Origin of the sequence: Streptomyces sp. NPDC098789, assembly GCF_044759975.1 — a bacterium.
Lineage (GTDB): Bacteria > Actinomycetota > Actinomycetes > Streptomycetales > Streptomycetaceae > Streptomyces.
Genome location: NZ_JBIWAJ010000006.1, coordinates 1 through 55,260 on the forward strand (window position 1 = coordinate 1; position 55,260 = coordinate 55,260).

The 55,260-nt window shown below is 72.8% G+C and carries 54 protein-coding genes, 1 tRNA gene, 1 pseudogene and 1 riboswitch (1 of these 57 only partly in view); of the genes and pseudogenes, 23 read left to right on the forward strand and 33 right to left on the reverse strand.

Features of this window, described 5'->3' with window-relative positions; genetic code table 11:
• Window positions 1-107 precede the first annotated feature (107 nt).
• The 4 genes from ACIQWR_RS14575 to ACIQWR_RS14590 are packed head-to-tail and all read right to left on the reverse strand — an operon-like array spanning window position 108 to window position 3,449.
• Window positions 108-500, reverse strand: a complete 393-nt coding sequence (locus ACIQWR_RS14575) for a VOC family protein (protein WP_404008522.1) — start codon at window positions 498-500, stop codon at window positions 108-110.
• A 5-nt stretch (window positions 501-505) separates the two neighbouring features.
• Window positions 506-1,138: a lactate utilization protein C gene (locus ACIQWR_RS14580; RefSeq protein ID WP_404008525.1), complete on the reverse strand. Its 633-nt coding sequence runs from the start codon at window positions 1,136-1,138 to the stop codon at window positions 506-508.
• Complete coding sequence (locus tag ACIQWR_RS14585; RefSeq protein WP_404008527.1) at window positions 1,135-2,697, reverse strand: lactate utilization protein B; 1,563 nt, start codon at window positions 2,695-2,697, stop codon at window positions 1,135-1,137. Before ACIQWR_RS14585 ends, ACIQWR_RS14580 begins: the two co-directional genes overlap by 4 nt.
• Window positions 2,694-3,449, reverse strand: coding sequence for a (Fe-S)-binding protein (locus ACIQWR_RS14590; protein ID WP_404008530.1), 756 nt, complete (start codon window positions 3,447-3,449; stop codon window positions 2,694-2,696). Before ACIQWR_RS14590 ends, ACIQWR_RS14585 begins: the two co-directional genes overlap by 4 nt.
• 32 nt (window positions 3,450-3,481) lie before the next feature.
• Here ACIQWR_RS14590 and cobF point away from each other — a divergent pair, with 32 nt between their 5' ends.
• Window positions 3,482-4,234 (forward strand): precorrin-6A synthase (deacetylating), encoded by a 753-nt coding sequence (cobF, locus tag ACIQWR_RS14595; RefSeq protein ID WP_404008532.1) that lies wholly within the window; start codon window positions 3,482-3,484, stop codon window positions 4,232-4,234.
• A gap of 55 nt (window positions 4,235-4,289) precedes the next feature.
• Here the strand turns inward: cobF and ACIQWR_RS14600 are convergent, their stop codons facing one another.
• The 4 genes from ACIQWR_RS14600 to ACIQWR_RS14615 all read right to left on the reverse strand — a co-directional run bounded on the left by ACIQWR_RS14600 (window position 4,290) and on the right by ACIQWR_RS14615 (window position 9,974).
• Window positions 4,290-5,441: an aminotransferase class V-fold PLP-dependent enzyme gene (locus ACIQWR_RS14600; protein ID WP_404008535.1), complete on the reverse strand. Its 1,152-nt coding sequence runs from the start codon at window positions 5,439-5,441 to the stop codon at window positions 4,290-4,292.
• 93 nt (window positions 5,442-5,534) lie between these two features.
• Complete coding sequence (locus ACIQWR_RS14605) at window positions 5,535-6,134, reverse strand: anaerobic ribonucleoside-triphosphate reductase activating protein (RefSeq protein ID WP_404008536.1); 600 nt, start codon at window positions 6,132-6,134, stop codon at window positions 5,535-5,537.
• Window positions 6,131-7,960 carry a ribonucleoside triphosphate reductase gene (locus tag ACIQWR_RS14610; protein ID WP_404008539.1) on the reverse strand — a complete coding sequence of 610 codons (1,830 nt, stop codon included), beginning with the start codon at window positions 7,958-7,960 and terminating at the stop codon, window positions 6,131-6,133. Before ACIQWR_RS14610 ends, ACIQWR_RS14605 begins: the two co-directional genes overlap by 4 nt.
• Before the next feature lie 28 nt (window positions 7,961-7,988).
• Window positions 7,989-8,172, reverse strand: a riboswitch (cobalamin riboswitch).
• Between the two features lie 113 nt (window positions 8,173-8,285).
• Entirely contained in the window at window positions 8,286-9,974 is a 1,689-nt protein-coding gene (locus tag ACIQWR_RS14615) for a glycoside hydrolase family 71 protein (RefSeq protein ID WP_404008542.1), read from the reverse strand.
• Between the two features lie 285 nt (window positions 9,975-10,259).
• Here ACIQWR_RS14615 and ACIQWR_RS14620 point away from each other — a divergent pair, with 285 nt between their 5' ends.
• Both ACIQWR_RS14620 and ACIQWR_RS14625 read left to right on the forward strand, forming a co-directional pair.
• Window positions 10,260-10,736, forward strand: a complete 477-nt coding sequence (locus tag ACIQWR_RS14620) for a hypothetical protein (protein WP_404008545.1) — start codon at window positions 10,260-10,262, stop codon at window positions 10,734-10,736.
• Window positions 10,737-10,937: 201 nt separating this feature from the next.
• A complete protein-coding gene (locus ACIQWR_RS14625; protein ID WP_404008547.1) occupies window positions 10,938-11,618 on the forward strand; it encodes a DUF6585 family protein in 681 nt (226 codons plus the stop codon).
• On the opposite strand, the gene ACIQWR_RS14630 is transcribed toward ACIQWR_RS14625, so the two are convergent.
• The 3 genes from ACIQWR_RS14630 to ACIQWR_RS14640 all read right to left on the reverse strand — a co-directional run bounded on the left by ACIQWR_RS14630 (window position 11,581) and on the right by ACIQWR_RS14640 (window position 15,079).
• Window positions 11,581-12,147: a GNAT family N-acetyltransferase gene (locus ACIQWR_RS14630; protein WP_404008550.1), complete on the reverse strand. Its 567-nt coding sequence runs from the start codon at window positions 12,145-12,147 to the stop codon at window positions 11,581-11,583. The two genes, ACIQWR_RS14625 and ACIQWR_RS14630, sit on opposite strands and share 38 nt — an antisense overlap.
• A gap of 134 nt (window positions 12,148-12,281) precedes the next feature.
• Window positions 12,282-14,501, reverse strand: a complete 2,220-nt coding sequence (locus tag ACIQWR_RS14635) for an NADP-dependent isocitrate dehydrogenase (protein WP_404008553.1) — start codon at window positions 14,499-14,501, stop codon at window positions 12,282-12,284.
• A gap of 227 nt (window positions 14,502-14,728) precedes the next feature.
• Window positions 14,729-15,079 carry a DUF805 domain-containing protein gene (locus ACIQWR_RS14640; RefSeq protein WP_404008556.1) on the reverse strand — a complete coding sequence of 117 codons (351 nt, stop codon included), beginning with the start codon at window positions 15,077-15,079 and terminating at the stop codon, window positions 14,729-14,731.
• Between the two features lie 169 nt (window positions 15,080-15,248).
• Here ACIQWR_RS14640 and ACIQWR_RS14645 point away from each other — a divergent pair, with 169 nt between their 5' ends.
• Window positions 15,249-16,313 (forward strand): NAD-dependent epimerase/dehydratase family protein, encoded by a 1,065-nt coding sequence (locus ACIQWR_RS14645; RefSeq protein WP_404008558.1) that lies wholly within the window; start codon window positions 15,249-15,251, stop codon window positions 16,311-16,313.
• A gap of 154 nt (window positions 16,314-16,467) precedes the next feature.
• Here ACIQWR_RS14645 and ACIQWR_RS14650 read toward each other — a convergent pair whose 3' ends face one another.
• A complete protein-coding gene (locus tag ACIQWR_RS14650; protein WP_404008560.1) occupies window positions 16,468-17,598 on the reverse strand; it encodes a sensor histidine kinase in 1,131 nt (376 codons plus the stop codon).
• The gene (locus ACIQWR_RS14655) at window positions 17,595-18,323 is read right to left on the reverse strand and encodes a response regulator transcription factor (RefSeq protein WP_404008562.1); all 729 of its coding nucleotides are present in this window, start codon (window positions 18,321-18,323) and stop codon (window positions 17,595-17,597) included. The genes ACIQWR_RS14650 and ACIQWR_RS14655 overlap by 4 nt, the downstream gene beginning before the upstream one ends.
• 123 nt (window positions 18,324-18,446) lie before the next feature.
• Between ACIQWR_RS14655 and ACIQWR_RS14660 the strand changes: the two genes are divergently transcribed.
• From ACIQWR_RS14660 to ACIQWR_RS14675, 4 genes are all read left to right on the forward strand, one after another.
• Window positions 18,447-19,232, forward strand: coding sequence for a glycosyltransferase family 2 protein (locus ACIQWR_RS14660; RefSeq protein ID WP_404008564.1), 786 nt, complete (start codon window positions 18,447-18,449; stop codon window positions 19,230-19,232).
• Complete coding sequence (locus ACIQWR_RS14665) at window positions 19,229-19,891, forward strand: DUF2064 domain-containing protein (RefSeq protein WP_404008567.1); 663 nt, start codon at window positions 19,229-19,231, stop codon at window positions 19,889-19,891. The genes ACIQWR_RS14660 and ACIQWR_RS14665 overlap by 4 nt, the downstream gene beginning before the upstream one ends.
• Complete coding sequence (locus tag ACIQWR_RS14670) at window positions 19,888-20,610, forward strand: class I SAM-dependent DNA methyltransferase (protein WP_404008570.1); 723 nt, start codon at window positions 19,888-19,890, stop codon at window positions 20,608-20,610. Before ACIQWR_RS14665 ends, ACIQWR_RS14670 begins: the two co-directional genes overlap by 4 nt.
• 87 nt (window positions 20,611-20,697) lie before the next feature.
• Entirely contained in the window at window positions 20,698-22,350 is a 1,653-nt protein-coding gene (locus ACIQWR_RS14675) for a GMC oxidoreductase (protein WP_404009332.1), read from the forward strand.
• 126 nt (window positions 22,351-22,476) lie between these two features.
• Here ACIQWR_RS14675 and ACIQWR_RS14680 read toward each other — a convergent pair whose 3' ends face one another.
• The 6 genes from ACIQWR_RS14680 to ACIQWR_RS14705 all read right to left on the reverse strand — a co-directional run bounded on the left by ACIQWR_RS14680 (window position 22,477) and on the right by ACIQWR_RS14705 (window position 27,773).
• Window positions 22,477-22,956: a carboxymuconolactone decarboxylase family protein gene (locus ACIQWR_RS14680; RefSeq protein ID WP_354380993.1), complete on the reverse strand. Its 480-nt coding sequence runs from the start codon at window positions 22,954-22,956 to the stop codon at window positions 22,477-22,479.
• A gap of 65 nt (window positions 22,957-23,021) precedes the next feature.
• Window positions 23,022-24,101 (reverse strand): dihydrodipicolinate reductase, encoded by a 1,080-nt coding sequence (locus ACIQWR_RS14685; protein ID WP_404008572.1) that lies wholly within the window; start codon window positions 24,099-24,101, stop codon window positions 23,022-23,024.
• Window positions 24,102-24,166: 65 nt separating this feature from the next.
• Window positions 24,167-24,676, reverse strand: coding sequence for a hypothetical protein (locus ACIQWR_RS14690; RefSeq protein ID WP_404008574.1), 510 nt, complete (start codon window positions 24,674-24,676; stop codon window positions 24,167-24,169).
• Entirely contained in the window at window positions 24,676-25,836 is a 1,161-nt protein-coding gene (locus ACIQWR_RS14695; protein WP_404008576.1) for a molybdopterin-dependent oxidoreductase, read from the reverse strand. The genes ACIQWR_RS14690 and ACIQWR_RS14695 overlap by 1 nt, the downstream gene beginning before the upstream one ends.
• 136 nt (window positions 25,837-25,972) lie before the next feature.
• Entirely contained in the window at window positions 25,973-26,446 is a 474-nt protein-coding gene (locus ACIQWR_RS14700; protein ID WP_404008579.1) for a hypothetical protein, read from the reverse strand.
• A gap of 13 nt (window positions 26,447-26,459) precedes the next feature.
• Window positions 26,460-27,773, reverse strand: coding sequence for a helix-turn-helix domain-containing protein (locus ACIQWR_RS14705; RefSeq protein WP_404008582.1), 1,314 nt, complete (start codon window positions 27,771-27,773; stop codon window positions 26,460-26,462).
• 74 nt (window positions 27,774-27,847) lie between these two features.
• Here ACIQWR_RS14705 and ACIQWR_RS14710 point away from each other — a divergent pair, with 74 nt between their 5' ends.
• The 6 genes from ACIQWR_RS14710 to ACIQWR_RS14735 all read left to right on the forward strand — a co-directional run bounded on the left by ACIQWR_RS14710 (window position 27,848) and on the right by ACIQWR_RS14735 (window position 30,947).
• On the forward strand, window positions 27,848-28,078 hold the full coding sequence (locus tag ACIQWR_RS14710) for a hypothetical protein (RefSeq protein ID WP_404008584.1): 231 nt from the start codon (window positions 27,848-27,850) through the stop codon (window positions 28,076-28,078).
• A complete protein-coding gene (locus tag ACIQWR_RS14715) occupies window positions 28,075-28,245 on the forward strand; it encodes a hypothetical protein (protein ID WP_404008587.1) in 171 nt (56 codons plus the stop codon). Before ACIQWR_RS14710 ends, ACIQWR_RS14715 begins: the two co-directional genes overlap by 4 nt.
• Entirely contained in the window at window positions 28,242-28,571 is a 330-nt protein-coding gene (locus tag ACIQWR_RS14720) for a hypothetical protein (protein ID WP_404008590.1), read from the forward strand. The genes ACIQWR_RS14715 and ACIQWR_RS14720 overlap by 4 nt, the downstream gene beginning before the upstream one ends.
• Window positions 28,572-28,681: 110 nt before the next feature.
• Entirely contained in the window at window positions 28,682-29,170 is a 489-nt protein-coding gene (locus tag ACIQWR_RS14725; protein ID WP_404008593.1) for a hypothetical protein, read from the forward strand.
• Complete coding sequence (locus tag ACIQWR_RS14730) at window positions 29,167-29,295, forward strand: hypothetical protein (RefSeq protein WP_404008596.1); 129 nt, start codon at window positions 29,167-29,169, stop codon at window positions 29,293-29,295. Before ACIQWR_RS14725 ends, ACIQWR_RS14730 begins: the two co-directional genes overlap by 4 nt.
• A 140-nt stretch (window positions 29,296-29,435) precedes the next feature.
• Window positions 29,436-30,947 (forward strand): glycosyltransferase 87 family protein, encoded by a 1,512-nt coding sequence (locus ACIQWR_RS14735; protein WP_404008598.1) that lies wholly within the window; start codon window positions 29,436-29,438, stop codon window positions 30,945-30,947.
• Here ACIQWR_RS14735 and ACIQWR_RS14740 read toward each other — a convergent pair.
• Window positions 30,869-31,951: a magnesium and cobalt transport protein CorA gene (locus ACIQWR_RS14740; protein ID WP_404009336.1), complete on the reverse strand. Its 1,083-nt coding sequence runs from the start codon at window positions 31,949-31,951 to the stop codon at window positions 30,869-30,871. The two genes, ACIQWR_RS14735 and ACIQWR_RS14740, sit on opposite strands and share 79 nt — an antisense overlap.
• Before the next feature lie 216 nt (window positions 31,952-32,167).
• Here ACIQWR_RS14740 and ACIQWR_RS14745 point away from each other — a divergent pair, with 216 nt between their 5' ends.
• Together ACIQWR_RS14745 and ACIQWR_RS14750 are read left to right on the forward strand one after the other, a co-directional pair.
• Window positions 32,168-32,647: a peroxiredoxin gene (locus tag ACIQWR_RS14745; RefSeq protein ID WP_404008601.1), complete on the forward strand. Its 480-nt coding sequence runs from the start codon at window positions 32,168-32,170 to the stop codon at window positions 32,645-32,647.
• Window positions 32,648-32,823: 176 nt separating this feature from the next.
• The gene (locus tag ACIQWR_RS14750; RefSeq protein WP_404008604.1) at window positions 32,824-34,674 is read left to right on the forward strand and encodes a serine/threonine-protein kinase; all 1,851 of its coding nucleotides are present in this window, start codon (window positions 32,824-32,826) and stop codon (window positions 34,672-34,674) included.
• A gap of 23 nt (window positions 34,675-34,697) precedes the next feature.
• Here the strand turns inward: ACIQWR_RS14750 and ACIQWR_RS14755 are convergent, their stop codons facing one another.
• Entirely contained in the window at window positions 34,698-36,221 is a 1,524-nt protein-coding gene (locus tag ACIQWR_RS14755; protein ID WP_404008607.1) for an MFS transporter, read from the reverse strand.
• Window positions 36,222-36,489: 268 nt separating this feature from the next.
• Here ACIQWR_RS14755 and ACIQWR_RS14760 point away from each other — a divergent pair, with 268 nt between their 5' ends.
• On the forward strand, window positions 36,490-37,689 hold the full coding sequence (locus tag ACIQWR_RS14760; RefSeq protein ID WP_404008609.1) for a copper resistance D family protein: 1,200 nt from the start codon (window positions 36,490-36,492) through the stop codon (window positions 37,687-37,689).
• A gap of 185 nt (window positions 37,690-37,874) precedes the next feature.
• Here ACIQWR_RS14760 and ACIQWR_RS14765 read toward each other — a convergent pair whose 3' ends face one another.
• On the reverse strand, window positions 37,875-40,511 hold the full coding sequence (locus tag ACIQWR_RS14765; RefSeq protein WP_404008612.1) for a discoidin domain-containing protein: 2,637 nt from the start codon (window positions 40,509-40,511) through the stop codon (window positions 37,875-37,877).
• 369 nt (window positions 40,512-40,880) lie between these two features.
• On the opposite strand from ACIQWR_RS14765, the gene ACIQWR_RS14770 reads away from it, so the two are divergent.
• Window positions 40,881-41,171 carry a hypothetical protein gene (locus tag ACIQWR_RS14770; RefSeq protein WP_404008613.1) on the forward strand — a complete coding sequence of 97 codons (291 nt, stop codon included), beginning with the start codon at window positions 40,881-40,883 and terminating at the stop codon, window positions 41,169-41,171.
• Window positions 41,172-41,398: 227 nt separating this feature from the next.
• On the forward strand, window positions 41,399-42,616 hold the full coding sequence (locus ACIQWR_RS14775) for an IS701 family transposase (protein WP_404009339.1): 1,218 nt from the start codon (window positions 41,399-41,401) through the stop codon (window positions 42,614-42,616).
• Window positions 42,617-42,792: 176 nt separating this feature from the next.
• On the opposite strand, the gene ACIQWR_RS14780 is transcribed toward ACIQWR_RS14775, so the two are convergent.
• Window positions 42,793-43,440: a TetR/AcrR family transcriptional regulator gene (locus ACIQWR_RS14780; protein WP_404008615.1), complete on the reverse strand. Its 648-nt coding sequence runs from the start codon at window positions 43,438-43,440 to the stop codon at window positions 42,793-42,795.
• A gap of 101 nt (window positions 43,441-43,541) precedes the next feature.
• On the opposite strand from ACIQWR_RS14780, the gene ACIQWR_RS14785 reads away from it, so the two are divergent.
• Window positions 43,542-45,278 carry an amidase gene (locus ACIQWR_RS14785; protein WP_404008618.1) on the forward strand — a complete coding sequence of 579 codons (1,737 nt, stop codon included), beginning with the start codon at window positions 43,542-43,544 and terminating at the stop codon, window positions 45,276-45,278.
• Between the two features lie 227 nt (window positions 45,279-45,505).
• A pseudogene (locus ACIQWR_RS14790) lies at window positions 45,506-45,592 on the forward strand (IS5/IS1182 family transposase); the annotation flags it as partial.
• 195 nt (window positions 45,593-45,787) lie between these two features.
• Here ACIQWR_RS14790 and ACIQWR_RS14795 read toward each other — a convergent pair.
• Window positions 45,788-45,861: transfer RNA gene (locus ACIQWR_RS14795), tRNA-Pro, on the reverse strand.
• Window positions 45,862-46,018: 157 nt separating this feature from the next.
• Here ACIQWR_RS14795 and ACIQWR_RS14800 point away from each other — a divergent pair.
• The gene (locus tag ACIQWR_RS14800; RefSeq protein WP_404008621.1) at window positions 46,019-46,720 is read left to right on the forward strand and encodes a transketolase; all 702 of its coding nucleotides are present in this window, start codon (window positions 46,019-46,021) and stop codon (window positions 46,718-46,720) included.
• A gap of 7 nt (window positions 46,721-46,727) precedes the next feature.
• On the forward strand, window positions 46,728-47,642 hold the full coding sequence (locus ACIQWR_RS14805) for a transketolase family protein (protein ID WP_404008624.1): 915 nt from the start codon (window positions 46,728-46,730) through the stop codon (window positions 47,640-47,642).
• Between the two features lie 20 nt (window positions 47,643-47,662).
• Here ACIQWR_RS14805 and ACIQWR_RS14810 read toward each other — a convergent pair whose 3' ends face one another.
• The 9 genes from ACIQWR_RS14810 to ACIQWR_RS14850 form a co-directional block, all read right to left on the reverse strand.
• Window positions 47,663-48,037 carry an MmcQ/YjbR family DNA-binding protein gene (locus ACIQWR_RS14810; protein ID WP_404008627.1) on the reverse strand — a complete coding sequence of 125 codons (375 nt, stop codon included), beginning with the start codon at window positions 48,035-48,037 and terminating at the stop codon, window positions 47,663-47,665.
• 184 nt (window positions 48,038-48,221) lie between these two features.
• Window positions 48,222-48,773, reverse strand: a complete 552-nt coding sequence (locus ACIQWR_RS14815) for a GAF domain-containing protein (RefSeq protein ID WP_404008630.1) — start codon at window positions 48,771-48,773, stop codon at window positions 48,222-48,224.
• Window positions 48,770-49,429: a GTP-binding protein gene (locus ACIQWR_RS14820; RefSeq protein ID WP_404008633.1), complete on the reverse strand. Its 660-nt coding sequence runs from the start codon at window positions 49,427-49,429 to the stop codon at window positions 48,770-48,772. The genes ACIQWR_RS14815 and ACIQWR_RS14820 overlap by 4 nt, the downstream gene beginning before the upstream one ends.
• Window positions 49,407-49,850 (reverse strand): DUF742 domain-containing protein, encoded by a 444-nt coding sequence (locus ACIQWR_RS14825; RefSeq protein WP_404008636.1) that lies wholly within the window; start codon window positions 49,848-49,850, stop codon window positions 49,407-49,409. The genes ACIQWR_RS14820 and ACIQWR_RS14825 overlap by 23 nt, the downstream gene beginning before the upstream one ends.
• A complete protein-coding gene (locus ACIQWR_RS14830; protein WP_404008639.1) occupies window positions 49,847-50,278 on the reverse strand; it encodes a roadblock/LC7 domain-containing protein in 432 nt (143 codons plus the stop codon). The genes ACIQWR_RS14825 and ACIQWR_RS14830 overlap by 4 nt, the downstream gene beginning before the upstream one ends.
• A gap of 79 nt (window positions 50,279-50,357) precedes the next feature.
• Window positions 50,358-52,106: a sensor histidine kinase gene (locus ACIQWR_RS14835; protein ID WP_404008642.1), complete on the reverse strand. Its 1,749-nt coding sequence runs from the start codon at window positions 52,104-52,106 to the stop codon at window positions 50,358-50,360.
• Window positions 52,107-52,368: 262 nt separating this feature from the next.
• On the reverse strand, window positions 52,369-53,685 hold the full coding sequence (locus tag ACIQWR_RS14840) for an MBL fold metallo-hydrolase (RefSeq protein WP_404009343.1): 1,317 nt from the start codon (window positions 53,683-53,685) through the stop codon (window positions 52,369-52,371).
• Window positions 53,686-53,856: 171 nt separating this feature from the next.
• Complete coding sequence (locus ACIQWR_RS14845) at window positions 53,857-54,720, reverse strand: SGNH/GDSL hydrolase family protein (protein WP_404008645.1); 864 nt, start codon at window positions 54,718-54,720, stop codon at window positions 53,857-53,859.
• A 178-nt stretch (window positions 54,721-54,898) separates the two neighbouring features.
• Window positions 54,899-55,260, reverse strand: partial view of a LysM peptidoglycan-binding domain-containing M23 family metallopeptidase gene (locus ACIQWR_RS14850; protein WP_404008648.1) — the end only. 670 nt of this gene lie beyond the right edge of the window; only the last 362 of its 1,032 coding nucleotides appear in the window; the start codon falls outside the window, past its right edge; the stop codon is at window positions 54,899-54,901.

A 55,260-nucleotide genomic window follows, 5' to 3' on the forward strand; every position in this document is an offset into this window, starting at 1 on the left:
ACAAACGCGACTACATCTTCAACGGCACCCTGGCCACCGCCGCCATCGTCATCTGGCTCCGCGACCTCACCAAAGAGCCATCAGACACTGCCTAGGGGGCTAGAGGGCTAGGCGGCGGGCTGGAGCAGGTCCCAGCGGTTTCCGTAGAGGTCCTCGAAGACGGCGACGGAGCCGTACGGCTCGTGGCGCGGCTCCTCCAGGAAGCGGACGCCCTCGGCGGTCATCCGGGCATGGTCGCCCGCGAAGTCGTCGGTGTACAGGAAGAACCCGACGCGGCCGCCGGTCTGGTCGCCGACGCGCGAGCGCTGGGCCTCGTCCTTGGCGCGGGCCAGCAGCAGCGCGCCCTCGGTGGCGCCCGGCGGGCGGACCACGACCCAGCGCGAGCCGTCGGGGCGGGCGGTGTCCTCGACCAGGTCGAAGCCGAGGGCGCGGGTGTAGAAGTCGAGGGCCTCGTCGTAGTCGTGGACCACGAGGGCGGTGAGGGCGATGTAGGCGGGCATGGGCCCTATTGTGCGGTGAGCAGGACGACCTCCAGGGTGCGGGGGCCGTGCACGCCCTCCACCCGGTCCAACTCGATGTCGCTGGTGGCCGAGGGGCCGGAGATCCAGGTCAGCGGGCGGGTGGGGTCGAGCAGGGCGATCGCCTGCGGGACCGAGTCCACCACCTGGTCCGGGACCCGCACCACGCAGACGTGGTGGTCCGGGACCAGGGTGATCCGCCGCCGTCCCTGGCCGGGGCCGCCGTCGAGGACGATCGTGCCCGTCTCCGCGACGGCCAGGGCGCAGCCGGTCACCACGCTGTCCACGGCGTCCAGTTCGTACGGGGTGGACTCCGCCCGGTCCTGGACGTGGACCGGATCCGCCGCCGCGAGCCAGTGCGGGGGCAGCCCGGCCGGCACGAGGACCGACCGCGCGCCGCGCGCCGCGAGGAGGCGCCCCAGCAGCGGGGCGATGCCGTCCTCGTCGGTCCGGTGCACGCGCGCCCGGTACTCGGTGAGGTGGGCGGCGAGGAGGTCCGCCGTCGCGGCCGGGGTGCGGTCGCCGTGGACCCGGAGGTAGTCGCGGGGGACGACCGGGTCGGGGGCGCCCTGGGCCAGTGCCCGGCCGATGCGTCCCAGGACGCGGTCCCTGCTGCTCATGCCCGGCCTCCCCGGTCCGCCCGCCGGCCCCGCTCCCGTTCCCGCTCCCACCAGTCCCGGAACGGCTCCGCCGGGAGCCGCGGCAGCGCGCGGCTGTCCGTCCAGGCCCGCCCGGGCCCCGGCAGCCGGCGCGGCCGCAGCCGGCGGGCCCGGGCCAGGAGCCGCTCCCCCGCCCGCAGCGCGTGCGGGTGGTCGAGCAGCAGCCGGGCGGCCCGCATCGCGGCCCGCTCGGCGGCGTGCCCCCGCGCGGGGCGGATCCGCACCCGGATGCCCTCGCGGGTCACCGGGCCGCCCTGGGCCACCCGTTCGCGCAGGTGGACCAGGACCTCGGGGATGTCGATGGCCACCGGGCACACCTCGTAGCAGGCCCCGCAGAGCGTGGAGGCGTAGGGCAGCGAGGCGTCGATCGCGCTCCCGGTGCCGCGGAGTTGGGGGCTGAGGATGGCGCCGATCGGGCCCGGGTAGACGCTGCCGTAGGCGTGGCCGCCCGCGCGCTCGTAGACCGGGCAGACGTTGAGGCAGGCGGAACAGCGGATGCAGCGCAGGGCCTGGCGGCCGACCTCGTCGGCGAGGGTGTCGGTGCGCCCGTTGTCGAGCAGGACGAGGTGGAAGGCGCGGGGGCCGTCGCCTTCAGTGGTGCCCGTCCACATCGTCGTGTACGGGTTCATCCGCTCGGCGGTCGAGGAGCGCGGCAGCGTCTGGAGGAAGACCTCCAGGTCGCGGAAGGTCGGCACGACCTTCTCGATGCCCACGACCGAGATCAGGGTCTCGGGCAGGGTCAGGCACATGCGGCCGTTGCCCTCGGACTCGAAGACGACCATCGTGCCCGTCTCGGCGACCATGAAGTTGGCGCCGGACACCGCGACCTTCGCGCGCAGGAACTTCTCCCGCAGGTGCAGTCGCGCCGCCTCCGCGAGGGCGCGCGGGTCGTCGTCGAGACCCTCGGGCGCCGGACGGCCCCACCGGCCCATCTCCGCGGCGAAGACGTCCCGGATCTCGCCGCGGTTGCGGTGGATGGCCGGGACCAGGATGTGGGAGGGCCGGTCGTGGCCCAGCTGCACGATGAGTTCGGCGAGGTCGGTCTCGTACGCGGCGATCCCGGCCGCCTCCAGGGCTTCGTTCAGGCCGATCTCCTGGGTGGCCATGGACTTCACCTTGACCACCTCGCGCTCGCCGGTGGCGCGGACCAGGTCGGTGACGATCCGGTTGGCCTCCGCCGCGTCCGCCGCCCAGTGGACCGTGCCGCCCGCCGCCGTGACGGCGGCCTCCAGCTGGAGCAGGTAGCGGTCGAGGTGGCGCAGGGTGTGGTCCTTGATGGCCTTCCCGGCCGCGCGCAGCCGCTCCCAGTCGGCGAGTTCCGCGACGGCCCGGGCGCGGCGGTCGCGGATGGTGTGGGTGGCGCGGCGGAGGTTGGCGCGCAGCGTCCCGTCCCGCACGGCCTCGCGGGCGGCGTCGGGGAAGGAGGGGAAGGCAGAGGCAGGGGCGGGGGCGGCGGCGGGGGCCGGCGGGAAGGCGGGCATGCCCAGGTCCGTGGGGGTGGTGCGGCTCGTACCGGTCATCGCGCGGGTTCCTCCTCGGTCGCGGCCAGGATCTCGGCGAGGTGCAGGGCGCGCAGCGGAGCGCCGGCGCGGCGCAGGGTCCCGTCGAGGTGGGCGAGGCAGGAGTTGTCGGCCCCGCACAGCACCTCGGCGCCGGTGGCCCGGGCGCTGCGGATCTTGTCGGCGCCCATCGCCGCGGACACGTCGGAGTTCTTCAGGGCGAAGGTGCCGCCGAAGCCGCAGCACTCCTCGGCCCCGGGGAGTTCGAGGAGCTCCAGTCCCCGGACCGCGGCGAGCAGCCGGCGCGGCCGGTCACCGAGCCCGAGGGAGCGCAGGCCGTGGCAGGACGGGTGGTAGGTGACCTTGTGCGGGAAGTACGCCCCGACGTCGCTCACCCCGAGCACGTCCACGAGGAACTCGGTCAGCTCGTACACCCGCGGGGCCAGCTCCGCCGCCAGCTCCGCGAGCTCGGCGCCGCGGCCCTCGTCCGCCGCCCTGCGCCCGATCCGGGGGTAGTGCTCGCGGAGCATCGCGGCGCAGGACCCGGAGGGGGTGACGACGTGGTCGTACCCGGCGAAGGCCGCGGCGGTGCGCCGCAGCAGGGGCTCGGTCTCCCACCGGTAGCCGGTGTTGTAGGAGGGCTGGCCGCAGCAGCTCTGGCCTGCGGGGAAGTCCACCTCGACCCCGAGGCGCTCCAGCAGTCGCACGACGGCGATCCCCGTCGAGGGGTACAGCGCGTCGTTGACGCAGGTGACGAACAGGGCGACCCGCATGAGCGCACCATAGCGGGGTGCACAATGGCGCGGTGAAGAAGTTCTCAGTGATCGGCATAGGCGCGGGCGACCCGGACCACCTCACCCTCCAGGCGGTGAAGGCGATCGGCGCCGCGCACGCGTTCCTCATCCTGGAGAAGGGCGAGGAGAAGGCGGACCTGACCGGGCTGCGGCGGGCGATGCTCGACGCCCACGCCCGCCCCGACCACCGGCTCGTGGAGGGCCGCGACCCGGACCGGGACCGCACTCCGGCGGACTACGCCCCGACGGTGGACGGCTGGCGCAGCGCGCGGGCCGAGCTGTTCGAGCGGTTCATCGAGCGGGACCTCGCCGAGGGCGAGACGGGCGCGTTCCTGGTGTGGGGCGACCCCTCCTTGTACGACTCCACGCTGGCGATCCTCGACGAGGTGCTGGAGCGGGGTCGGGTGGAGTTCGAGCACGAGGTGGTCCCCGGCATCAGCAGCGTCTCCGCGCTGCTGGCCCGGCACCGCACCAACCTCAACCGGGTCGGCCGTCCCGTCCAGATCACCACCGGGCGCCGGCTGGCCGAGGGCTGGCCCGCGGACGTGGACGACGTGGTGGTGATGCTGGACGCCCGGCACGCCTTCACCCACCACCTCGACCAGGACCTCTTCATCTACTGGGGCGCCTACGTCGGCACCGAGGACGAGATCCTGGTCTCGGGGAAGCTGGCCGAGGTGGCCGGGCGGATCGAGGAGCTGCGCACCGAGGCCCGGGCCCGCAAGGGCTGGATCATGGACACGTACCTGCTCCGCCGGAACTGACCGTCGGGCGCGGGTGCGGGCAGGTGCCCGGCCCGCGCCCGCACCCGCGCCCGGCTCAGCCCAGGAGCGCGGGGAGCTCGGCCGCGAGGCGCTCGTACTCCTCGGGCCGGTTGTAGATCTGGCCGGAGATGCGGATGCCGCCCCCGCCCTGCCAGGGCCAGATGAGGACCCGGATGCGCAGCCGCGCGGCGATCTCCTCGCGCAGGACCCGGGCTTCCTCCGGGGTCCGCGCGATGTCCGGCGGCAGCCGCAGGGCGCGGATGGCGAGCCCCTCGGTGTGCGGCAGCGGGACCACCCCGGGCAGCTCGGCGAGCAGGGCGGTCCCGTGGTCGACCAGGGCGCTGTTGTGCGCCCGCACCTTGGTGGCGTCGAGCCCGGCCAGCAGGTCCAGGCCGTCCGGGGCGGCGAGCCAGCCGGTGTAGTCGAGGGTGGCCCGGCCCTCCAGGGCGCGCGGGTAGCCCAGGTGGTTCTCCCAGGACGGGACCAGGGGCCGGATCCGCTCCCGGTGCGCCGGGTCCGTGATCGAGAGGATCGCGCTGCCCGAGGGCGCGTAGCCCCACTTGTGCAGGTTGCCGAACCAGAAGTCGGCCCGGCCGGCGAGCGGCTCGGCGAGCATCCCGAGGGCGTGCGCGCCGTCGACGATGGTGGTGATCCCGCGCTCGGCGAGGTCGGCGAGCAGCTGCGGGGAGGCGATGAGCCGGGCGGTGGGCGAGCTGATGTGGTCGAGGACGGCGACCTTGGTGCGCGGGGTGAGGCCGGCCAGGACGGCTTCGCGCACGGCGTCCTCGTCGGGCAGCCGCGGGTCGAGGGCGACGCGGTTCAGCGGGGCGCGGCGGGCGGCGGCCTCGACCACGGTGCCGTAGCCGTGGTCGGTGACCAGGATCTCCTCGCCCTCGGCGAGCCGCAGGGCGTCCAGGGCCAGGTTGGCGCCCTCGGTGGCGTTGGAGATGAAGGACATGCCCTCCGGGTCGGCGGCCGGATCGAGGTGGGCGGCGATCCTGGCCCGGGCGGCGGCGATCCGGTCGCCCACGCCGACGAAGAAGGCGTCGGGGTCGGCGTGCATCTCCTCGCGCAGGGCCTGGTGGGCGTCCTGGACGGGTATCGGCACGGCCCCGAAGGAACCGTGGTTGAGGTGGGCGACGTCCGGGTCCAGGCGGAAGAGTCCGGCCCCACCGGGGAAGGCCGACGGGGTGATGGGCTCGGTCACGGGTGCCTCCGGGATGTGCGGCGCGGCGGGCGGCAGCGGTGGTGCTGCCCCACCGGATCATGCGGGGGTGACCGCATGATCCGGTAGGGCCAATTACGCCACGGCGGACGGCCGCAGCACCTGACGGACCGAGCTCCCGGCGCCGAGCCCCGCCAACCAGCCGTCGAGATCCGCCAGGGCCCGCGCGTCCAGGTGCGCCGGATCGACGGTGGTGCGCAGTTGGTGCGGGACGCCGGAGGCGAGCAGGAGGCGCAGGCTCGCCTCGGCCGAGGCCGCCGCGTGACCGATGCCGGTCACCCGCTCGTAACGGCCGGGCGGGGCCTTCACGTCGAAGCCGACCCAGTCCAGCAGGCCCTCGTCGAGCAGCCGGGCGAAGCGGCGCGGGAAGGCCCCGCCGGTGTGCAGGCCCACCTGGTGGCCCAGCGCGCGGGCCTCGCGGATCGCCTCGGCCAGGCCGCGCTGGAGCAGGGGTTCGCCACCGGAGAAGACCACGCCGTCGAGCAGGCCGGTGCGCCGCGCGAGGTGGCGCAGCACCTCCTCCCAACTCACCGCGGCGGGTGCGAGTGGGGGGAGCAGGTCGGGGTTGTGGCAGTACCCGCACCGCCAGGGGCAGCCCTGGCAGAAGACGGTGCTGGTCAGCCGGCCCGGCCAGTCGCAGGTGGACAGCCGCGACCAGCCGCCGATCCGGATCACGCCCCGGCTCCCGCTCCCGCGCCCGAACCCGTGTCCGCTCCAGGCGCTCCCTCGGCGTGCCGGAAGTGGACGCGCTCGGCGTGCTCGCCCTTCTTGCCGATGTTGAAGGAGGTCACCGGCCGGTGGTAGCCCATGACCCGTGTCCACACCTCGCAATCGGCGCCGCACCGCGGGCAGTTCGGCTGCTCACCCGCGAGGTAGCCGTGCTCCGCGCAGATCGAGAAGGTCGGGGTGACCGTGAGGTAGGGCAGCCGGAACCGCTCCAGCGAGCGGCGCACCAGGGACCGGCAGGCCTCGGCGGTGGGGATCCGCTCCGACATGTAGAGGTGCAGGACCGTGCCGCCCGTGTACTTGGCCTGGAGTTCGTCCTGCCGCTCCAGCGCCTCGAAGGGATCGTCGGTCCACCCGACGGGCAGCTGCGAGGAGTTGGTGTAGTAGGGGTTGGCGTCCGTGCCCGCCTGGAGGATGTCGGGGAAGCGCCGCCGGTCCTCCTTGGCGAAGCGGTACGTCGTCCCCTCGGCCGGGGTGGCCTCCAGGTTGTAGAGGTTCCCGGTCCGCTCCTGGAACTCCACCATGCGTGCGCGGACGCGGTCCAACAGGCGCACGGCCAGCGCGTGCCCGGCCTCGGTGGTGATGTCGTCCGCGTCCCCGGAGAAGTTGCGGATCATCTCGTTGATCCCGTTGACCCCGATGGTCGAGAAGTGGTTGCGCAGGGTGCCCAAGTAGCGCTTGGTGTACGGGAACAGCCCGCCGTCGATCAGGTCCTGGACGGTGATCCGCTTCAGCTCCAGGCTGTCCTTGGCCAGCTCGCACAGCCGGTCCACGGCCGCCATCAGGGCGTCCTCGTCGCCCGCGTGGACGTGTCCGAGGCGGGCGCAGTTGAGCGTGACCACGCCCAGGGAGCCGGTCTGTTCGGCGCTGCCGAAGAGGCCGTTGCCGCGCCTGAGCAGTTCGGTGAGGTCGAGCTGGAGCCGGCAGCACATGGAGCGGATCATGTTCGGGGACAGCTCGGAGTTGATGAAGTTCTGGAAGTACGGGAGCCCGTACTTCGCGGTCATCGCGAAGAGCCGCTCGGCGTTCTCGCTCTCCCAGGGGAAGTCCCGGGTGATGTTGTAGGTCGGGATCGGGAAGGTGAAGACCCGGCCGGTGGCGTCCCCCTCCGTCATGACCTCGATGTAGGCCCGGTTGATCAGGTCCATCTCGCTCTGGAGCTCGCCGTAGGTGAAGTCCACCTCGGCGCCGCCGATCACGGGGACCTGCTCCCGCAGGTCCTCGGGGCAGGTCCAGTCGAAGGTGAGGTTGGTGAAGGGGGTCTGGGTGCCCCAGCGCGAGGGCACGTTCAGGTTGTGCACCAGCTCCTGGACGCACTGCCTGACCTGGGCGTACGTCATCGCGTCGAGGCGGACGTAGGGGGCGAGGTAGGTGTCGAAGGAGGAGAAGGCCTGGGCGCCCGCCCACTCGTTCTGGAGGGTGCCGAGGAAGTTGACGATCTGACCGACGGCCGAGGACAGGTGCCGGGGCGGGCCGGAGTCGATCTGGCCGGGGACCCCGTTGAACCCCTCGGTCAGCAGGGTGCGCAGGGACCAGCCCGCGCAGTAGCCGGAGAGCATGTCCAGGTCGTGGATGTGGAAGTCGCCCTCGCGGTGGGCGCCGGCGATCTCGGCCGGGTAGACGCGCTCCAGCCAGTAGTTCGCCGTCACCTTGCCCGCCGCGTTCAGGATCAGGCCGCCGAGCGAGTAGCCCTGGTTGGCGTTGGCGTTGACCCGCCAGTCCCGGCGTTCCAGGTATTCGGTCACGGTCTCTACGGCGTCGACGGCAGCAGTCACGGCAGCCCTCCCACGAGGCTCGGCACGGAAGTGTGGTTCGTTCGCCGGCAGGTGTCGGACTCGCGCGGCGCCCCGTCCCCGTCGGGGGAAGGGCGTGCGCTCACCGTTGCGGGGCAGTCCCGGATTCGCATCGGGTTCCCTGTTGCCTCGGTCGGGGCGGACATGAGCGAGCATGAGCGTGACCCCGCCGAACCGGCAGGGCCAACACTACATATGGATATGACCGCCCAGTGCGACCACTAGATATTGGGTGACCTTCGTCCCCGGAGAGGGTCCCAAAGTCCCTCCCACCCGTCCGGCCGGCCGCCCTCGCGCGCCGGCGCCGCTACGAAGCGCGACCGCTGGTGGCCCCGTAGTACTGGAGGTCCTGGACCGCGACCTTGCGGTCCACCGGGTACGGCAGCTCGACCGCGGTCGAGGTGGCCCCGTCGCGGACCGCCCGGGCGGAGCTGGTGCCGGAGCGCAGCTCCAGCAGGTGCGACCCGACTCCGGCCGGGGCCTCGTAGGCGTCCGCGTCCCCGCCGGTCGCGGTACGGACGGTGGCCGGCGCGGTCAGGAAGCTGAGCACCTCCACCGCGTCCCGGGGCGCGGCGCTGCCCTTGCGCAGGGACATCACCAGGGACTGGGTCCCGGTCGGGTCGGTCGCGGCGAACTGGGTGCGCGAGGTCAGGTAGAGCGTGTCCCGGACGATCCGCGGCCAGGCGCCCGTCTTGAACCGGGTCAGGTAGTAGGAGGAGATGTCCAGGTAGGTGTGGCCGTTGTGCAGGGAGGGTGCGAACTGGCTGCCCTCCGAGTAGTCGTTCCAGGTGGTCAGCTGCACCCAGTCGGCGCCGTCGTCGATGGCGTGCGTCCAGGTGGAGCGCAGGGTGGCGGTGTTCCCCGCCTCGTCGTAGATCCCCTGGTTGGGGCGGGCGTCCTGGACGGAGACCGGTTGCATCCAGATCTTGCCCGCCTCGTGCGCGCGCCGGACGTCGCCGGCCGCGCCGTCCTGGCCGACGTAGCTGCGGCTGCCCCATTCGGAGAACCCGTAGCTGATGGGCGCGAACCGCGCGCCGTGCGCGCCGAAGTCGAGGAAGAGCGGGACGAACGCGGTGCGGATGCCGTGCTTCGACTTCAGCAGGTCCAGCACCCGGGTCCACCAGGCGACGTCCTTCTCCTCCGCCTTGAACGGGGAGACGACCAGCCGTCCGTCGCCGAGCCGGTGCGCGGCGGGTGCCACGGCGAGCGCGGCGAGCGCGGCCGCGAGCACGGCCGGGTCGTCCGTCTTGAGGGAGGTCATGTCCGGCATCAGCATGACCTTGAAGTCGGGATCGACCGAACGGGCTGCCTCCATCAGGAGGTTGGCGCGGTCCCAGTTGGGGCCGGAGAGGGAGAGCAGGTCGAGGGTGAATCCGTCGATCCCGGCGGCGCGGGCCGTGCGCACCTCCTGACGGAGGTTGGCCAGCTCCCAGTTGCCCTGTTGGGGCGCTACGGGCAGCGGTCGGTCGCGCAGCAGCCCGCCGTAGCGCTCGTGCTTGCCGTTCTCCCCCGCCGGGGCGAGGTAGTTGCGGGTGTAGTAGTCGCCGTCCGCGCTCGCGTTGTCGAGGGAGAGCGGGTAGGGGGTGAAGTAGTGGGCGAAGACCAGCTTCTTGCCGGCGCGCAGCGCGGTGGCGTCCGGCAGGTCGAAGGGCAGGGCGCCGGCGGGCCGCACGCCGCCGCCCGCCGCGCCCCCGTCGTCGCCGGCGCCCGCGCTCCCCGACGCGGCGGGGTCCGGGCTCGCGTCGGGGGCGCCGCTCCCCGGGGTGCCGGCGGAGCGGCCGTGGTCGCCGGGTCCGGTGGACCAGGGCGCGCCGATGTCCGGCGCCGAGCGGTCCGGGCGGGGTCCGGCGGAGAAGGGGTCCCAGGCGATGCCCGTCGCGGCGAACACCCCGACGAGGAGGAAGCCCGAGACGAGCGCGGCCAGCAGCATCCGGCCGCCGCGCAGGCCCGGGCGGCGCCGGTGCGATAAGGGCCGACCCTGTCGCTGCGCACTCATCCTGGTCCCCTTCCGGAACGTGCCCGTGTCCGGGGCTGCACAGCAGTAGAGCCGATTCCCGACATCCGGACAACCGTTCCCCCTCCGGTCGGGCCGGGCGCGTACGTCAGGGGAACCACGCCGACTACGCAGAGCGTCTCGACGGCCGGGGGACGGTCAACACCCTGTACGGAATGCGAAATTCCCCTGGCCTTACGGCACAACTGGCGCATAATCGACCGCACGCGGCTCGAATCAACCCTGGCGCCGCGTTGGGCCACGCATGCAATGGGGGGCATCGTGCCGATGGGGGATCCGAACGGGAGACAGGAACGGCAACCGGGGTGCACGGGGACGCTGCCGGCGACCTCCGCCGAGTTGTCCCGGCTGCTCACCGCCGTCCGGCGGGGGCGGGTGCTGACGGTGACGGGAGGGTTCGGCGCCCCGCGGAGCCTGCTGGTGCGGGAGATGGCACGGCGCCTGACCTCGAACTTCTGCGACGGGGTGGCCGTCGTCACCCTCGAATACGCCTGCGGGGTCCGCGAATTGGTGGGTGTGCTGGGCACCGTACCGGGGATCCCCTACCTGCCGCGCGGGTCGGCCAACGCCGCCTCGTGGCTCGCGGAGCGGGACATGCTGCTCGTCCTGGACGGCTCCGACCGACTCACTCCCGAGGCCCTGAACTGGCTCCGGGCCCTGCTCGCCCGCGCGCCGGGGCTGCGGATCCTGGCCGCCGGGCGCTACCCGCTCGCACTGGAACAGGAGCGGGTCCACCGCCTCTGATCCGATTCCGTCTCCGGGCGGAGCCGGATGGCTCCACAATGGTCGCCCGATCGCCAACCGGCGGACGACGAGGGGGACATGATGAGCAATCAGGACGTACCGGCGGGCTTAGGCCGACACGAGAGGACCTTCGCGGCGGGTTCCGGCAGCGGACCTTCCAGGGCGCGCCGACGCAGATCCGCGAGCCTCAGCGTGGGCGCGGTGGTGGTCTTCTTCGTGGTGGTCGGGCTGGGGATGTTCGCCGCGGGCAAACCGCTCTTCATCGCGCTCATGCCCCCGGTCCTCGGCGGGGCGGCGTTCCTGTGGATCTGGCGCCACAGCATCTCGACGATCAACTTGGAACCGTACGACGAGGTCGAGTTGTACGAGCACGGACTGCTCGGGCGGGCAGGCCGCAAGCAGCGGGCCCTGCTCTGGAGCGAGGTCTCCTCCTACGAGGTCGGTCTCTATCAGCCGCCGATGAAACTCACCGAGGACGGCATGAAGCCCACTCGGTCGCACGGCACCAAGATGCACTTCTCCCGGGACGGCGACGGCGACTTCGAGGTGATGCTCAGCGGCATCGCGGAGGGCGACGCGCTCATGGCCGAGGTGTCCGCCCGGATCATGGCGCACCTGCTGCCCGCCGCCCTGGAGACGGTCCGCTCCGGCCGGGCGATGGAGTTCGGACCGCTCTCGGTCGATGCCACCGGCATCCACCGGGACGTCCGCACGGTCACCTGGGACGACTTCGACGCCTTCGTGGAGAACCCGGGGTCGAGGGTGGCCGTGCGGGACGTCAACGGGAAGGAGTCGCTCCACAGCAAGGCGAGCGAACTGCCGAACCGGGCGGTCCTGCACGCACTCATCCAGCGCTTGCAGGCGGAGCGCTCGGCAGGTTGAACCCGGGCCATTCCTCGGCGAGCAGGCCGAGGATCACCTCGTCGATGAAGGCGCCGTTCGCCCAGCCGGACTGGCGCAGGGTGCCTTCGAGGGTGAAGCCCGCCGCTTCGGCGGCGCCGATCATCGCGGCGTTGTCGGCGAGGGTCTCCAGCTGGAGGCGGTTGAAGCCGCGCACGGTGAATCCGTAGTGGCACAGCAGCAGGACCGTCTCCAGCCCCAACCCGCGCCCGCGGCTGCCGGGCAGCAGCGACAGCCCGACGTGCGCGAAGCGGTTGTGCGTGTCGATGCCCCAGAGCACGGCCTCGCCCGCGAGCTCCCCCGTGGCCCGCTCCACCACCGAGAAGCAGGCGGACTTCTCCGAGGCCCCGGCGGGTTCGAAGGGAGAGTGCCCGCCCGTGGCGGGCAGCGGGCGCCAGGGCTGGGCGTTGGCCCGGGAGTGGGTGGGCACGTCGTCGTACAGCTCGGCGTGCAGCACGGCCACGTCGTCGGCGTGTCGGGCGCGCAGCCCGACCAGGTGTCCATTGATCACCCGGTATTACTAGCCGCCGCCGGTCGGGGCCCACAACCGGATTACGTCCGCACGCACGACCGCCCCGGCCGGAGGGTTCCCGGCCGGGGCGGAGCGTTGCGTTGCGCGCCCGGGTGGGCGGGCGCGCGGGCGGATCAGCCCAGGAGCGCGAGCGCCTGGTTCAGCGTCGTGGACGGACGCATGACGGCCGTGGCCTTGGCGACGTCGGGCTGGAAGTAGCCGCCGATGTCGGCCGGGGAGCCCTGGACCGCGATCAGCTCGGCGACGATGGTCGCCTCCTGCTCGCCGAGGGTCTTCGCGAGGGTCTCGAAGGAGGCCGCCAGCTCGGTGTCCTCGGTCTGGCGGGCCAGCTCCTGCGCCCAGTACAGGGCGAGGTAGAAGTGGCTGCCGCGGTTGTCGATGCCGCCGAGGCGACGGCTCGGCGACTTGTCCTCGTCCAGGAACGTGCCGGTGGCGCGGTCCAGGGTATCGGCCAGCACCTGGGCGCGGGCGTTGCCGGTGGTCTGCGCGAGGTGCTCGAAGGAGACGGCCAGCGCGAGGAACTCGCCGAGGCTGTCCCAGCGGAGGTAGTTCTCCTTGACGAGCTGCTGCACGTGCTTGGGGGCGGAACCGCCGGCACCGGTCTCGAAGAGGCCGCCGCCGTTCATCAGCGGGACGACCGACAGCATCTTGGCGCTGGTGCCCAGCTCCAGGATGGGGAAGAGGTCCGTCAGGTAGTCGCGCAGCACGTTGCCGGTCACCGAGATGGTGTCCTCGCCGCGGCGGATGCGCTCCAGCGAGTAGGCGGTGGCCTTCTCCGGCGACAGGATCTCGATGGTCAGGCCATCGGTGTCGTGGTCGGCGAGGTAGGTCTTCACCTTCGTGATCAGCTGGGCATCGTGCGCGCGGGTCTCGTCCAGCCAGAAGACGGCCGGGGAGCCGGTGGCGCGGGCGCGGGTGACGGCGAGCTTGACCCAGTCCTGGATCGGCAGGTCCTTGGTCTGGCAGGCGCGGAAGATGTCACCGGCGGCGACCTCCTGCTCCAGGACCGTGGTGCCCGCGGCGTCGACGAGGCGGACGGTGCCCGCGGCGGCGATCTCGAAGGTCTTGTCGTGGCTGCCGTACTCCTCGGCCTTCTGGGCCATGAGGCCGACGTTCGGCACCGAGCCCATCGTGGACGGGTCGTACGCGCCGTGCGCGCGGCAGTCGTCGATGACGACCTGGTAGACACCGGCGTAGCTGCTGTCCGGGAGGACCGCGAGGGTGTCGGCCTCGGCGCCGTCCGGGCCCCACATGTGGCCGGAGGTGCGGATCATCGCCGGCATGGAGGCGTCGACGATGACGTCGCTCGGGACGTGCAGGTTGGTGATGCCCTTGTCCGAGTCGACCATCGCGAGGGCGGGGCCCTCGGCGATCTCGGCGTCGAAGGAGGCCTTGATCGCGTCGGCGTCGGGCAGCGCGCCCAGACCGTTCAGGATGGTGCCGAGGCCGTCGTTCGGGGACAGGCCGGCGGCGGCGAGGGTCTCGCCGTAGCGCGCGAAGGTCTTCGGGAAGAAGGCGCGGACCACGTGGCCGAAGACGATCGGGTCGGAGACCTTCATCATCGTGGCCTTGAGGTGCACGGAGAACAGCACGCCCTCGGCCTTGGCACGCTCGATCTGGTCGTTGAGGAAGGTGCGCAGCGCGTCGACGTGCAGCACGGAGGCGTCGACGACCTCGCCGGCGAGCACCGGTACGGACTCGCGCAGGACGGTGGTCGCACCGTCCTGGGCGACGAACTCGATGCGCAGCGTGCCGGGCTCGGCGATCACGGCGGACTTCTCGGTGGAGCGGAAGTCGTTGGCACCCATGGTGGCGACGTTGGTCTTGGACTCGGGGGTCCAGGCGCCCATGCGGTGCGGGTGGGCCTTGGCGTACTTCTTGACCGAGGCGGGGGCGCGGCGGTCGGAGTTGCCCTCGCGCAGGACCGGGTTGACGGCGCTGCCCTTGATCTTGTCGTAGCGGGCGCGGGTCTCGCGCTCCTCGTCGGTCTTCGGGTCGTCCGGGTAGTCCGGCAGCGCGTAGCCCTGGCCCTGCAGCTCGGCGACCGCGGCCTTGAGCTGCGGGATCGAAGCCGAGATGTTGGGCAGCTTGATGATGTTCGCGCCGGGCGTCTTGGCCAGCTCGCCCAGCTCGGCGAGGGCGTCCTCGATGCGCTGGTCGGCGTCGAGACGCTCGGGGAAGCTCGCGATGATCCGGCCGGCCAGCGAGATGTCCCGCGTCTCCACGCGCACGCCGGCGGTCGAGGCGTACGCCTGGATCACGGGCAGGAACGAATGGGTGGCCAGGGCCGGGGCCTCGTCAGTGTGCGTGTAGATGATGGTCGAGTCAGTCACCGGATGCTCCGCTCCACAGTCTGCGTCTCTCGTCTGCAACATTGCTCGACATCAAGATATCTCGTGATCGGCCCGGCTCCGACAGCCCCCTGCCCCGGCTTCCGCGAGACGCGCGTCACCCCGGCCGCCGCGGGCCCGCCCGCAACGGCGGGAGCGCCGCGCCCGACGGCTACGTCGGACGCGGCGCTCCCGGTGTGCGGGCGCTGCGGGTGGGGCCGGGGCGGACTTCAGCCCGCGAGCTTCGGGTTCGGCCCGTACTGGTTGGGCTGCGCGTGGCCCTCGGTGGCCATGAGCACGATCAGCCAGATGCCGCCGACGAAGGGGATCAGGCCGATGAGCATCCACCAGCCGGACTTGCCGGTGTCGTGCAGGCGCCGGACGGCGAGGCCCAGGCCCGGGAGCAGGACGGCCAGCGCGTACAGGGCGTAGAGCAGCGGGAAGGTACCGATCACCTTGTCGACGATCGCCACGACGATCACCGCGGCGAGGTTGCACAGGACGAACATCCAGTACTCCTGGCGGCGCGAGCGGCCGTCGAAGTCGATGTAGCGCTTGAGCACATCCGTGTACCAGTGCATGTATCCCCCCAGAGGACGGATCGCTACGGCCCGCCCTGGTGGAGCGGGCCGGAAGGGACTTATGCCCCCCTTATGTCGCGTTCAAGCCATCTCCGCCCACGGGTGACGGAAGTCTTACGTCGGGCGCGCGCGGCCCCGATCGCACCGGCGACTGCGTAGCGTCCGAGCCATGCGAGTACTCGTCACAGGCGGAGCCGGATTCATCGGCTCGCACATCGTCGGGGCGCTGCGGCGCCGTGGACACGATCCGGTCGTGCTGGACGCCCTGTTGCCCGCCGCGCACCCCGGTCCGCCGGAGCTGCCCGACGCGGAGTTCGTACGGGCCGACGTACGGGACGCCCCGGCCGTCCGGGAGGCCCTGCGCGGGGTGGACGCGGTCTGTCACCAGGCGGCGATGGTGGGGCTCGGCAAGGACTTCGCGGACGCGCCCGCGTACGTCGGCTGCAACGACCTGGGGACGGCGGTGCTGCTGGCGGAGATGGCCGCGGCGGGCGTGCGCGCTCTGGTGCTGGCCGGCTCGATGGTCGTCTACGGCGAGGGGCGCTACGACTGCCCCGCGCACGGCACGGTCCGCCCCGCCCCGCGCGCCGCGGTGGACCTGCGGGCGGGCCGCTTCGAACCGCACTGCCCGTCCTGCGGTGCGCAGTTGGCGCCGGGCCTGGTCGACGAGGACGCCCCGGCGGACCCGCGCAACGTGTACGCGACGACCAAGCTCGCCCAGGAGCACCTGGCGGCGTCCTGGGCCCGCTGCACGGACGGCCGTTCGGTGGCGCTGCGCTACCACAACGTGTACGGACCGGGCATGCCCCGCGACACCCCGTACGCGGGGGTGGCCTCCTTCTTCCGCTCGTCGCTGGCCCGCGGCGAGGCGCCCCGGGTCTACGAGGACGGCGCCCAGCGGCGGGACTTCGTCCACGTGCGGGACGTCGCGGAGGCGAACGTGGCGGCCCTGGAAGCGGTCGGCGCCCGGCCCGCGGGCACGGCGGTCGCGTACAACACCGGCAGCGGGGACCCGCACACGGTGGGCGAGATGGCCGCGGCCCTCGCCACCGCACACGGCGGCCCGGCCCCGGTCGTCACGGGCGAGTTCCGCCTCGGCGACGTCCGCCACATCACCGCGGACTCCGCCCGCCTGCGCCACGACCTGGCCTGGCACCCCGAAATCACCTTCACCACAGGCATGACCGAATTCGCCCACGCCCCCCAACGCCTCTCCGCAGCCGGACCCCACTGACCCCCTACGCCTCAAACGCCGGCTGGGCTGGAATCAACCAGCCCAGCCGTGCCCAACTCAAGCCCCGCCGGCGTTTGAGGCGCAGGGGGTCCGGGGGCGGAGCCCCCGATGGCCCCGGGGGGGGCCGCCCCCACCGACCCCACCACAGCCAGCGCTAGCGCACCGGCAACGTCACCTCGAACCGACACCCCCCCGGCACATTGCGAACCTCGGTCCGCCCCGAGTGCGCCTCCACGATCCCCCGCACGATCGCCAACCCCAACCCGGCCCCCGCCGGCGGCACCGGCCCCGCCCCCGCCGGCGGCGTCCGCGCCGCCGTCCCCCGCCACCCCGTGTCGAAGACCCGCGACAGGTCCTCCGCCGGAATCCCCCCGCACCCGTCGGTGACCGAGAGCACCACCCCGTCGCCCCGCCGCTCCGCGGCCACCGCGACCGTCCCGTCGGCCGGGGTGTGCCGGATCGCGTTGATCAGCAGGTTCGCCAGCACCCGGGTCATCTCCTTGCCGTCCACCTCGACCGGCACGCGCTCCACGGCCTCCCCCACCAGCCGCACCCCGTGCTCCCGCGCCAGCGGGTCCACCCCCGACAGCGCGTCCCCCACCAGGTCGTAGGCCGACATCCGGCTGGGGGTCAGGCTGAGCGCCCCGGCGTGGATCCGGGACAGTTCGAAGAGGTCGCCGACCATGGAGTTCAGCCGCTCCACCTCGGTGCGGATCTGCCGGTGGTAGCGCCCCGGGTCGACGGCCATGCCGTCCTCCAGCGCCTCCGACATGGCCCGCAGCCCGGCCAGCGGGGTCCGCAGGTCGTGCGAGATCCAGGCGACCAGCTCCCGCCGGGAGGTCTCCAGCGCCCGTTCCCGCTCCCGCGAGGCGGCCAGTTTGGCGCTCGTCGCCGCCAGCTCGCGCGAGAGTCCGGCCAACTCGGCGGTCGCCTGGCCGGGCGGCGCCGCGAAGCTGCCGCCATCCCCGAAGTCCCGCGCGGCGAGCGAGAGTTCCCGACTGCGGGCGACCACCCAGCGGCCCAGTATGAGCGCGGTGGCCAGCGAGACCACCGCGGCCATCGCCGCGACGAGGGTGACCACGCCCAGGTCGTGCCGGGACAGGAACATCGCCTGCGCGACCGCGAGCGTACCGGCGAGCATCGCGGTGACGGTGACGGCGCCCACCACGGCCAGGGACACCGTCACCGAGCGGTGGCGGACCAGCCGCAGGACGGCCGCGCCGAGGACCCCGGCACAGGCCGCCCCGCCGAGGGCGAAGAGCGCGATGAGCAGGAAGTCCTTCACAGCGTGTCCTCCGGTCCGGCGTCGAAGCGGTACCCGACGCCCCAGACGGTCTGGATGAGCCGGGGGCTGCCCGGATCGTCCTCGATCTTCGCGCGCAGCCGCCGTACGTGCACGGTCACGGTGGACAGGTCCCCGAAGTCCCAGCCCCACACCTCCCGCATCAGGTCCTCGCGGCCGATCGCCCGCCCGGGGTGGCGCAGGAAGTGCGCCAGCAGGTCGAACTCGCGCAGGGTCAGCGCCAGCTCGGCCCCGCGCTTCGTGGCCCGGTGGGTCGCCGGATCGAGCGCGAGCCCGGCGCCGGCGAGCACGGGCGGGGCGGCGGCCGGGGCCGCTTCCCGCTCGGCCGCGCGGCTGCGCCGCAGGACCGAGGTGACCCGCAGGACGAGTTCGCGGGGGCTGAAGGGCTTGGTCACGTAGTCGTCCGCGCCGACCTCCAGCCCGGCGATCCGTTCGTCCTCGTCGCCGCGCGCGGTCAGCATGATCACCGGTACGGGACCTGTCGCGCGCAGCCGGCGGCACACCTCCAGCCCGTCGATCCCGGGCAGCATCAGGTCCAGGACGACCAGGTCGGGCCGGTTGCGTTCGGCGCGGGCCAGGGCGGCGGGGCCGTCCGCGGCCTGCTCGACGGCGTATCCGGCGCGGTGCAGGTAGCCGCTGACGACCTCGGCGACGGTCGGGTCGTCGTCCACGACGAGGATCCGCGCGGGCGGGGGTTCCATGCTCATGCGCCCAGCCTCCCACCAGCGGTGCGGCGGCGGGACCGGCGGAGCGCCCGGCCGGGGTGACGTCCGCGTTTCGTAAGGAGTCGATGGCCCTTTCCCGGCCCTGTCGTTCCTACGGTGAAACGCGTGACAGCAGACTCAGCAATCCACGATCCCGTGCGCCGGGATCCCCCGTCCGTCGACGTCGTCCTGCCCTGCCTGAACGAGGCCGAGGCGCTGCCCTGGGTCCTCGCCCGCATCCCGGCCGGGTGGCGCGCCCTGGTCGTGGACAACGGTTCCACCGACGGCAGCGCCGGGATCGCCCGCGCGCTGGGCGCGACGGTGGTGACCGAGTCCCGGCGCGGTTTCGGCGCCGCCTGCCACGCCGGGCTGCTGGCCGCGGAAGCGGACGTCGTCTGCTTCTGTGACTGCGACGCCTCCCTCGATCCGGGGTTGTTGGCGGGGTTCGTCGCCACCGTCGCGGCCGGCGGGGCGGACCTGGTGCTCGGGCGGCGCCGCCCGGGCCGCGGCGCCTGGCCGCTGCACGCGCGGGCCGGGAACCTGGCGCTGGCCCGGCTGCTGCGCCGCCGGACCGGGCTGGACCTGCGCGACCTGGGGCCCATGCGGGCCGCGCGGCGGGCGGACCTGCTCGCTCTGGAGCTGAGCGACCGGCGCAGCGGCTACCCGTTGCAGATGGTGGTCCGGGCGGCCGACGCGGGCTGGCGGGTCCGGGAGGTGGACGTGCCGTACCTGACGCGCGCGGGGAAATCGAAGGTGACCGGGACCTGGCGGGGCACCTGGCAGGCGGTGCACGACATGAGCCGCGTCCTGGCGCAGCCGCCGCTCACCGCCGCTCCGGCCGGCGCACCGGCCGCCGAGGCCGGCGCCGACACGGGCGCCGACGCGGGTGCCCCGGCCGGGGGTGCACGATGACGGCACGCACGGCCACCACACTGCTCGTGATCGCCAAGGAGCCGCTGCCGGGGCGGGTGAAGACCCGGCTCACCCCGCCGTTCAGCCCCACCGGGGCCGCCTCCCTCGCCGAGGCCGCGCTCGCCGACACCCTGGACGTCGTGGCCAGGACCCCGGCCGCGCGGCGGGTGCTGGTGCTGGACGGGCGGCCGGGGCCCTGGCTGCCGTCCGGTTTCGAGGTGGTCGCGCAGTGCGCCGGGACGCTGGACGAGCGGCTCGCGGCCGCCTTCGCGGGATGCGCCGGTCCCGCGCTGCTGATCGGCATGGACACGCCCCAGGTCACGCCGGAGCTGCTGGCCCGCGCGAGCGGTCCGCGGGCCTGGGCGACGTACGACGCGTGGTTCGGACCCGCGGTCGACGGCGGCTTCTGGGCCCTCGGGCTGGCCGTGCCTGATCCGCGGCTGCTGCGCGGCGTCCCGATGTCCGTTCCCGCGACGGGCGCCGCGCAGTACGAGCGGCTGCGCGCGGCCGGGCTGCGGGTGGGACGGCTGCCCCGGCTGCGCGACGTGGACGACGCCGAGGACGCCCGGCTGGTGGCGGCCGCGGCGCCGCGGGGCCGGTTCGCGGCCGTGCACGCGGGGCTGACCTCGCCCGCGCCGGCCCCGGCGGTGCGCCGGTGAGCGCCGTCGACACCGCGCGGGCAGCCGCCGCCCCGGCGGCCACCTGGACCGCGGACCCCTATACCCGCGCCCTGCGCAGCGGCCGCGGCCCGCTCTTCCTGCGGCGCGGGGACGGCTGGCTGCTGCCGCTGGACGTGGAGCGCTGGTGCGAGGGCCCCGATCCGGCGGACCGGACGGTGCTGGACCGCTGTCGCGGCTCGGCCCTGGACATCGGCTGCGGGCCGGGCCGGCTCGTCGCGGCGCTCGCCGCGCGGGGCCACCGGGCGCTGGGCATCGACGTGAGCCCGGAGGCGGTGGCGCGGACGAACCGCTCGGGCGGGGCGGCGCTGCACCGCTCGGTCTTCGATCCGCTGCCCGGGGAGGGTCGTTGGGACACGGCGCTGCTCATCGACGGGAACATCGGCATCGGCGGCGATCCGGCCGCGCTGCTGGGGCGCCTCGCCCGGGTGACCGCGCCCGGTGGCGCGCTGATCGTCGAGTGCGCGGCGGGCGCCGGGCCGGTGTCGGACGCGCTCGACGAGCGGTACGTGGTGCGGGTCGACGACGGGCGGGGCGCGGTCGGCGCGCCGTTCCCGTGGGCCCGGGTCGGCGCCGCGGCGCTGGACGCGCACGCCCGGGCGACGGGCTGGGTCGCGGCGGAGCGGTGGACGGCCGACGGCCGGACCTTCGTGCGGCTCCGGCCGGGGCTCCAGGGGTTCCATCGACCGCAAGTTACTTAGACGTATCTAGTGACTCTTCACGCAAGCGACAGTAGAACTTGTTCTCACTCCGCCGAGAGTGAGGAAGATCACATGAGCGATTCCGCCATGCCCGATAAGGGATCCAAGGGCTTTTCCCGCCGTGGATTCATCGCAGGAACAGGTTCTATTCTAGGGGCGATGGCCGTAGCCGGTCGAGCCAACGCGGCCCAGGTGCGCGGCGCCGCGTCCCACACCGCCGCCGCGACGGTCTCCGCCGCGCCGATCACCGACGGGGCCCACGTCCCCGTCCTGGTGATCGGCACCGGCTACGGCGGCTCCGTCGCCGCGCTGCGGCTCGCCCAAGCGGGCGTCGACGTACAGATGATCGAGATGGGCATGGCCTGGGACACCCCCGGGCCGGACGGCAAGATCTTCTGCAACACGCTCAACCCGGACCAGCGTTCGTACTGGCTGCGCACCAGGACCAAGGCGCCGCTGAACTACTTCCTCGGGTTCCCCATCGACAAGGACATCCCCAAGTACACCGGCATCCTGGACGCCGAGGACTTCGGGGGGATCACGGTCTACCAGGGCCGCGGCGTCGGCGGCGGTTCGCTGGTCAACGGCGGCATGGCGGTCACGCCCAAGCGCGAGAACTTCGGCGCCGTGCTCCCGTCCGTGGACGCCGACGAGATGTACAACACCTACTACCCGCGCGCCAACGCCGGTCTCGGCGTGGGTCTGATCGACCCGGCCTGGTTCGACACGGTGGACTGCTACCAGTTCGCCCGGGTCGGCCGCAAGCACGCCCAGCGCTCCAACTTCCCCTACGTCTTCGTGCCCGACGTGTACGACTGGGACTACATGAAGAAGGAGGCGGCCGGGACCGCCACCAAGTCGGCGCTGGACGGGGAGATCCTCTACGGCAACAACAACGGCAAGAAGTCGCTCCAGAAGACCTACATCGCGGCCGCCAAGGCCACCGGCAAGGTCTCCATCACGCCGCTCCACAAGGTCACCACCGTCTCCCCCTCGGCCGGTGGCGGCTACACGGTCGTCATGCAGCAGCTCAACACCACCGGCGACACCGTCGCCACGAAGAGCGTGACCGCGGACAAGGTCTTCTTCGCCGCGGGCAGCGTCGGCACCAGCAAGCTGCTCGTCAAGCTCAAGGCCACCGGCCTGCTGCCGAACCTCAACGACGAGATAGGCAAGGGCTGGGGCGACAACGGCAACGTCATGTGCGGCCGCGCCAACCACCTGTGGGACCCGACCGGGAAGCTCCAGGCCACCATCCCCTGCGGCGGCATCGACAACTGGGCCGCGGGCGGGGCCTTCGCCGAGGTGGCGCCGCTGCCGACGGGCATCGAGACCTACGCCTCCTTCTACCTGTCCATCACCAAGAACCCCAACCGCGCGCGGTTCACGTACAACGCGGGCACCGGGAACGTGGACCTGGACTGGCAGACGGCCTGGAAGCAGCCGGCCATCGACATGGCCAAGACCATCTTCGACAAGATCAATTCGAAGGAGGGGACGATCTACCGGACCGACCTCTTCGGCACCTACAAGATCTGGGGCGACCACCTCACCTACCACCCGCTCGGCGGGGCCATCCTGAACAAGGCCACCGACAACTACGGGCGGCTGCACGGGCACCCGGGACTGTACGTCATCGACGGAGCGCTGATCCCCGGCAACACCAGCGTCAACCCGTTCGTGACGATCACCGCGCTCGCCGAGCGCAACATCGAGAAGATCATCGCCACCGACCTGTGACCTGGGCGGACGCGAAAGGGGTGCGGGGCCGACCGGACGCCACCGGTCGGCCCCGCACCTCTTGCGCGTCACGCTCGGTTCGGCTTCCGCGTCACGGCCGGTCCGGCTTCCGCTGCCGCTCCCACGTCACTGACCGGGCAGCATGCAGACGCTGTCGAGCCCGAGCACGTGGTTGAGCCGGCCGAAGGCCAGCCACGAACCGATGCTCATGCTCAGCTCCACGATCTCGACCTGGGTGTACCGCGCCTTCATCCGGACCCAGAACTCCTCGTCGAGGCCGTGGTGGTCGAGGGTGTAGCGCTCCGCGTACTCGGCGGCCAGCCGGGTCCGCTCGTCGAAGGCGTCCGTCGTGCGCCACTCGGCGACCGCGTCCGGGAACGCGTCCTCGACCTTCTCGCCGTCCCGGTCGGTCCGCCAGTCGAGGCAGAAGACGCACCCGTTGATCTGCGCCACGCGCAGCCGGGCCGCCTCGAACTCCCGCAGCCCCAGGGTCGTGTGGGCGTAGACCGAGAGCGAGAAGTTCGCGGCGGCCATGCCGATGCCGGGGACCATGTCGCCCCAGACGTACTCGATCGGGTGCTGGCCCGCGGGGATGTCGATGTGCAGGCCGGTCATGGACTCCGTGGTGGAATCAGTGGTGGAATCCGTTGCGTTGGTGGCGTCCGTGGCGGTCATGGTTGCTTCCTTCCGAGTTTGCCGACTGCCGGGCGCAGCGGCACGTCGAGCGCGTCGTAGAGGCCGGGTTCGGCGGCCGCGAGCCAGTCGATGGCCCCCACCAGCCGTCCCACGGCGGTGGCGTTGCCGCCCGCCGAGCGGTTGTCGCCCTCGTCGGTGCATTCGATCGTGACCTCGATGCGCGGGCGGCCCTCGATGACCACGCGGTGGGCTCCGGAGCCGTCGGGGGGCGTGGGCCAGTCCGGGGCGCAGGACGCGTGGATCCGGGTCACGTGCTCGATGACGATGCGGGCTTCGCCCTCGACGATCCCCTGCACCTCGAAGCGGATGGCGCCCTGGGTGCCCGCCTCGAACTCCCCCATCGTGGCGGTCCGTACGGTCTCGTCGAGCGCACGGCGCTCGGAGGTCTCGCGGATCTCGTCGAGTTCGACGCCGAGCGCGCGGGCCATCATGCGGATCTGCCCGCCCCACACCATGGTGGGGATCGACGGCATGAGCATCATCGGCTCGTAGTCCATGGGGTGGCCCATGCCGATGAGGTGGCGGACCGAGTCCGGCTGGTCGTAGGTGGAGTAGTCGAATATCTCCTGGCAGCGGATCACGTCGACCGTGGAGCCGAGTCCGCTGATCAGCAGGGGCAGTACGTCGTTGCCCCAGCCGGGATCGACGCCCGAGGCGAAGAGCGAGCCGCCGCCCTCGGCGATCGCGGCGAGCACCGGGTCGCGGAACTCGGGCGGGGCGCTGCGGTGGTCGTACAGCGGGTAGAGGGCGGGGCTGACGACGACCGCGCCCGAGCGGACCGCCCGGACGATGTCGTCGAGCGCCTCGTCGGGGCGGACGTCGCCGGAGGCCGCGTAGACGACGGCCCGGTGCCCGGCGGCCAGGACCGACGCGGTGTCGTCGGTCGCCGGGACGCCCAACGCGTAGGTGAGTCCGGCGAGTTCGCCCGCGTCGCGGCCGACCTTGTCGGGGTTGTGGACGAGTACTGCGGCGAGCTTGAGGGCCGGGTGGGCCTCGACGGCACGGATGGCCGCGCGGCCGACGTTGCCGGTACCCCAGACAACCGTGGAAATCATGCGCGGAGGGTAGCGAGCGGGCCTGCAGGTTCCTAGTGCCACGACCCCGAAAACTAGAACCGGATTCAGTCTTGGGGTGTCGTGTCCTCCCGCGGCGGTGTCGCTTCCTTGCGCCGCGCCGTCGCCTTCGTGCGCGGGGAGGTCGATCCGCTCCCCCGTGCGCGGCCCACGGCGACCATGACCGCCAGAGCGGCAGCAGCGAGGAGCACCACCGCGCCGAGCACGATCAGCAGGTTGCGCCCGTACGGCAGCGGCAGCGCCGACGGATTGGGCGGCGCGCCGGGGCGCAACAGCAGCGGCAGGGTGACGAGGACGAGCGCTCCCCCGGTCAGCAGGGCCCCGCGTACGAGCCCCCGCGCGCCGGCGGGCCAGCGCGCGGCCCGGGCCCCGGCGGCCAGGAGCAGCCCGACCGCGAGGACCAGCGGGGCGATGACCGCGTCGTGCAGGACGAGCCCGCCGCCGAGCCAGACCAGCACGTCCCAGGGATCGGGCAGTGCGAGGACCTGCCGGACCCCGACGGCGACGAGCAGCAGCCCGACCCCGCCGAGCAGGTACCGCGGCGCGTTCCGGGGCATCACAGCACCTCCAACCGGGCGACCCACTTGGTCTGGAGCACACCGGGCCGGTTCGGCGCGATGATCCGGGCCGGGAAGCCGTGATCGGGCGAGAGCGGCTCCCCGCCCAGGGTCAGGGCCAGCAGGGTCAGCGGGTCCCGGGCGTACGTCCGTCCCATCTCCATGACCCGGTACGCCCCGCCCGTCTCCAGCGAGGTGACCCGTACGGCGGCGCCGGGCGGGGCCCCGGCCCGGTCCAACAGGTCCCGGATCCGCACGCCGCCCCAGAGCGCCTCCACGCTCCAGCCCTCGACGCAGGCGATCGGCAGCCGGGCCTCGACCTGTGGCAGGGCCAGGAGTTGGGCGCGCGTCAGGCTGTAGGGGAGGGGCCCGAGCACCTCCAGCCGCCAGTCCCGCAGCGCCGCCTCCCCCACTCCGGCGGCCGCCGCCGTGCGGTTGACCGGCAGCCCCTGCGGCCCGTGCCCGGGGTGCCGGGGGGCTAGCAGGTCCAGGCGCGCGAGCGGGGTGACGGACTGCCCCACCGTGGTCAGGGTGACCGCGCCGACCGCCGCGCCGAGCCCGAGCATCAGCGTGCGCCGGTCGGGGCCGTCCTGCGCGGGCAGTGCGAGGGTGCCGGGCGAGCGACGCCCCCAATGGGCCCTGATCTCGGGCGCCTTGACGGCGATGTGCAGCAGGATCGAGCCGGCGGCCACCCAGGCGACGGCGAAGTGCACCGGCACGAAGGAGAACGGCCAGGGGTACCACTCGGCGATGTTGAGCAGCCCGCTGAAGACCTCGAAGACGGCGGAGGCGACGAGCAGCGCCACCGAGAGCCGCTCCAGCGCGTGCCGCACCGAACGCACCGGCGGCCAGACGAACAACCGCGGGTAGACCGCCCACAGTTTGACGAGCAGCAGCACGATCGCCGCGATCCCGGTGCCCACGTGCAGCCCCTGGCTGACCCGGTACCCCCACACCGGACGGCTCGGCAGCGCACCCGCCGCCCAGGGCGGTGGGTGCTGGAGGTAGTGGCTGATCAGCCCGGTCACGAAGCAGACGGCGAAGGCCGCGCCCAACCACCGCCCGACGGCGGTGGCGGTGCGGGCGTCGTGCAGTCGGCCGGAGAAGGAGGGCGGTCGCGGACGGGCCGGGAGGAGCCGGCGCCGGGTCGGTGCGGTCATGCCTCCCATCACAGCGGCCGAGACCGCCGCACGGGGCTTTCGACACCTTACGAAACGCGGACGCCCGGCCCGCCGGGCTACTGGCGGTGGATTTCGTCGCCGCCCTGAACGCGTCGACCTGATCCGTTCGGCGCGGCTACCGCTGCGCTCCCTCCGGCCAGAGCACCCGTACCGGCACACCCGTTCGCTCGGAGTACGAGACCACATCCGCCGTCCCGCCGAACCCGCGAGCGGGCTGCCCGTCCCACACGGCCAGCAGCTCGTCCACCAAGCCGACGAGGATCTCGCTGCCGGCCATGTGCGCCGCAGAGTCGGATGTCACCATGCCGGTCCGGTGGACCTCGGACGCCTGTGCCATCAGCCGGTCGTACACCGGCCAGTGTCCCTCGGGCAGACCTTCACGGTATTCCTCGGCGGGGAGCACGACTTCCAAGCGGCCGCCGTGCTCGACGATGTACTCCGCGAACCAGCTGTCGGGACCGTCTGCGATGCAGGAGACTCCCACCAGATCGGCGTCCTCCGTGTTGCGCACCGCAGCCTGGAGAAGGTCGCGCACCTGCTGCTCCACGGTGGCGTCCAATCCCCGATGGCCTGTGATCCCCACGCGCATGGTGTGCCTTCCCCTACAGGTGGACGTCGTGCAGCCGCTCGTCGAATTCACGCACGACCTTGGGCGGCGACGCAGTTCGGTACGACCGTCGAACCGCGCGGGCACGGTCCACGATCCGTCCCGAACGGTACTGGACGCCCGCGTCGAGCGCCCGGGAAGCGAGCGCGAAGGCCGCCTCCACACGCCCGGCAGCCAGATGCCCGGCTGCGATGTCCAGGAGCAGCAGAGCGCGCTGCTTGGCGTGCCCGGTGGCCAGCACCGTGGTGTCCGCGTCCAGCACCCAACCGGACAGCCCGAGCCTGGCTCCGCAGTTCACCCGGGCTGCGGCGACCTTGGCTTCGCTGAAGTGGAACACCCACGGCCAGGGCGCCGGATCCTCTGCGCGCAGCCGGGAGACGCTCGTCCGACTCGCGGTCAAGGCCTTGTCGGTCGCGCGCTCGTTCCCGACCGCAGCATGCGCCACTGCTTCCACGGAGAGGAGCCATGCGTCCGCGATCAGGGGTCCACCCGCGGCCAGGTACGTGCGCGCCTTGCTCGTCCAGGCCAGTGCCTGATCCCCGTTACCGGCGTCCGCCTCGAACTGGGCCATGCTGCCGGCCTGGTAGGCGGCCAGCAGCGGTTCGCCCGCGGCCCGGGCCGCCCTCACGGCCGAGGCATACCAGCTGCGCGCCGATCCGTGATCGCCCATGTCCCATGACAACCAACCCACCAGACTCGCGGCCTCGCTTGCGACGGCCGCCAGCCTGGCCCGCTGACGGTCGTCACCAGTCGCCCGGCTCACGGTCTGGACGAGCCGGAGGTGGGCTTGGACCACTTCGGTCAGTTCACGCGACGGGGTCGACGCATCCAGGCGCCGGTACGACGCAGTACCCAGGCGTAGGGTCGCCGCCTGCCCCGTACCCTCGCCCGGATCGGGCAGCGCGGAGAGGATCGGCGCGGCAGCTGCTGCCGCAGTCCCTCCCATGAACTGTCTCCGGTCCACGTGCTCGTACCCATCTCGTGCCACAGCATCCGCGAGACCCAACAACGAGGCAGGGAGGCTCAGATGCGTTGCCATCAGCGCCAGTACGTCTGTCGCGTATGCCCTGTGGCCTCGCTTCTCTAACCGCGAAACAGCGGACTGCGACAGCCCGCACGCCTGCCCCAGCTGGGTCTGCGTCATTCGCGCGCTCTTGCGCACCAGCTCGATGACCTTGCCGTAGTTCTTCGCGCGGGACGCTTCTCTCACCGCTGGCGAAATGCTCAACGTCGACCCAATCTCGCGTGTCGACCGGTACCCGCATTTGCCGTTACCCGCTGTGCGCATACCGGTATTCGCATGCTGCATCGGAGATGGTCCCACATCGGCCGCGCGTCATTGACTGATCTCACAACGCGCTGACGACGGCAGGGAGCATCACCGTGGAAGTCCTTGAAACCGCAGGCGAAGAGGCGTTCGACCACATCGATCATCCGCTCTTGAACAGGCAGGTGCGCGACCCTCGTTCCGAGCGCACGGGGCAGCTGATGGCCGTGCTCCGCCAATTCGCCAGCACGGTCGCCGGGCGGCCGGTGCACACCCTCACCGCCTACATCCACGGCACGGACGGCCTGGAGTTCACCGCGGCCCCGGGCACCCTGGAGCGGGCGTGAGCACACCGGTGACGGCCGTCGGCAGGATCTGCGCCTTCTGCGACCGCCCCATCAAGGCCGGCGGCCACCAGTTCACCCCGCACTCGGCGTCCGGAGCCCGGCCCACCAGCTGGACGCACGACATCCGCGACCCGTCGTGCAGGCCGTTGCGTACGGACGAGCGGTGACCCGCGAGGGACGGCTCCGTCAGGGCATCGCCTACGTACTCGGCCACGTCGAGGAGCAGCCCGAGGGCGCGGTCGCCGCGGACTGGACCGCGTACTTCCTCAACGACGGCGGCCTCGTCGCCCACGGCGTGAAGTGCTTCCACTTCCAGGCCCAGGGCCTCCGCACCCCCGAGGCCGTGCGGGCGATCGCGGCATGGGACGCCGCGGTCCGGCTCGACGAGGGCTGGCCGAAGGCGGCGGCCCTCGCCGCGGCCACCCGCGACCTCCTCCTCGAAGAGGACCGACACCAGGCCCGCCGCCGCGCACGACGGGAACACGCCCGGTGAACGAGTGGCCGCGCCAGGCCCTGTACGTCGTGATCGCCCTCGGCATCCTCGCCGTGATCGTGATCGGCACCCGCTGACCGCACCATCCCGCACGCAACCGAAGGAGAACCATGTCTCACCTCGCCCAGCGGTCCGCCCGCGCGCTGCTCAGCGACGCGCAGTTCAACGACGTCCGCGCGACCATCCTCGGAAACAACCCCGGGATGAAACCGGATCTCGCGGCCGACATCCTGGTCGACGCGCTCGCGTTCCTCGCAGCGGCCACCGTCTCCCCGGTCCCCCTCGTTCCGTCCCGCGTGGTGGACGAGGGATGGCACGCGCTGATCCTCCACACGTCGCTCTACCAGCAGCTCGCCGTGAGCCTCGGCCAGTTCATCCACCACGTCCCGGAGCGCCCGGACCCCGAGCACCGGAGCGAGGGCGCCCGGCACCGCTCCATCGCCGCCATCGAGGCCCTCGGCTACGAAGTGCACGTGGACCTGTGGCACGGGCCGACGGACACCCTGATCTCCGTGGCTGCCGACTGCCAGCACTCGTCCGAGGGGCCCATCGTCATCATCCCGAAGCCCAAGGGCCAGATGGGTAGGCTCCGCGCATGACCGAATGGATCGACCCCCGGTACGCGGACATCGTCGAGCGGCTGCGCGAGCAGCCGGAGCAACCGGACCGGCGGGGACCGCAGCCACTGCGTGGGTTCCTCGTGCCTGAGACCGACAAGTCCTGATTCAAAAGCCCCAGCCGGCTCTCAGCCGACTGGGGCTGCTCCCTGGTGAGCGGCTGACACCGGCCTCCGACACCTTACGAAACGCGGACGCCCCGCCCGCCGACCCCCGCCCCGGCCTCCCCCGCTGTCAGGCTGGCCGCATGCTCAGCCCCCGCGCCTCCACCGTCCGCGAGCCACTGCGACCCGCCCGGCGACCAGCCCGGCCGCACGCCGTGCCCACCGCCTTCCGCACCGCCCTGCGCATCGGCCTCCCCGCCGCGCTCCTGGTCGCGCTCGTGGCGACGCTGGTGGGCGCCGTCCGCAAGGACGGCTTCTTCACCGACCAGGCCGCCCTGACCTGGTGGTACGCCGCCGCGTGGGCGCTCTTCGCGGTGGCCGTGGCGGCGCTGCGCGCGGCGCCCGTCCGGTACGTGGTCCCGCTGGTGCTGGCCGGCGCGGTCGCCGTGGCCGCCACCGGGCTGGTCGCGCCGCCGCGCACCAGTACCGACTCCTTCCGGTACGCCTGGGACGGCCGGGTGCAGGCCACCGGCACCTCCCCCTACGACCACGCCCCGGCCGATCCCGCGCTCCTGCGGCTGCGCGACGACTGGCTGTTCCCGCAGGGCGCCGCCGCGTGCGCCGGGCCGGACCGGGCGGCGGTCTCCGACGGGGTGTGCACGCGCATCAACAGGCCCCGGGTACACACCATTTACCCACCGGTGGCGGAGGGCTACTTCCTGCTCGTGCACGCTCTGTCCCCGTCGGGCGTGCACCACAAGGCCCTCCAGGTGGGCGGGGCCCTGCTGTCCGTCGCCGTGACCGCCTTCCTGCTGCTGATCCTGCGCCGGCGGGGCGCGGACCCGCGCCGCGCCGCCTACTGGGCCTGGTGCCCGGCGGTCCCCGTCGAGGCGGTGAACAACGCGCACGTCGACGTCCTCGCGGTGCTCCTGTCGGTGGCCGCCCTGGGCCTGGTCACCCGCCGCCGGGCGCTGGGCGGAGCCCTGTTCGGCCTGGCCGTGGCGGCGAAGATGCTGCCCGCCGTGCTGCTGCCGGGCGCGCTGGCCGGCGTACGCCGCCCGCGCGACGCGGCGGCCCTGCTGCTCCCCGCCGCCGCGGTGGTGGCGCTGACGTACCTGCCGTACGTCCTGACCTCCAGCTCCTCCGTCTTCGGCTACCTGGGCGGCTACGCCCGGGAGGAGGGTTACGACGATCCCGCCGCCAAGGGGCGCTACGCCCTGCTGCGGCTGGTCCTCCCGGACTCCTGGTCGCTGCCCGCGGTGGCCGTCGTGCTGCTCGCGGTCGCCGTCCACGTCTGGCGCCGGGGCGACCCGGCCCGCCCCTGGCACGGCTCGCTGCTCCTGACGGGCACGGCGTTCCTCCTGCTCACCCCGGGGTACTCCTGGTACGCGCTGCTGCTGATCGCCCTCGTGGCCCTGGACGGCCGCTGGGAATGGCTGCCGACCGCCCTGGCGGGCGCGGCGTCGTACGTCGCCTCCTCCCCCGCGGCCCTGGGCCCCGACACCCCGACCGTTTCCTACGCCCTGGCCGCGGCCACGGCCCTGGTGGTCACGGCGGTGCGGTGGCGGGCCGGGGGTCAGAGCCAGCCGTTGCGGCGGAAGCCCCGGTGGATGACGAAGCAGGACACGGCCATGAGCAGCAGGACCGCCGGGTAGCCGTACGTCCAGTGCAGCTCCGGCATGTGGTCGAAGTTCATGCCGTAGATCCCGCAGACCATGGTGGGCACGGCGACGATCGCCGCCCACGCCGTGATCTTGCGCATGTCCTCGTTCTGGGCGACGGTCACCTGGGCCAGGTGGGCCTGGAGGATCGAGTCGAGCAGGGCCTCGTAGGAGGCGATCTGGTCGGTGGTCCGGACCAGGTTGTCGGCGGCGTCGCGGAAGTACGGGCGGACCTCGGCCGGGACGGCGGGCATCGGCTCGGTGCCGAGGCGGTGCAGCGGCCGGTCCAACGGGGCCACCGCCCGGCGCAGTTCCAGCAGTTCGCGCTTGAGCTGGTAGATCCGGCCGGCGTCGCCGCGCCCGCTGTGGTCGCTGAACACCGTGCTCTCGACGGAGTCGATGTCGCTCTGGACCGAATCGGTGACGCAGAGGTAGTCCTCGACCACGTGGTCCACCATGGCGTGCAGCACGGTCGCCGGGCCCAGCGCCAGCTGGTCGGGGTCGCGTTCCAGGGCCTCGCGCAACGGGCCGAGGGAGCCGTGGCCGCCGTGCCGCACGGTGATCACGAAGTCGGCGCCGACGAAGGCCATCAGCTCGCCCGTGTCGACCACCTCGCTGGTCTCGGTCAGCCGCTCGTGCTCGACGTAGCGGACCGTCTTGAGGACGGCGAAGAGCGTGTCGTCGTACCGCTGCACCTTGGGCCGCTGGTGGGCGTGGACGGCGTCCTCGACGGCGAGCGGGTGCAGGTCGAAGAGCGCGGCGAGGCCGACGAGTTCCTGCTGGTCCGGCTCGTGCAGGCCGATCCACACGAACCCGTCGCCGTTCTTGCGGACCCGGCGCAGCGCCTCCTCGGCGTCGGCGCAGTCCTCCTGGCGCACGCCGCCCCGGTAGACCACGCAGTTCACCACCGCGGTCCCGAGCGGGGACCTGGCCGGGTGGCTGAGGTCCACGGCGCGCCGGTAGCCACGGCGCACGGCCTTGCGCAGGCTGCTGAACATCGACACGGTAGGTACTCCTCTTCGGCGGATCGCCAGACAGTGTCGCATCAGCGGTCGCACCCGCCGACCAGCCCTCTTCCGCGCCCGGGGGCGCTGCCCCCGGGGCTCCTGCCGGCGTCCGCGCGGGGCCGCGTACCGTTGCGCCCGCGTACGACGACGTGGCAGGACGAGTCGTGGCGGTACGCGACATGGCAGGACGAGCCGGAGGAGACGGTTGTGGCGGCAGGACCGGAAGTGGGATCGGTGGTGGGCGACTTCACGCTGCCCGGCGGCGAGCTGGTGGGCGGTTCCTTCGAGCGGCGCGACTTCACGCTGAGCGAGCGGCGCGGTGGGCCGGTGGTCCTGGCGTTCTACCCGGGCGACAACACCGCCGTGTGCACGAAGCAGCTGTGCTCCTACTCCAGCGGCTTCGAGGAGTTCGCCGAACTCGGCGCCACGGTGTGGGGGATCAGCCCGCAGGACGTCGACAGCCACGAGGGGTTCGCGCGGCGGCACGGCCTGCGGATGCCGCTGCTCGCGGACACGGGGCGCGAGGTCGCGCGGGCCTTCGGGGTGAGCGCTCCGGTGATCGGGCTGCGCCGGTCGGTCTTCCTGATCGCGCCGGACGGCACCCTGCGCTGGAAGCACGTGGCGCTGTTGGGGGCGACGTTCCAGAGCGCCTCGACGCTCGCCCGGCAGCTGGCCGCGTTCGCGTAGCCGGGGCGGGCCGGGGCGCCTGGCCGGATCGCCGGACCGGGATCGCCAGACCGAGGTCACCGGACCGAGGTCACCGGACCGGGGGAAGGTCGTCCGTCCCGGCGAATCGGCCCCCGCCCGGGCGGTAGCGTGCCCCGTGCGCGTGATGGTGACCGACCGTGGGGGATGGATCCGCTGTGCCTGCCGTACCCGCCGTGCCCGCTCCGGCCGCCGCCGTGATGGGCCCGCTACTGCCCGGCGATCCGCCGGTGATCGCCTCGTACCGCCTCGTGGGACGGCTCGGCACGGGCGGCATGGGCGTCGTCTACGCGGCCGTGGACGGCGGCGGCCGCAGGGTCGCCCTCAAGACGGTGCATCCCCAACTCGCCGCCGATCCGCAGTTCCGGGCCCGGTTCCACCGCGAGGTGGGGGTGCTGCGGCGGGTCACCGGCCCGTGCCTGGTCCCCCTCGTCGACGCGGACCCGGACGCCGCCGCGCCGTGGTTGGTCACGACGTACGTACCGGGGCCCACCCTGCACCAGTACGTCGCCGCGCATGGGCCGCTCACGGGGGCCCGGCTGCACCTCCTGGCGGCCGGTACGGCGGCCGCACTGGCCGCCGTGCACGCGGCCGGCGTGGTGCACCGGGACCTCAAGCCGGCCAACGTGATCCTTTCCCCGGACGGCCCCCGCGTGCTCGACTTCGGCATCGCCCACGTCACGGACGGCACCGCGGTGACCCGTACCGGCGTCATGACCGGAACTCCCGGCTGGATCAGCCCGGAGCAGTACCGCGACGGGTCCGCGGACAGCCGCGGCGACCTCTTCGCCTGGGGCGCGCTCATCGCCACCGCGGCCACCGGCAGGCCCGTCTTCGGTACCGGGGCCCCGGACGCGGTGGCCTACCGCGTGCTGCGCGAGGAACCCGACCTGGCGGGCGTGCCCGACGAACTGCACGGCGTCCTGGCCGCCTGCCTGGCCAAGGAACCCGGCGAGCGGCCGAGGTCCCGGGCCCTGGCGGTCGTCACCGCGCGGCTGTTGGACGGCGCGGCCACCGAGGTGCTGCCGGTGGGCCGCCCGGCGGCCGCCGCACCGGCCCCGGTGGAGGACGCACCGGCCGAGGGCGCCCCGGTCGACGACGCGCTGATCGCGGCCCGTTGGGACGTTCCCTCGATCGAGGACCCCTCCTGGGGCGCGGTCCCGCCGGCCGGCACCGGCACCGGAGCCGCGCCCGTACCCGCCCCCGCCGGGCGCGGGGTGTGGGTGCGCCGGGGCCTGTTCGTCGCGGCGGCCGCTGCCCTCGGCGGCGTCGTCGGGTTGGGCCTGAGCCTGCTCCCGTCCGGACAGGACGGTCGCGACGGGCGGGACAGGCGGGACGCCGCCGCGGCCTCCTCCTCGCGCTCCCCCGACGACCGGCCCGCGACGTCGGGCACCCCCGCGACGCCGCCCCGGAGCCCGGCCGGCCCGCTGTCCGCGAGCAGTCCTCCCCCGTCGACCACCGGCGTGCCCGGCGCCGCCGGTGACCCCGGTACCGGCCGTACGGCCGTCCACACCATCGCCCCCTGGTCCGTGGCCGGCGGGGAACCGGCCGAGGGGGTCACGATCACCGGGGAGACCGCCGGGTCCTGTTGGACGGTCTCCAGCAAGACCCCGCGCTCCGACGCGTGGCGCTGCATGTCCGCGAGCACCATCCTGGACCCCTGCTTCGCCCCGGGCGACGGGGCGGCCGACGTCCTCCTGTGCCTGGACGGCAACGCCCGTCGCATGCAGCGGATGATCCTGACGCAGCCGCTCCCGGCGGACTCCTTCCGCCCGCCGGACAGCCCGGCCCCGACCACCCTGCTCATCGAGCTGGCCAACGGCAAGACCTGCGGCTTCGCCTCCGGCGCCACCTCCGACCTCGCCGGCAAGCGCCTCAACTACTTCTGCGAGGACGGCGGAACCGTCTACGGCGACCCGGACCGCTCCCGCCCGCTCTGGACGGCCGATTACCGCAAGGACCAGAGCCCGACGACGGAGAGCGTCCCGATCAGAGCGGCGTACCAGTAGTCGCGCCGGCTCCGTCGCACCCCCTAGTGGTTCTCGGTCGGTCGCAGGTCGCGCGGGATCAGCTTCCAGGTGGTGACCGCCGCGATCACCGCGAGGCCGCCGGCCAGGAGGAACGCCGGGGTGATGGCCAGGGTGTAGGCCTGTGAGGCGGTGTCGAGCAGGGCCTGCCCCGCGCTGCCGCCGAGCCGCTCCGCGGCGTGCGCGGCCTCGCCCACGGAGGCCCGTACGGCGCTGAGCGTCGAGCCGTCCAGGTCCAGCGCGGGAAGGTTCCCGCGGTAGAGCGCGGCGGCCGTGGAGCCGAGGATGGCCACGCCCATGGCCGAGCCGAGTTCGTAGCAGGTCTCCTCGATGGCGGCCGCGCTGGAGACCTCGTCGGCGGGCGCCGTCGACATCAGGGTCACCGAGGCGACCGTGGTGGCGAGGCCCGCGCCCAGGCCCATGACGGTCAGGGCCGCGGCGAAGGCGGGGTAGCCGAGGTCCGAGAACTGCTGGAAGCCCCACGGCAGGGCCATGCCCGCGGCCAGCACCACCAGTCCGGCGCCGAGGACGTGCCGGATGGCGAAGCGCTGCATGAGGGCGGGGGCCAGCATCGAGGCGCAGATCAGGGCGAGCGGCGCGGGCAGCAGGCGCAGGCCCGCCTCCAGGGGCGTGTAGCCCTGGCCGTACTGGAACCACTGGGTGACCAGGAACAGGATCGCGCCCATGCCCACCATCGGCAGGAAGATCGCGGTGGCGGCCACGCTGAAGGCCGGCTTGGCGAACAGCCGGACCTGGAGCAGCGGGTTGTCCACGCGCAGCTGGCGGCGTACGAAGACGGTCAGCGATACGGCGGCGAGGGCGAGCAGCGCCCAGGGCAACGGCTCCGCGACACCGCTCTTGCCCAGCTGCTTGATGCCGCCCGCGAGGGCGAGCATGCCGACGATGGACTGGCCGACGCCCCACCAGTCCCATCGTCCGGCGGCCCGGGGCGAGCGCGATTCGGGCAGGTAGCGCAGTCCTGCCGCGACGATGACCGCGGCGACGGGAAGGTTCAGGAGGAAGGCGGAGTGCCAACCGAAGTCCTGCACGAGCAGGCCGCCGACGACCGGCCCGAAGGCCATGCCGCCGCCGAAGACCGCCGCCCAGACGGCGAGGGCGAAGGCGCGCTCCTTGGCGTCGGTGAAGACGCTGCGCAGGATCGACAGGGTGGACGGCATGATCGCCGCGCCACCGACGCCGAGCAGTGCGCGGGCGGCGATGACGTGCCAGGCCTCGGTGGAGAAGACGGCGATGAGCGAGGCGACGGCGAAGATGCCGAAGCCGACCATGAGGAGCCGCTTGCGCCCCCACCGGTCGCCGAGGGCGCCCGCGGTGACCAGGAGTCCGGACAGGGCCAGCGCGTAGACGTCGATGATCCACAGCTGCTGGACGGCGCCCGGCTGGAGGTCGCCGACGAGCGAGGGGAAGGCCACGTTGAGGATCGTGGTGTCCATCGAGATGAGCAGGAGGCTGCCGGAGAGGATCGCGAGCACGATCCAGCGGCGCGGGTCCTGCGTGCGGGTGCGCATGGGGATTTCCGTTCACGGTGGTGCGGGGTGCTGGTGTGGGGCCGGTACGGAGGAGTACCTCGACGGGTCGGCCGGCACGGCTCCTGCACCGCTCCCACCCACACCAATCGAGTCTCTCTCGTCCCAAACGATACAAAATTGTCTCATTTGAAGCAAACGCGACCCGGAAAACACTCCGGAACCCTCCCCTCCGCCAGATGGGTAAAGATTCAACCATGCCCCATTTGCCCCAGGGGCCCTCTTGCGAAGTTAGGTTAGCCTTCCCTTTATGCAGCTCCTACATCTGGCCGCCTCGGCCGGCTACACCACGCCTCCGCCGTGGCGCGTCCTGACCAAGGCCGGGTACTTCATCGGCCTGTCGGGAGCGATCGGCACCACCGTCACCTACGCCACGTCCGTACGCCCCGCGCTCCGCGCGCCCTCGACCGGGGGCGGCGATGCGGAGGTCATGGGACGAAGAACCTCGGGGTACCTCGCCTGGGCCGGGGTCGTCCTGCTCGTCGCGGGCTACTTCCAGCTCGCCGCACGCCTCGCCCGCGCCGGCAAGGGCATGCCCTTCGGCGACGCCCTCTCACCGGCGCGGATCATTGACTTCCTCGGCGCACCGGCGGCCAAGGGCGCGTGGGTCGCCCAGGGCGCGATCTACACCGTGCAGAACGTCCTCCTGGTGCTGACCTCCGCGACCTTGATGGCGCTGTTCCTCCCCCGGGCCCGCCGGCACCTGAACGCGCTGGCACTGACCGCCCTGCCCCTGAGCCTCGCGGTGACGCTCGTGGGGGCCGTGCCGACCACCGCGCCCAAGGACTCGGACAAGGTGCTGGACCTCGTCTTCGGCCAGGTCCACATCGTCGGCGGCGTGGTCTGGATCGGCGGCCTGGCCTTCCTCGCGGCCCTCGCCACCACCCGCGGCCGACTCGGTGAGGGCGCGGGCCCGATGTGGGCGGACGTCTGGCGCCGCTTCTCGCTGGTCGCCCTCGTCTGCGTCGGCTCCGTCCTCACCTCGGGCCTGTGGATGAGCTGGAAGCACGTCGGCGCCATCAGCCAGCTGTGGACGACGACCTACGGACTCTTCCTCTTGGTCAAGATCCTGCTGGTGCTCGGCATGGTCGCGGCCGGCGGCCTCAACCAGTTCTGGCTGATGCCCCGCATCGCCAAGGCCCGCGCGACGGACGACACGTCCTCGCTCGTGCACCTGACCCTGCGCCACTTCCCGAAGGTCGTCTGGGGCGAGGTCGCCCTCGGGGCCGCCGTCCTGGCCGTGGTCCCGTTCCTCAGCGGCTCCGCCCGCTCCGAGGCGGGCAGCCCGCCCGCCGTCTCGACCGGCAGCATCTTCGCGGTGGGCGCGCTGCTCGTCCTCACCCTGGTGGCGTCCCTCTACATCACGGTGCGGACCTCCGACGCCCTGGCCCGCCGCACCCCCGCCACCCCGGCCCCCGCCCCCTCCTCCTCCACACCCGCCTCCGCCTGACCCGGCGGACAACGGCCGGCCTCAGCTGACCCACCGTGCCGCCGCCACGCACGTCCACGTTCCCCTCGGGGCACGGGAGGGGCTCCGTCGTCGCCCTGATCAAGTCGACCGAGATCTCCCTCTCCGTCTGATCGCACGGCGACGGCGCCCCGCAGCCCGCGCTGCGGGGCGCCGCGCCCGTGCCGTCAGGTGACGGTGATGAACCGGGCGGTGCTCGGCACCCCCTGGGAGTCCAGGGCGAAGAGCATGTAGGTGCCGGGCAGGACCACGCCCTTGTCCGCCGGGACGGAGACCGTGTAGGTGCCGCCGCCCGCGGCGGTGGACACCAGCGGGACCCGCCGCTGGTCGTTGTCCGTGGAGTGGGTCGCGGCCGCGGCCCGCATCAGGACGAAGGAGGCCACCGACCCCTCGGCGGTGACGGTGAGCTGGGCGCCGGCGGCGGCCCGGGGCGGCACACCGCCGGTGATGACGGGGCGCGGCTTGGCCGAGCCGTCGGCGTTCAGCAGGTACGGCGGGGTGAACACGGCCCCGTCGGCGTGGTTGGTGGCGCAGTCGCCGCACAGGCCGCCGCCGCCGGAGAAGATCCGTCCGTCGGGCAGCAGGTTCGCCACGCTGTGGTAATTGCGCGGGATGGCCATGGTGGCGAGCTGGGTGAAGCTCCCGGTCGCCGGGTCCCACAGCTCGGGGGTCAGCACGGACGTGGCGTCGCTGAACGGCACCGGGTACGCCTGTCCGCCGAAGACGGCGACCTTGCCGTCGGGCAGGACGACGCTGTTGCCGAAGGCGCGGGCGTACCCCATGTCGCCCGTGCGCGCGGCCCGGACCTGGTCGCCGTCGATGCCGACGGTGTAAGCGCGCCGGGTGGCGGGCGTCTTCTCGTACGCGGGCGAGCCGCCCAGGGTGAGCAGCTTGCCGATGTCGTACGCGACGGCGTTGCCGGTCATGGCGTCCTGGCTGTCGGCCCGGGTGCCGGCGGCGGTGATGGTCCCGTTCCCGCCGGTCGTGATCCAGTTCATCTGCTTGCTCGGTCCCAGCTGGAGCACCTTGCCGTCCGAGGTGGCGTGCAGCCACATGTGGTTGTCGGCGCGGTAGGCGCCGGCCGGATCGGCCGTCATCGCCGGGACGGCGGGCACGCCGGGGAGCCTGCGCCAGGTGCGGGTGTCCGGGGACCAGACCTCGCCGGCCTTGTCCCCCGCGACTCCGCTCCAGGATCCGCCGAGGACGAAGGCCTCGCCGGTGGAGAGCAGGGTCATGGCCTGGTAGCCGCGGGCGATGTTCATGCTGGCGGTCGCGGACCAAGCGTCGGTGGCCGGGTCGTAGATGCTCGCCTTCTCCGCGTTGCTGCCGCCGGTGACCAGGACCCGGCCGTCGGCGAGCATCACTATGCCCGGGCAGAACATGTCGTGGCCGGTGTTGTCGATGCGGCGCTGGGTGACCTTGCCCGTCTTCAGGTCCAGGATCGCGGTCTGGGTGTAGCCGTTGCTGCCGCCGAAACGATCGACCGCGTACGCCGACCAGGCCAGGAGCTTGTCACCGGGCAGGACGGCGGTGGCCACCGGCACCAGCGGGAAGCCGGTGATCCGGCCCCAGGAGCCGTGCGCGGCCGGGTCGGCCGGGCCGCTCAGGCGTATCTCGGCGGCGGAGGTCCAGGGACCGCGGTTGCCGGCCTCGCTGGTCACGCGCAGGCGTATGTAGCGGGCGTTCTCGGTGCGGGTGAAGGTGGCGGTCTTGACGGTGTCGTCGTCGCGCCAGGTGCCCGCGGAGACCGGTGCGCCGAAGGTGACGCCGTCGGTGCTGGTGCTGATGGTGTACGCGCCCGCACGCCCGTTGGGGCCGTCGTTGCGGGGCTGGTAGACCAGGGCGGAGACGGCCGCCGTGCGGTGCATGTCGATGGTGAGGGCGTGCGGCAGCGGGGTCGGCGTCCCGGAGTACTTGCTGTGCCAGATGGTGGCGGCGTCACCGTCGAGGACGTTGGCCGCGCGGTTGTTCGTCGCGCTGGTCTCCTCGTCGCTCGCCGCGGCCGTCCATCCGGTCCGGGGCAGGTCGACGGTGGCGGCCGGGGTTCCGGGGTCGCCCAGCAGGTTGAGCTCCGCGGCGGAGGTCCACGGGCCGCGGTTGCCGGCCTCGGTGGCGGCGGTCAGCCGGACGAACCGGGCGCCCTGCGGGGCGAATCCCAGGGTCTTGGCGCTCGCGTCGTCCGCGAGGGTGCCGGTGGCGACGGGAGCGCCCCAGTTCTGGCCGTCCGCGCTCACGCTGATGCTGTACTCACCGACGCGCCCGTTGGGTCCGTTGGTGCGGGGCTGGTAGAGGAGCGCCGAGACCACCGCCGTGCGGTGCATGTCGATGGTGAGGGCGTGCGGCAGCGGGGTCGCGGTCCCGGACCACTTGCTGTGCCAGATGGTGGCCGTGTTGCCGTCGAGGACGTTGGCCGCGCGGCCGTTCTCCCCGCCGGTCTCCTCGTCGCTCGCCGTGGCCGTCCAGCCGATCCGGTCGAGGAGCGGAGCCGTGGGTTCCATGGCGTTCGCCGGGGCCACGCCGTGGTGCGGCGACTGTTTCGCCGTCTGCTGGTCGAAGGGCACGGGCGCCGGCCGCGGCGCAGGGTCCCGGCCGGCGCGCCCGGTGCTCGCCACACCGAGCAAGGGGGTGATGCCGACGAGCAGCGAGCCGAGGGCGAAGGCGATGAGCAGATGGGAGCGGCGCACAGCTCGGGAAAGGGCCAGGGCGCGGGCGCGGACGCCGATACGGGTGCCGATACGGGTGCGGATGCCGGTGCGGATGCCGGTGCGGGTGCGGGCGCTGGTGCCGGTGCGTCTGGGATGCAATCGGACCTCCTGGGCGAAAAGTGAACCGCTGCGGGCCCCTAGAAGATAGGTCAGCACACGCCAACTCGCCGCCCCAAAAAGGGAGTTGGTGCGAACTGGCGCCGGCACAGGCGGAGCCGCCCACTCCACCGGGCCCGACGACGCCACGACACGCCACCTTCGAGTGGTGTCGCCCACACCCGGCATGCACACCTTCCAAGGCGCAGCCACCACAAGGCACTTCGATCCGCAGGACGAAACGACCCTCCGCCTGGAAGCTCCAAGGAGAGCCACCTACAAGCGAGTTGTCGCCTACGAAATCCACGGGGCACTGTCGTAGGCAGGTGGCACCATCTGGGCCGGTGGTCCCATCAGCTACAGGGGGTAGGCATGGAGAGCACGACTGCGTACGCATGGCCTCGCGGGGCGGAGGCGGCGGACAGCGCGGCGCTGGAGCGCTGGCTGGCCGACCACGGCTGGGAGGTCGACCCGATGGTGTTCATGGCCGGCGGCCTGGGCCCGGCGGTCCAGGTCCGGCCGGTCGGGTCCGGCCCCGACGCCGAGCCGGGCCTGCTCATCCTGCCGGGCGAGACGGTGGAATTCGCCGGGACCAGGATGCGGATCGCCCACCACGCCACGCCCGGCACCCGGACCCGAGCGGGGGCCGGGGCCTGCGTCTAGCGCTGTGACCGGAAAGGTTCACCGTGTCACGGCGCCCGGCACGGCACTAGGAGCCTTCTAGTACTCCAGCCGCATTTCTCCATTACTGCTGGTCAACGGCTTGGGTGTGGGGAGTGTAGCGGGGTGGTGAGGGGTGCGGGGCGGTCTTCGCGGACCGTCCCGCGAACGTGTGTCCCTGCCGCATGTAGTGACACCGGGCTGGACAGCCACTCGGTGTGATCAATGATGTGCCCACGAGTGCCTGGGGCCATGAACTCGAGAAGCTGTTCCTGAAGGCTGGGGCTCGCTTCGGCCGGGTGGAGCCTCGACGTCGGATGCGGGACTACGTGCGTGGACTGCTGGGCCCGGTGGGTCGTAAGAACGGCTGGCAGCTCGCCGAATACGCAGGTCACGCGACCCCTGACGGACTGCAGTATCTCCTGGCAAGGTCCCGCTGGGAGGCCGACCGCCTCCGCGATGACCTGCAGGCCTATGCCGCGGAACAACTCGCGGCCGCGGACGGCGTGTTGATTATTGATGACACGGGCTTCGTCAAGAAGGGCACCACGTCAGCGGGGGTGCAACGGCAATATTCCGGGACCGCGGGCCGCACCGAGAACTGCCAGATCGGCGTCTTCGCCGCCTATGCCACCAGCCGCGGTCACGCCCTTGTCGACCGCGAGCTCTATCTGCCCACGTCCTGGACGAACGACCGGGAACGCTGCCGTGCTGCCCAGATCCCCGACGAACGCGACTTCAGCACCAAGAACGAACTCGCCCGCGCCATGATCTTGCGAGCCAAGGCCTCCGCGCTCACCTTCTCCTGGGTCACCGCAGATTCCGCCTACGGCCAGGACTCCCGTTTCCGGCGCTTCCTCGAAGACACCCAGCTCTCCTACGTCGTTGCGGTGCCCAAGTCTCAGCAGGTCCACGGCCCGCGCATCGATCACCACACCGCCCAGGCCCCGCCGGAAGCGTGGCAGCGGCTTTCCGCCGGCCTCGGCGCGAAGGGCGAACGCCTCTACGACTGGGCCGCCGGACGTCTGCCCTCGGTCTGGGAGTTCGACGGCGACGAACCCACCCGGCAGCGGTGGATGCTGGCCCGCCGCAGCATCTCCAGGCCCGACGAGATCGCCTACTACCTCGCTTACGCCCCACTGGAGGCCACGGTCGCCGACCTGGTCCGTGTTGCCGGCTGCCGCTGGAAGATCGAGGAGTGCTTCCAGAGCGCGAAGAACGAGTGCGGCCTGGACCACTACGAGGTCCGGCGCTACATCGGCTGGTATCGGCACATCACGCTCGTCATGCTCGCCCATATCTTCCTCGCGGCGATGGCCGTCCAGGAGCGTGAAAAGGGGGTGGTGAGGCCGACACACCCGACCTCGTGGACCTCACCCCGGCCGAAATCCGTCGTCTGCTGGCAGTTGAACCCGACAGCCGTCCTTCACCCCGCGCACTCGCGGTGAACTGGTCGAGATGGCGTCGCCGCCACCAAGCACGCGCCCGACACTGTCACTACATGCGGCAGGGACACACGTTCGCGGGACGGTCCGCGAAGACCGCCCCGCACCCCTCACCACCCCGCTACACTCCCCACACCCAAGCCGTTGACCAGCAGTAATGGAGAAACACGGCTGGAGTACTAGGGGCGCCCCGCCCCGGTCGGACGCAGTTCCCGTTCGAGGGCGGACAGGGCGAAGGCGTGCGCGGAGGTGTCCTGCCAGCGGGACCGCCCGAACATCACGTCTTCGGAGAGGCCGCTCAGCATGGCCACGGCCCGGATGGTGAACTCGGGCAGGTCCACTTCGGCGAAGTGCCCCAGGTCCCGGCCCTCGCCGACGATGGCTTCCAGCCGCTCGTCCCAGCCGTCCAGCAGCGCGGTGAGGGTGCGCCGGCCCGCGTCGTCGTGGCGCTGGGCCAGCACCTGCGTCCACAGCGCGTAGCGTTCGTCGCCCTGGTGGCGGGGCAGGTAGAAGCGGACGAACAGGTCCAGCTTCTCGACGGGGGACGCGGCCTGCTCGGTGGCCCGCTCGAAGCGCGCCCAGAGGTCCGCCTGGCTCCAGGCGAGCACTTCGAGCAGCAGCCGGTCCTTCTTGCCGAAGTGGTAGAGGATGTGCCCGGTGCTCATGCCGGCCCGCGCCGCGATGTCCGACATCCGCAGGCCCGCGGTGCCCTTCTCCGCGATGACGCTGATGGCGGCCCGCATCGCCCGCCCCCGCGCCTCGTCCCCGCTGGGCTGACGCTTCCTGTCCACCGGGGGCCGGGCCGGCCAGGCCCCTGACGTCGACATCGACACGTGCACACCTCGGTTCCATGGGGTTAGATTCTCATTCTAGATTATTGCTCTAGACTGAAAATCTAGTCAGTTCCGCCATCCCAGGAGACAGCCGTATGACGCGCGGATTCGATGTTGTGGAGACCTGTATCGCCGACCTGCGCGCGGCGCTGGAGAAGGGCGGGACCACCTCGGTCGGCCTGCTCGACGCCTACCTCGCGCGGATCGACGCGTACGACCGCCCCGGTACGACCACGGCCCTCAACGCCATGGTCGTGATGAACCCGGACGCCCGCGCCGAAGCGGAGGCCTCCGACGCCCGCCGCGCACGCGGCGAGACCCTCGGCCCGCTGGACGGCATCCCGTACACCGCGAAGGACAGCTACCTCGCCAAGGGCCTGACCGCCGCGTCCGGCTCCCCCGCCTTCGAGCACCTCGTCGCCCAGCGCGACGCCTTCGCCATCGAACGGCTGCGCGCCGGCGGCGCCGTCCTCATCGGCCTCACCAACATGCCGCCGATGGCCAACGGCGGCATGCAGCGCGGCGTGTACGGCCGCGCGGAGAGCCCGTACAGCGCCGACTGGCTCACCAGCGCCTACGGCTCCGGTTCCTCCAACGGCTCCGGCACCGCGACGGCGGCGTCGTTCGGCGCGTTCGGCCTCGGCGAGGAGACCTGGTCCTCGGGCCGCGCCCCCGCCTCGAACAACGCGCTGTGCGCCTACACCCCGAGCCGCGGCGTGATCTCGACCCGCGGCAACTGGCCGCTCGTACCGACCATGGACGTGGTCGTCCCGCACACCCGCACCATGGCCGACCTGCTCGAACTGCTCGACGTCATCGTCGCCGACGACCCGAACGCGCGCGGGGACCTGTGGCGCGCACAGCCGTGGGTGGCACTGCCCGCACCGTCACAGGTGCGCCCCGCCTCCTACCCGGCCCTCGCCCCCGCCGACGCCGGGACCGCGTCCGACGCACTGGCCGGCAAGCGCGTCGGCGTGCCCCGCATGTACATCAACGCCGACCCCGGGGCCGGAACGAACCCGGACGGCGGCATCGGCGGCCAGACCGGACAGCGCATCGACACCCGCCCCTCGGTCATCGCGCTGTGGGAAGCGGCCCGCCGCGACCTGGAGGCCGCCGGCGCCGAGGTGGTCGAGGTCGACTTCCCCGTCGTGTCGAACTACGAGTCCGACCGCCCCGGAGCGCCCTCCCTGTTCACCCGCGGACTGGTCGGCCGCGACTACCTCACCTTCGAGATCGAGGACCTGTCCGCCTGGGCCTGGGACGACTTCCTGCGCGCCAACGGCGACCCGGCGCTCCCCACCCTGGCCGAGGTCGACGGCGCCCGCATCTGGCCCAAGCAGGAGGGCGAACTGCCCGACCGCTACGACGGCTTCGACGACACCGTCGGCGACTACCCGCGCTTCGTGCGCGAGCGCCCGTACGCCTCCCTCGCCGACATGCCGCTCCTCGAACAGGGGCTGCGCGGGCTGGAGGAGACGCGCCGGGTCGACCTGGAGCTGTGGATGGACGGCCTGGGCCTGGACGCGGTGGTCTTCCCCGCCGTCGCGGACGTGGGCCCCGCGGACATGGACGTCGACCCGGCATCCGCCGACCTCGGCTGGCGCAACGGCGTCTGGGTCGCGAACGGCAACCTGGTCCCCCGCCACCTCGGCATCCCGACCGTGACGGTGCCCATGGGCACCATGACGGACACCGGCATGCCCGTCGGCCTGACCTTCGCCGGCCGCGCCTACGACGACAACGCCCTGCTGACCCTCGCCGCGGCCTTCGAAAGCACCGCCCCCCGACGCACGCCCCCGCCCCGCACCCCCCGCCTGCCGGAGCACTGACCGGCCGGGAACCAACGGCCCCGAAAACGATCGAGGGGCCGTTTCAGATCTCTCTGAAACGGCCCCTCGTCCCCGTCCGCCAGCCGCGCTGGCGCAACAGCTCTCCCACCTCGGTTTCCGTAGCCACAGGCGCGAGGCTCTCACGCCGGATCCGCCCGGACGAACGAGATACGGCCCGCCAGAGGCTGGCGGGGACCGCAGGATGACCAAGATGAGCTGATCTCGCGATGGCTGGCGTGATCACGGCGTCGGAGCCGTCCTGGAGAGCCCCGTCCACAGGGCTGAGCACTCGCTTGTTCGAGAAGCTGGTGACGGCGCCACCGCGCGAAGCGCCGGTACACCGGCTGCCAGTGCGCCCCGAAGATCGGCGATCTGCGTTCACAGAGCGGGTGCACGTCCACCCGGATCCGCACAGCCTCAGGGCCGGCTCGGACGAGCACACGAGAAAGGGCCTTGCCTCACCGAAGTGAAACAAAGCCCTCATCTGCGACTACGAGGCGAACCTCTAGTCGGGACGACAGGATTTGAACCTGCGACCCCTTGACCCCCAGTCAAGTGCGCTACCAAGCTGCGCCACGTCCCGCCACTCGCTGACCTGCGACTTTCGCCGCAACCGCTCGTGCACGAGAACGATACCGCACTTCGGGCGGTGGTCGCGCGCACCTTTCGGCGACGGGTCCCGGCCTCGCCGGACGGGGTGGGGTTGACCTCAAGCCCGGTTGAGGTTGCACGATCCGTGTATGACACAAACGACCGCGGACACGGGGTTCCGCTTCCAGGATCTGGACCGGCTCATGGGGCTCATGACCGGGGACGAGAAGCACGGGCCGGCCGCCACCTCCACGCTGGACGTGCTGTGGGTGCTCTACGACCGGGTGCTCCGCGTGGACCCGGCACGCGCCGCGGACCGGGACCGGGACCGGTTCCTGCTGTCCAAGGGGCACGGGCCGATGGCCTACTACGCCGTACTCGCCGCCAAGGGGTTCTTCCCCGTCGAGTGGCTCCCCGGCTTCGGCGGGTACGCGTCCCCGCTCGGGCACCACCCGGACCGCACCCTCGTCCCCGGCGTGGAGATCGGCAGCGGCTCCCTCGGCCACGGGCTGCCGCTCGCCGTGGGCGGCGCGCTCGGGCTGCGGGCCCAGGGGCTGGCCGATCCCGCGGTGTGGGTGCTGATCGGTGACGCCGAGCTGGACGAGGGCAGCAACCACGAGGCCATCGCCTACGCCGGCTCGGCCGGCCTGGAGCGGCTGCACACCGTGGTGATCGACAACGACTCCGCCACCCACGGCTGGCCGGGCGGCATCGCGTCCCGGTTCGAGGCGGCCGGGTGGTCGGCCGTCACGGTGGACGGGCGGGACCACGAGGCACTGCACGCCGCTTTCACCGCACCGCATCCCGGGCGGCCGCACGCCGTGGTCGCCCGCGTCGAGACGAAGGGCTGAGGAATCCATGGACATCGTGGCGGGCAACTCCATGCGGGAGCGTTTCGTCTCCTTCACCACGCGGCAGCTCGACGAGGACCCGCGGCTGGCCGTGGTGCTCGCGGAGATCACCATGGACGGGTTCCGCCCCGCCCGCTCGCGGCACCCGGACCGGGTGATCAACGTCGGGATCCGCGAGCAGCTGCTCGTGGGCGTCGGCGGCGGGTTGGCGCTGACGGGCCTGCGACCGGTGGTGCACACCTTCGCGAGCTTCCTCGTCGAGCGGCCCTTCGAACAGATCAAGCTGGACTTCGGGCACCAGGGGACGGGCGGGGTCCTGGTCAGCGCGAGCGCTTCGTACGACTGGCCCGCCGGCGGGTTCACCCACATGGCGCCAGGTGACGTGGCCCTGCTCGACACCCTGGACGGCTGGACCGTCCACGTTCCCGGGCATCCGGACGAGGCCGAGGAGCTGCTGCGCCACGCGTACGCCGCCGGGGACGACAAGGTGTACGTCCGGCTCTCCCAACAGTCCAACGCCGCCCCGCGCCCGGTCGACGGCACCCGTTTCCTGACCGTGCGGGAGGGGAGCGCGGGCGTGGTGGTGGCCGTGGGGCCGCTCCTGGACAACGTCCTGGCGGCCACCGAAGGGATGGACGTGACGGTGCTCTACGCGACGACCGTACGGCCCTTCGACGACGCGGCCCTGCGCGCGGCCGTCGGATCGGGCCCGGCCGACGTGGTCCTGGTCGAGCCCTACCTCGCCGGTACGTCCGCGGGCCCGGCCGCCGAGGCCCTGATCGAGGTCCCGCACCGGATCCTGGGCCTGGGCGTGGGCAGGGAGGAGCTGCGGAGGTTCGGCACGATCGACGAGCACACCGCCGCCCACGGCCTGGATCCGCACGGGCTCCGCGAGCGGATCGCCGCCTTCCTGAAGCATTAGTGCGAGTACATGTCCGACCTCTAGCGCGGCCGGCTGGCGCCGCCCAACTCCGGGTGGGCCTGGGCCAGGCGCTTGGGGGCCGCCTGGAGCCAGGAGTCGACCAGGATGGCGCGCAGCTCGGCGGGTCCGTCCAGCGCCGCCAGACGGACCCGCAGCCAGGCGTAGTTGTCGTCGTGACCCGCCCGCATGAAGAACTTGGCGGGCTCGGCGGCGATCAGCTCGGCGCGCTCCTCCTTGGGGCACTTCACCCCGACGGAGGCGTCGTCCTCCGCGAGCGCGGCGAACATCTTGCCGCCCACCCGGAAGGTCGGCATGCCCCACGCCGGCTTCTCGGTGCTGTCGGGGAGCGCCAGCGCGATCGTGCGGACGTCCTGCGCGGTCAGGGTCGTGGCCATCCCCACGGCTCCTCTCCGGCCGAGGCCGATGTCGGGTCGGATGCGGTATCGGTGTGGTGCAGTGCGGTGCCGGTGCGGTGCCGGTGCGGTGCCGGGTCCCGTGCCGGACCTGTGCCGGGTCCGGCGTCGCAACCCTTGCCCTCGACGGTAGACCCCGGCACCGACAACCGCCCCGCCCCGCCCCTCAGCCCGCCCGCAGTCCGTCCTCCCGCGCATGGAAGACCGAGACCAGCTCCGCCGCCAGCGCCTTGACCGTGGCCAGCCCCTCCGTCCCCCACCGGCGCGGCACCACGTCCACCGCGCACACCGTCCCGAGCACCACCCCGCGCCGGTCGGTCAGCGGCGCGCCCAGGTAGGAGCGCACCCCGCTCTCGTCGACCACCGCGTTCCCGGCGAAGCGCGCGAAGTCCCGGACGTCCTCCAGGACGAGCGCCCGCCGCCGCACCACCACGTGCGGGCAGTACCCCTGGTCGCGGGCGAGCACCCGGGCCGGGTACGCGCTCGCCGGGGCGTCGCCGCCGTGGTGCAGCCCGGCGAAGAACTGCCTCTCCTCATTGATGAAGTTGACCCCCGCGTACGGCGCTCCCAGCGTCGTCGCGATCCGTCGCGCGAAGGCGTCCAGCTCCGTGTCCACCCGCTCCCCCAAACCCAGCTCGCGCAGCCGCAGGACGCGTGCGGGAGCCTCCCGGTCCACCGGGGTGAGCAGTAGGTGTCCGGTCGATTCGAAGTAGGTCATGGCGGTTCCCCCGACTCAGAAGACGTGGCCCTGGACAGCAGATGGTGGACGAGGACGGCCAGCGCCCCCGTACCGGAACCGGTGAGCCGCGCGTCGCACCGCACGACGGGCACCTCCGGCGCGAGGCCCACCGCCCCGCGGATCTCGTCGGTCGTGTAGCGGTGGCCGCCGTCGAACTCGTTGACGGCGACGATGAAACCGATCCCGCGCCGCTCGAAGAAGTCGACGGCCGCGAAGCAGTCGGCGAGCCGCCGCGTGTCGGCGAGGACGACGGCCCCCAGCGCGCCCGCGCACAGCTCCTCCCAGAGGAACCAGAAGCGCTGCTGACCGGGCGTGCCGAAGAGGTACAGCACGCGCTGGGCGTCCAGCGTGATCCGGCCGAAGTCCAGCGCGACCGTGGTCGCCGTCTTGGCCTCGACGCCGTCCAGCGGATCGGCGTCCTCGCTCAGCCCGCTCAGCAGCTCCTCCGTGCTCAGCGGCTCGATCTCGCTCACGGCGCCGACGAAGGTGGTCTTGCCCGCCCCGAACCCGCCCGCGATCAGGATCTTCAGCGTCAGCGGCGCTCCCGATCCGGACGCCCCGGATGACCCGGACGACCCGGACGATCCGGACGACCCGCCCGGGGCGCCCCCCTCACAGCCGGCGACGTAGGCCATCGAGCACCGCCCGCAGCAGGGACTGGTCGTCGGCGGCGATCCCCGCGCCCCCGGGGACGCCCGGGAAGCGGGGCGCGCGGGCCGCGACGGCCCCGTGCTCCATGAGGTCGGACAACAGCACCTTGGTGACCACCGCGGGCAGCCGCAGCTGCCCGGCCAGCTCGGCGACGGTGACGGCCGCCGCCCCGGCGCAGAGCCGCAGTGCCAGGCTGTGGTCCGGGCCCAGCGGCGCGCACGGCCGCACCCCGGTGGCGCTCACCAGGGACAGCAGGTCGAGCGCCGCGGCCGGGCGGGTCCGGCCGCCGCTCGCGGTGTACGGGCGCATCACCCGGCCCGCGGTGTCGTCGAGCCAAGGCGTGTCCCGGACGACCCCCACCGGGTACGGAACCGACGCACGTGCCCCCGTGGCATGGCGCGTCATCGCTCCGGAGCGGCGGCCGGGCGCCGGGGCGGGGCCGCCAGGTACGGACGTACGCTCTTGACCAGCATCGCCATCTCGTAGCCGAGCACGCCGGCATCGGCTTCCCGATCGGCGAGGACGGCCAGGCAGGTTCCCGCACCGGCCGCCGAGACGAAGACGAGTGCCGAGTCCAGCTCGACGACCACCTGCCGGACCTCGGCCCCTTCGGCGAAGCGGGATCCGGCGCTGCGGCCGAGCGAGTAGAGGCCGGACGCGAGCGCCGCCAGGTGGTCGGCGGCGTCGGCGTCGAGGCCGTGCACACAGGTGACGAGGCCGTCCGAGGTGAGCAGCACGGCGCTGCGGGTGTACGGCACCCGCTGCACCAGGCCGCTCAACAGCCAGTCCAAGTCGGAGAGTTGCGTGGTCTTCGTAGCCACTTCGGCTGTCATCGGAGGTTCTCCTCGCTGCGGGACATGGGCGTGTACGTGTACGTGTCTGTGGGAGCTGAGGTGGTGGTTCGCGAGGCCGTCATGACGGATGCTCCGCCTGCGCACGGCCGAAGCCCCGCTGGAAGGCGGCCATCAGGCCCGGATCGTGCAGGGGCGGTTCGCCGTCCGCGGCGCGGAGGTCCGTACGGCGCGGTACGGGCGCCTCGCGCAGCTGCGGCGCGAGGTGCTCCTGGGCCCGGCGCCGGGGCAGCGGCGGGCGGCCGCCCCCGCCCCGGGCCGCGGGCACCACGGCGGCGCCGATGCCCGCGACCGGGGCCGACACCGTGGTGATCAGCACCGGTTCGGGCCGACGCTCCGCCTCGACCACCGGCGCGACCACGAGCTCCAACTCGGGCTCGGGCCCAGACTCCGGCTCCGGCTCCGGCTCGGACACGACCGCCGCCTCCGCAAGCGAGCGCGGGTGCGGGAGCGGCTCGGGAAGCGGATCCGGGAGCGGAAGTGGGAGCGGCACCGTCGCGGTCGTCCGTACGGGCTCCAGCGGAGGCGCGTACGCCGTCGCGGCCGTCCCCCACGAGGTGGCCCGGGAGCCCCCCGCCGCATCGGCCGCACCCGGCGCCTCCGCACCCAACAGCTCCTGCGGCAGCACCAGTACGGCGAGCACCCCGCCGTAGATGTTGGACTTCAACTCGACGGCGATCCCGTGCCTGCGGGCCAGCGCCGAGACCACGAACAGGCCGATCCGCCCGTCCGCCAGCAGCCGCCGGACGTTGATCTGATCGGGGTCGCCGAGCAGGGCGTTCATCCGGCGCTGCTCCTCGGGCGGCATGCCGAGGCCACGGTCCTCGACCTCGACCGCGATCCCGGCGGTGACCCGCTCGGCGCGCACCACGACATCGGTGTCCGGGGCGGAGAACACCGTCGCGTTCTCGACGAGCTCGGCCAGCAGGTGCACCACGTCGGCGACGGCGTGCCCGCGCACCGTGCCGCCCGCCGGCGGCACCACCTTCACCCGGGTGTACTGCTCGACCTCCGCCACCGCGGACCGCAGCACCTCGCTGAGGTCGATCGGGCGGGTCCACTGCCTCCGGGACGCGGCGCCGCCGAGCACCGCGAGGTTCTCCGCGTGGCGCCGGATCCTGGTGGCGAGGTGGTCGACGTGGAACAGCTCCTTGAGCAGGTCCGGATCCTCGACCGTGTCCTCCAGGTCGTCGAGCAGCGAGATCTCGCGGTGCACCAGCGACTGGAGGCGGCGCGCGAGGTTCACGAAGACCTCGACCTTCTGGTCGCTGTCGGAGGGCGCCGCGGGCCCGGCCAGCCGCACCAGCGTGGCGTGCGCCTGTTCCCGGGCGCCGCGCAACTCCTGGGAGAGCAGCCAGAATTCGTCCACGTGTTCGTGACCGGCGCCGCTGCCCGCGACCGCCGGACCCCCGGCGCCGCCGCGCGGCGGTCGGGGCGGGCTCTCGCCGCGCTCCAGCCGGTCCGCGACGGTCCCGAGCTCCTGGCGGCCGCGCACGCTGGACCGGCGCAGCGCTTCGCAGCGGTCCCGTACGGCCTTCCCCGCGCGCTGGGCGCCGAGCAGCGCGGCGGCGAGCGCGCCGACGACCAGCAGGGCGCACCCGGTGAGCACCGGCCAGAGCCGCGCGTCGCGCGCGCCCGCGCCGCCGCCGAGCTGGAGGGTGAAGATCACCGCCGCGGCGCCGCTGAGGCCGGCGGCGAGGGTGGGGAGCACGGCTGCCCTGATCAGCTGGGGCCGTATCTGCCGGGCCGGACCGGTGACGGCGTGTCTCGACGGGGAGTGGCGGGGGCGGGCGGCGCGGAGTCCGGACATCGGCGTCCTCGGTACGGTACGGGGGCCCGGGCCCCCGCGGTACCGGGACCCGGTGTTGATCACCGGGTACCCACGCTAGACCGCGACCTCGCGCCGCAGGCGGCCAGTTGGGGAACTTCACCGGGGTGCGTCCCGCTCCGGAAGGAGCGCTCGCACGACAGCCCGAATACCCCTTCGGGCGCCGCCCCAGCGCCCCCCGTCACCGCGCGAGCCCCCCGCCCCGGCCGGCCCGCGACCCCCGCGGACCGGCCTGACCTGCGGGTCAGGTGCCCACGGCCTCCGGCTCCTCGTTCGTCTTCGGGCCCGCGTCCGTCTTCGGGCCCGCGTCCGTCTTCGGGCCCGCGTCCGTCTTCGGGCCCGCGTCCGTCTTCGGGCCCGCGTCCGCCTTCAGCCCCGCGGCGGGCGGCGCCGTGCGGGCGGCGGACGGTCTGGACGCAGACGCAGACGCAGAGGCCGACGCGGACACGGGCACGGGCGCGGTCCCGGAGCCGGAGCCTGCGACCGGAGCCTGGGTCGAGACGAACGGGCGCCACCACGGCTCGGCCGGGGCGTCCGGCGCTCCCGGCTCGAAGGGGCGGCCAGGCACCGGCAGCGCGATCGCCGCGCCCGCCCGGCCCGCGGCCGACAGGGTGCCTTCGCCCGGCTCGTCCCACGGGTGCGGGGCCAGGTTGAAGGTGCCCCAGTGGATCGGCAGCATCGTGCCGTGCGGGGCGCCGCCCTGGAGGTCGAGGTGGGCCGTCATGCCCTCCTCCGGGGTCATGTGGATGTCCGGCCAGTACTCCGAGTAGGCGCCGATCTGGATCATCGTCGCGTCGAAGGGGCCGTGCGCGGCGCCGATCTCCTTGAAGCCGGGGAAGTAGCCCGTGTCACCGCTGTGGAAGATCCGGTGCGCGTCGCCCGCGACGACCCAGGACGCCCACAGCGTGTACTGCTGGTTGCGCAGACCGCGCCCGCAGAAGTGCCGGGCCGGGGTGGCGGTCAGCGACAGGCCGGCGACCTTGGTGGTCTCGTTCCAGTCCAGTTCGCGCAGCCGGTCGGCCGGGACGCCCCAGTGCTCCAGGTGCGCGCCGACGCCGAGCGGGACCGCGAAGACCGTGTCCGTACGGGCGAGCGCCTTGATCGTCGGCAGGTCGAGGTGGTCGTAGTGGTCGTGCGAGATGACCACGACGTCGACCGGCCCGAGCGCGGCCAGCGGAACCGGCACGGGGTGCAGTCGCTTGGGCCCGGCGAAGGGGAAGGGAGAGCACCGCTCGCCCCACACCGGATCGAACAGCACCCGGCGGCCGTCGATCTCCGCGAGGACGCTGGAGTGCCCCATCCAGGTCAGTCGCAGGCCGCTGACCGGCGGCTTCGCCAGGTCGGCCAGCGTGGTCGGATGCACCGGGACCGGCGCGCCGGGATTGCGCCGGACGCGCTGCTCCTTGTGGAAATAGATCTTGGCGAATTCCAGCATCGAGCCGGAGGGCCTGGTCCTGGCCCCGACGGGATTCTGGAAGACGCCGTCGGCGAAGTTCGGCGAGCGCAGGATCCGCTCCAGCCGAGCGCCGGACGGATCCGCGCCGAAGGCTTCGGGCCGCATGGCGCGCAGCCGTGGACGCAAGGGACGGGAGCCGGGGCCGGAGCCGGTCAAGGCGCCTCCAGAGAGGAAGTGGGCAGGGCGGGTCGTACGTGCTACCACCATGCCAACGCGCACCGGCCCCGAAGGATTCCGCTTCCCGCCCGTCGGCCTCCTGTCCCCCGCCCGGCCCCGTTACAGCGGCAGGAGGTCCGGCCGCTTCGCCTCCATGTGGTCACCGGAGGACTCGCCGCGCAGGCGCCGGCCGATCCACGGCACGAGGTACTCCCGCGCCCATTGGATGTTGTCCCGGGTCACCTCGGCCGAGCCGCGCGGCTGCTGCGGGGGCCACGGCTGGTCCGGGTCGGCGGGCACCTCCAGCCCCAGCACCTGGGCGGCGCGCAGCGCGACCCGGGTGTGCCCCTCGGGCGAGAGGTGCAGCCGGTCGTCGTCCCAAGCCCGCCGGTCCTGGACGGACTTCAGCGACCAGAGGTCCAGCACCGGGCATTCGTACCGGTCGGCGATGGACCGCACGTGCGCCGAGTACGTCGCCACCTTGCCGCGGATGTGCTTGAGCACCGGCACGTCGCGGGTGTCGAAGCCGGTGGTGATCATCACCTGGCCGACGGACCCGACGAGGTCGGCCAGGGCCGCCTCGAACCGCTCCGCCACGTCATCGGGGTCGCTCCCGGGCCGGATGATGTCGTTGCCCCCGGCGCAGAAGGTGACCAGGTCGGGCGCCAGTTCCTTGGCCCGCGGCACCTGCTCCGCCACGATCTGGTCCAGGAGCTTGCCCCGCACGGCGAGGTTGGCGTACCGGAAGTCGTGCTCGTCGCGCTGATCGGCCAGGAGCACCGCGAGCCGGTCGGCCCAGCCCACGAAGATCTCCCCCGGGCCCGGGTCCCCCACGCCCTCGGTGAAGCTGTCCCCGATCGCCGCGTACGAGCCGATGCCCTGGAGCGCCGCCTCCAGTGTCGTCGCGTTCGTGTTCGTGTTCGTGTTCGTCGTCTTCGTCGTCTTCGTCGTCGTCTTTGTCGTCATCGCTGTCGTCGCTGCCACGAGAAGACATCCTTCACCCCAGGCCGTGACCTACGCCACCGTAGCCACCCCTTGACGGACCGTGATCTATACCACCCGGCGGGTAAGGAATAAGTCAGCCCCCTGTCAGGTACATGAAAGAGGGGCCGGGACCCCCCTCGGGTCCCGGCCCCTCCTCGTGCCGAACGGCGCTCGCCGGTCAGACGTTCACGCCCTTCGAGCGGAGGTAGGCCAGCGGGTCGACGTCCGTGCCGTAGCCGGCGCCCGTGCGGATCTCGAAGTGCAGGTGCGGGCCGGTGACGTTGCCCGTGGCACCGGACAGGCCGATGCTCTGGCCCGCGCCGACGCTCTGGCCGACCGACACCGACAGCTGGGACAGGTGGCCGTACTGCGAGTAGCGGCCGTCCGCGTGCCGGATGACGACCTCGTTGCCGTACGCGCCGCCCCAACCCGCGGAGACCACGGTGCCCGCGCCGACCGCGCGGACGGTGGTGCCGGTGCCCACGGCGAAGTCGACACCGGTGTGGTGACCGCTGGACCACATGCTGCCGCTCACCCCGT

Bases quoted from the DNA above. Each gene is read 5' to 3' on its own strand.
- ACIQWR_RS14655 (WP_404008562.1), bottom strand. From the start codon at position 18,323: ATGAGCATGGAACCCCCGCCCGCGCGGATCCTCGTCGTGGACGACGAC.
- ACIQWR_RS14585 (WP_404008527.1), bottom strand. From the start codon at position 2,697: ATGACCGGTACGAGCCGCACCACCCCCACGGACCTGGGCATGCCCGCC.
- ACIQWR_RS14730 (WP_404008596.1), top strand. From the start codon at position 29,167: ATGACCGAATGGATCGACCCCCGGTACGCGGACATCGTCGAGCGGCTG.
- ACIQWR_RS14780 (WP_404008615.1), bottom strand. From the start codon at position 43,440: ATGTCGACGTCAGGGGCCTGGCCGGCCCGGCCCCCGGTGGACAGGAAG.
- ACIQWR_RS14620 (WP_404008545.1), top strand. From the start codon at position 10,260: ATGGGGGATCCGAACGGGAGACAGGAACGGCAACCGGGGTGCACGGGG.
- ACIQWR_RS14840 (WP_404009343.1), bottom strand. From the start codon at position 53,685: ATGCGGCCCGAAGCCTTCGGCGCGGATCCGTCCGGCGCTCGGCTGGAG.
- ACIQWR_RS14615 (WP_404008542.1), bottom strand. From the start codon at position 9,974: ATGAGTGCGCAGCGACAGGGTCGGCCCTTATCGCACCGGCGCCGCCCG.
- ACIQWR_RS14725 (WP_404008593.1), top strand. From the start codon at position 28,682: ATGTCTCACCTCGCCCAGCGGTCCGCCCGCGCGCTGCTCAGCGACGCG.
- ACIQWR_RS14810 (WP_404008627.1), bottom strand. From the start codon at position 48,037: ATGGCCACGACCCTGACCGCGCAGGACGTCCGCACGATCGCGCTGGCG.
- ACIQWR_RS14820 (WP_404008633.1), bottom strand. From the start codon at position 49,429: ATGGCCTACGTCGCCGGCTGTGAGGGGGGCGCCCCGGGCGGGTCGTCC.
- ACIQWR_RS14705 (WP_404008582.1), bottom strand. From the start codon at position 27,773: ATGCAGCATGCGAATACCGGTATGCGCACAGCGGGTAACGGCAAATGC.
- ACIQWR_RS14770 (WP_404008613.1), top strand. From the start codon at position 40,881: ATGGAGAGCACGACTGCGTACGCATGGCCTCGCGGGGCGGAGGCGGCG.
- ACIQWR_RS14645 (WP_404008558.1), top strand. From the start codon at position 15,249: ATGCGAGTACTCGTCACAGGCGGAGCCGGATTCATCGGCTCGCACATC.
- ACIQWR_RS14695 (WP_404008576.1), bottom strand. From the start codon at position 25,836: ATGACCGCACCGACCCGGCGCCGGCTCCTCCCGGCCCGTCCGCGACCG.
- ACIQWR_RS14825 (WP_404008636.1), bottom strand. From the start codon at position 49,850: ATGACGCGCCATGCCACGGGGGCACGTGCGTCGGTTCCGTACCCGGTG.
- ACIQWR_RS14580 (WP_404008525.1), bottom strand. From the start codon at position 1,138: ATGAGCAGCAGGGACCGCGTCCTGGGACGCATCGGCCGGGCACTGGCC.
- ACIQWR_RS14740 (WP_404009336.1), bottom strand. From the start codon at position 31,951: ATGTTCAGCAGCCTGCGCAAGGCCGTGCGCCGTGGCTACCGGCGCGCC.
- ACIQWR_RS14685 (WP_404008572.1), bottom strand. From the start codon at position 24,101: ATGATTTCCACGGTTGTCTGGGGTACCGGCAACGTCGGCCGCGCGGCC.
- ACIQWR_RS14735 (WP_404008598.1), top strand. From the start codon at position 29,436: ATGCTCAGCCCCCGCGCCTCCACCGTCCGCGAGCCACTGCGACCCGCC.
- ACIQWR_RS14800 (WP_404008621.1), top strand. From the start codon at position 46,019: ATGACACAAACGACCGCGGACACGGGGTTCCGCTTCCAGGATCTGGAC.
- ACIQWR_RS14700 (WP_404008579.1), bottom strand. From the start codon at position 26,446: ATGCGCGTGGGGATCACAGGCCATCGGGGATTGGACGCCACCGTGGAG.
- ACIQWR_RS14640 (WP_404008556.1), bottom strand. From the start codon at position 15,079: ATGCACTGGTACACGGATGTGCTCAAGCGCTACATCGACTTCGACGGC.
- ACIQWR_RS14690 (WP_404008574.1), bottom strand. From the start codon at position 24,676: ATGCCCCGGAACGCGCCGCGGTACCTGCTCGGCGGGGTCGGGCTGCTG.
- ACIQWR_RS14575 (WP_404008522.1), bottom strand. From the start codon at position 500: ATGCCCGCCTACATCGCCCTCACCGCCCTCGTGGTCCACGACTACGAC.
- ACIQWR_RS14760 (WP_404008609.1), top strand. From the start codon at position 36,490: ATGCAGCTCCTACATCTGGCCGCCTCGGCCGGCTACACCACGCCTCCG.
- ACIQWR_RS14665 (WP_404008567.1), top strand. From the start codon at position 19,229: ATGACGGCACGCACGGCCACCACACTGCTCGTGATCGCCAAGGAGCCG.
- ACIQWR_RS14805 (WP_404008624.1), top strand. From the start codon at position 46,728: ATGGACATCGTGGCGGGCAACTCCATGCGGGAGCGTTTCGTCTCCTTC.
- ACIQWR_RS14830 (WP_404008639.1), bottom strand. From the start codon at position 50,278: ATGACAGCCGAAGTGGCTACGAAGACCACGCAACTCTCCGACTTGGAC.
- ACIQWR_RS14755 (WP_404008607.1), bottom strand. From the start codon at position 36,221: ATGCGCACCCGCACGCAGGACCCGCGCCGCTGGATCGTGCTCGCGATC.
- ACIQWR_RS14835 (WP_404008642.1), bottom strand. From the start codon at position 52,106: ATGTCCGGACTCCGCGCCGCCCGCCCCCGCCACTCCCCGTCGAGACAC.
- ACIQWR_RS14675 (WP_404009332.1), top strand. From the start codon at position 20,698: ATGCCCGATAAGGGATCCAAGGGCTTTTCCCGCCGTGGATTCATCGCA.
- ACIQWR_RS14785 (WP_404008618.1), top strand. From the start codon at position 43,542: ATGACGCGCGGATTCGATGTTGTGGAGACCTGTATCGCCGACCTGCGC.
- ACIQWR_RS14815 (WP_404008630.1), bottom strand. From the start codon at position 48,773: ATGACCTACTTCGAATCGACCGGACACCTACTGCTCACCCCGGTGGAC.
- ACIQWR_RS14590 (WP_404008530.1), bottom strand. From the start codon at position 3,449: ATGCGGGTCGCCCTGTTCGTCACCTGCGTCAACGACGCGCTGTACCCC.